48 protein-coding genes and 11 pseudogenes (1 of these 59 running past the window's edge) are annotated in these 57,113 nt (G+C 68.3%); 24 read left to right on the forward strand and 35 right to left on the reverse strand.

All coding sequences use genetic code 11. The annotated features are described in order from the left end of the window. Positions 1–125 precede the first annotated feature (125 nt). The 4 genes and pseudogenes from MTDSW087_RS03375 to MTDSW087_RS03390 form a co-directional block, all read right to left on the reverse strand. A pseudogene (locus MTDSW087_RS03375) lies at positions 126–659 on the reverse strand (IS6 family transposase); the annotation flags it as partial. Positions 660–683: 24 nt separating this feature from the next. After that, positions 684–1,831 (reverse strand): IS3-like element ISMch5 family transposase gene (locus tag MTDSW087_RS03380; protein ID WP_144760258.1). Its coding sequence is split into 2 segments (ribosomal slippage): positions 684–1,582 and positions 1,582–1,831, totalling 1,149 coding nucleotides; the frame shifts between segments, so codons are not numbered across the junction. Positions 1,832–1,892: 61 nt separating this feature from the next. Then, positions 1,893–2,027 (reverse strand): annotated as a pseudogene (locus MTDSW087_RS03385) (IS6 family transposase); the annotation flags it as partial. 386 nt (positions 2,028–2,413) lie between these two features. Continuing rightward, positions 2,414–3,619, reverse strand: coding sequence for an L-dopachrome tautomerase-related protein (locus tag MTDSW087_RS03390; RefSeq protein ID WP_003607500.1), 1,206 nt, complete (start codon positions 3,617–3,619; stop codon positions 2,414–2,416). Positions 3,620–3,756: 137 nt separating this feature from the next. On the opposite strand from MTDSW087_RS03390, the pseudogene MTDSW087_RS03395 reads away from it, so the two are divergent. After that, a pseudogene (locus MTDSW087_RS03395) lies at positions 3,757–4,181 on the forward strand (transposase); the annotation flags it as partial. Continuing rightward, positions 4,162–4,500, forward strand: a pseudogene (locus MTDSW087_RS03400) (transposase); the annotation flags it as partial. The pseudogenes MTDSW087_RS03395 and MTDSW087_RS03400, both read left to right, overlap by 20 nt. A 33-nt stretch (positions 4,501–4,533) precedes the next feature. Here the strand turns inward: MTDSW087_RS03400 and MTDSW087_RS03405 are convergent. The 4 genes and pseudogenes from MTDSW087_RS03405 to MTDSW087_RS03420 all read right to left on the reverse strand — a co-directional run. After that, a pseudogene (locus MTDSW087_RS03405) lies at positions 4,534–4,898 on the reverse strand (response regulator). 107 nt (positions 4,899–5,005) lie between these two features. After that, complete coding sequence (locus tag MTDSW087_RS03410; RefSeq protein WP_144760261.1) at positions 5,006–8,977, reverse strand: PAS domain S-box protein; 3,972 nt, start codon at positions 8,975–8,977, stop codon at positions 5,006–5,008. Between the two features lie 157 nt (positions 8,978–9,134). Next, positions 9,135–10,307, reverse strand: a complete 1,173-nt coding sequence (locus MTDSW087_RS03415; RefSeq protein ID WP_003604606.1) for a YihY/virulence factor BrkB family protein — start codon at positions 10,305–10,307, stop codon at positions 9,135–9,137. A gap of 205 nt (positions 10,308–10,512) precedes the next feature. Continuing rightward, a pseudogene (locus MTDSW087_RS03420) lies at positions 10,513–10,939 on the reverse strand (IS630 family transposase); the annotation flags it as partial. A 64-nt stretch (positions 10,940–11,003) separates the two neighbouring features. Between MTDSW087_RS03420 and MTDSW087_RS03425 the strand changes: the two are divergent. Next, positions 11,004–12,029, forward strand: coding sequence for an IS110 family RNA-guided transposase (locus MTDSW087_RS03425; RefSeq protein ID WP_144760264.1), 1,026 nt, complete (start codon positions 11,004–11,006; stop codon positions 12,027–12,029). Between the two features lie 251 nt (positions 12,030–12,280). Here the strand turns inward: MTDSW087_RS03425 and MTDSW087_RS03435 are convergent. Further along, positions 12,281–12,828: pseudogene (locus tag MTDSW087_RS03435) on the reverse strand (IS630 family transposase); the annotation flags it as partial. 133 nt (positions 12,829–12,961) lie between these two features. Between MTDSW087_RS03435 and MTDSW087_RS03440 the strand changes: the two are divergent. Then, a pseudogene (locus tag MTDSW087_RS03440) lies at positions 12,962–13,411 on the forward strand (transposase); the annotation flags it as partial. A 422-nt stretch (positions 13,412–13,833) separates the two neighbouring features. On the opposite strand, the gene MTDSW087_RS03445 reads toward MTDSW087_RS03440, so the two are convergent. Next, complete coding sequence (locus MTDSW087_RS03445; protein ID WP_003599672.1) at positions 13,834–14,586, reverse strand: GntR family transcriptional regulator; 753 nt, start codon at positions 14,584–14,586, stop codon at positions 13,834–13,836. A gap of 162 nt (positions 14,587–14,748) precedes the next feature. Between MTDSW087_RS03445 and MTDSW087_RS03450 the strand changes: the two genes are divergently transcribed. From MTDSW087_RS03450 to panB, 6 genes are all read left to right on the forward strand, one after another. Then, complete coding sequence (locus tag MTDSW087_RS03450) at positions 14,749–16,173, forward strand: MFS transporter (protein WP_003599673.1); 1,425 nt, start codon at positions 14,749–14,751, stop codon at positions 16,171–16,173. 365 nt (positions 16,174–16,538) lie between these two features. Then, positions 16,539–17,330: a sterol desaturase family protein gene (locus tag MTDSW087_RS03455; RefSeq protein WP_003599674.1), complete on the forward strand. Its 792-nt coding sequence runs from the start codon at positions 16,539–16,541 to the stop codon at positions 17,328–17,330. Between the two features lie 63 nt (positions 17,331–17,393). Further along, entirely contained in the window at positions 17,394–17,783 is a 390-nt protein-coding gene (locus tag MTDSW087_RS03460; RefSeq protein ID WP_003599675.1) for a hypothetical protein, read from the forward strand. A 28-nt stretch (positions 17,784–17,811) separates the two neighbouring features. Beyond that, positions 17,812–18,030 (forward strand): hypothetical protein, encoded by a 219-nt coding sequence (locus MTDSW087_RS03465; RefSeq protein ID WP_003599677.1) that lies wholly within the window; start codon positions 17,812–17,814, stop codon positions 18,028–18,030. Beyond that, complete coding sequence (locus MTDSW087_RS03470; RefSeq protein WP_003599678.1) at positions 18,027–18,323, forward strand: DUF6166 domain-containing protein; 297 nt, start codon at positions 18,027–18,029, stop codon at positions 18,321–18,323. Before MTDSW087_RS03465 ends, MTDSW087_RS03470 begins: the two co-directional genes overlap by 4 nt. 78 nt (positions 18,324–18,401) lie before the next feature. Then, positions 18,402–19,301, forward strand: coding sequence for a 3-methyl-2-oxobutanoate hydroxymethyltransferase (gene panB / locus MTDSW087_RS03475; protein ID WP_003599680.1), 900 nt, complete (start codon positions 18,402–18,404; stop codon positions 19,299–19,301). Positions 19,302–19,399: 98 nt separating this feature from the next. On the opposite strand, the pseudogene MTDSW087_RS03480 reads toward panB, so the two are convergent. The 7 genes and pseudogenes from MTDSW087_RS03480 to MTDSW087_RS03515 form a co-directional block, all read right to left on the reverse strand. Continuing rightward, positions 19,400–20,269: pseudogene (locus MTDSW087_RS03480) on the reverse strand (helix-turn-helix domain-containing protein); the annotation flags it as partial. A gap of 280 nt (positions 20,270–20,549) precedes the next feature. After that, positions 20,550–21,599 (reverse strand): IS110 family RNA-guided transposase, encoded by a 1,050-nt coding sequence (locus MTDSW087_RS03485; protein ID WP_144760270.1) that lies wholly within the window; start codon positions 21,597–21,599, stop codon positions 20,550–20,552. A gap of 78 nt (positions 21,600–21,677) precedes the next feature. Further along, a pseudogene (locus MTDSW087_RS03490) lies at positions 21,678–22,346 on the reverse strand (ISL3 family transposase); the annotation flags it as partial. Positions 22,347–22,623: 277 nt separating this feature from the next. Next, on the reverse strand, positions 22,624–24,066 hold the full coding sequence (locus MTDSW087_RS03495) for a methyl-accepting chemotaxis protein (protein ID WP_238178845.1): 1,443 nt from the start codon (positions 24,064–24,066) through the stop codon (positions 22,624–22,626). Between the two features lie 1,141 nt (positions 24,067–25,207). Continuing rightward, positions 25,208–25,954, reverse strand: coding sequence for a glutaredoxin family protein (locus tag MTDSW087_RS03505; protein WP_003599691.1), 747 nt, complete (start codon positions 25,952–25,954; stop codon positions 25,208–25,210). A gap of 121 nt (positions 25,955–26,075) precedes the next feature. After that, complete coding sequence (locus MTDSW087_RS29925; protein WP_003599696.1) at positions 26,076–26,243, reverse strand: hypothetical protein; 168 nt, start codon at positions 26,241–26,243, stop codon at positions 26,076–26,078. Between the two features lie 265 nt (positions 26,244–26,508). Next, entirely contained in the window at positions 26,509–26,691 is a 183-nt protein-coding gene (locus MTDSW087_RS03515; RefSeq protein ID WP_238178846.1) for a hypothetical protein, read from the reverse strand. Between the two features lie 424 nt (positions 26,692–27,115). On the opposite strand from MTDSW087_RS03515, the gene MTDSW087_RS31380 reads away from it, so the two are divergent. The 6 genes from MTDSW087_RS31380 (at position 27,116) to MTDSW087_RS03545 (ending at position 31,767) form a co-directional block, all read left to right on the forward strand. Continuing rightward, positions 27,116–27,322, forward strand: coding sequence for a hypothetical protein (locus MTDSW087_RS31380; protein WP_373321930.1), 207 nt, complete (start codon positions 27,116–27,118; stop codon positions 27,320–27,322). A 335-nt stretch (positions 27,323–27,657) separates the two neighbouring features. Then, the gene (locus tag MTDSW087_RS03525) at positions 27,658–28,155 is read left to right on the forward strand and encodes a PRC-barrel domain-containing protein (RefSeq protein ID WP_003599700.1); all 498 of its coding nucleotides are present in this window, start codon (positions 27,658–27,660) and stop codon (positions 28,153–28,155) included. A gap of 204 nt (positions 28,156–28,359) precedes the next feature. Then, positions 28,360–28,557: a ribosome modulation factor gene (locus tag MTDSW087_RS31300; protein ID WP_306421681.1), complete on the forward strand. Its 198-nt coding sequence runs from the start codon at positions 28,360–28,362 to the stop codon at positions 28,555–28,557. A gap of 83 nt (positions 28,558–28,640) precedes the next feature. Then, positions 28,641–29,033 carry a hypothetical protein gene (locus MTDSW087_RS03535; protein ID WP_003599704.1) on the forward strand — a complete coding sequence of 131 codons (393 nt, stop codon included), beginning with the start codon at positions 28,641–28,643 and terminating at the stop codon, positions 29,031–29,033. Next, entirely contained in the window at positions 29,017–31,083 is a 2,067-nt protein-coding gene (locus MTDSW087_RS03540) for a sensor histidine kinase (protein WP_003599705.1), read from the forward strand. The genes MTDSW087_RS03535 and MTDSW087_RS03540 overlap by 17 nt, the downstream gene beginning before the upstream one ends. Positions 31,084–31,101: 18 nt before the next feature. Continuing rightward, positions 31,102–31,767, forward strand: a complete 666-nt coding sequence (locus MTDSW087_RS03545) for a response regulator (RefSeq protein WP_003599706.1) — start codon at positions 31,102–31,104, stop codon at positions 31,765–31,767. A 447-nt stretch (positions 31,768–32,214) separates the two neighbouring features. On the opposite strand, the gene MTDSW087_RS03550 is transcribed toward MTDSW087_RS03545, so the two are convergent. The 3 genes from MTDSW087_RS03550 to nhaA form a co-directional block, all read right to left on the reverse strand. After that, the gene (locus MTDSW087_RS03550; protein ID WP_144760274.1) at positions 32,215–33,519 is read right to left on the reverse strand and encodes a DUF2254 domain-containing protein; all 1,305 of its coding nucleotides are present in this window, start codon (positions 33,517–33,519) and stop codon (positions 32,215–32,217) included. A 66-nt stretch (positions 33,520–33,585) separates the two neighbouring features. After that, positions 33,586–34,065 carry an MgtC/SapB family protein gene (locus MTDSW087_RS03555; protein WP_003599709.1) on the reverse strand — a complete coding sequence of 160 codons (480 nt, stop codon included), beginning with the start codon at positions 34,063–34,065 and terminating at the stop codon, positions 33,586–33,588. A gap of 89 nt (positions 34,066–34,154) precedes the next feature. Then, positions 34,155–35,372 carry a Na+/H+ antiporter NhaA gene (gene nhaA, locus MTDSW087_RS03560; RefSeq protein WP_003599711.1) on the reverse strand — a complete coding sequence of 406 codons (1,218 nt, stop codon included), beginning with the start codon at positions 35,370–35,372 and terminating at the stop codon, positions 34,155–34,157. Between the two features lie 229 nt (positions 35,373–35,601). On the opposite strand from nhaA, the gene MTDSW087_RS03565 reads away from it, so the two are divergent. Continuing rightward, the gene (locus MTDSW087_RS03565; protein WP_003599719.1) at positions 35,602–36,372 is read left to right on the forward strand and encodes a potassium channel family protein; all 771 of its coding nucleotides are present in this window, start codon (positions 35,602–35,604) and stop codon (positions 36,370–36,372) included. A 347-nt stretch (positions 36,373–36,719) separates the two neighbouring features. Here the strand turns inward: MTDSW087_RS03565 and MTDSW087_RS29930 are convergent, their stop codons facing one another. Then, positions 36,720–36,959: a mechanosensitive ion channel domain-containing protein gene (locus MTDSW087_RS29930; protein WP_003599720.1), complete on the reverse strand. Its 240-nt coding sequence runs from the start codon at positions 36,957–36,959 to the stop codon at positions 36,720–36,722. Between the two features lie 92 nt (positions 36,960–37,051). On the opposite strand from MTDSW087_RS29930, the gene MTDSW087_RS03575 reads away from it, so the two are divergent. The 5 genes from MTDSW087_RS03575 (at position 37,052) to MTDSW087_RS03595 (ending at position 40,525) form a co-directional block, all read left to right on the forward strand. After that, positions 37,052–37,378, forward strand: coding sequence for a hypothetical protein (locus MTDSW087_RS03575; protein WP_238178653.1), 327 nt, complete (start codon positions 37,052–37,054; stop codon positions 37,376–37,378). A gap of 91 nt (positions 37,379–37,469) precedes the next feature. Next, a complete protein-coding gene (locus tag MTDSW087_RS03580) occupies positions 37,470–37,997 on the forward strand; it encodes a DUF421 domain-containing protein (protein ID WP_003599722.1) in 528 nt (175 codons plus the stop codon). Positions 37,998–38,322: 325 nt separating this feature from the next. Next, positions 38,323–39,603: a cation:proton antiporter gene (locus MTDSW087_RS03585; RefSeq protein WP_003599724.1), complete on the forward strand. Its 1,281-nt coding sequence runs from the start codon at positions 38,323–38,325 to the stop codon at positions 39,601–39,603. Positions 39,604–40,063: 460 nt separating this feature from the next. Beyond that, positions 40,064–40,303, forward strand: a complete 240-nt coding sequence (locus tag MTDSW087_RS03590; RefSeq protein WP_003599726.1) for a hypothetical protein — start codon at positions 40,064–40,066, stop codon at positions 40,301–40,303. 18 nt (positions 40,304–40,321) lie between these two features. Further along, positions 40,322–40,525, forward strand: a complete 204-nt coding sequence (locus MTDSW087_RS03595; RefSeq protein ID WP_003599734.1) for a heavy-metal-associated domain-containing protein — start codon at positions 40,322–40,324, stop codon at positions 40,523–40,525. 296 nt (positions 40,526–40,821) lie between these two features. On the opposite strand, the gene MTDSW087_RS03600 is transcribed toward MTDSW087_RS03595, so the two are convergent. The 12 genes and pseudogenes from MTDSW087_RS03600 to MTDSW087_RS03655 all read right to left on the reverse strand — a co-directional run bounded on the left by MTDSW087_RS03600 (position 40,822) and on the right by MTDSW087_RS03655 (position 52,703). Further along, positions 40,822–41,556 (reverse strand): DUF4396 domain-containing protein, encoded by a 735-nt coding sequence (locus MTDSW087_RS03600; protein ID WP_003599736.1) that lies wholly within the window; start codon positions 41,554–41,556, stop codon positions 40,822–40,824. Between the two features lie 93 nt (positions 41,557–41,649). Continuing rightward, a complete protein-coding gene (locus MTDSW087_RS03605; protein WP_144760277.1) occupies positions 41,650–42,483 on the reverse strand; it encodes a hypothetical protein in 834 nt (277 codons plus the stop codon). An 11-nt stretch (positions 42,484–42,494) separates the two neighbouring features. Beyond that, the gene (locus tag MTDSW087_RS03610) at positions 42,495–43,850 is read right to left on the reverse strand and encodes a hypothetical protein (protein ID WP_003602725.1); all 1,356 of its coding nucleotides are present in this window, start codon (positions 43,848–43,850) and stop codon (positions 42,495–42,497) included. A gap of 464 nt (positions 43,851–44,314) precedes the next feature. Then, the gene (locus tag MTDSW087_RS03615; protein ID WP_003602727.1) at positions 44,315–44,617 is read right to left on the reverse strand and encodes a metal-sensitive transcriptional regulator; all 303 of its coding nucleotides are present in this window, start codon (positions 44,615–44,617) and stop codon (positions 44,315–44,317) included. A gap of 66 nt (positions 44,618–44,683) precedes the next feature. Further along, positions 44,684–45,457 carry an aminoglycoside adenylyltransferase domain-containing protein gene (locus MTDSW087_RS03620; protein ID WP_003602728.1) on the reverse strand — a complete coding sequence of 258 codons (774 nt, stop codon included), beginning with the start codon at positions 45,455–45,457 and terminating at the stop codon, positions 44,684–44,686. Positions 45,458–45,466: 9 nt separating this feature from the next. Then, positions 45,467–46,212: pseudogene (locus MTDSW087_RS03625) on the reverse strand (MauE/DoxX family redox-associated membrane protein). A gap of 50 nt (positions 46,213–46,262) precedes the next feature. After that, positions 46,263–46,595: a four-helix bundle copper-binding protein gene (locus tag MTDSW087_RS03630; protein WP_003602731.1), complete on the reverse strand. Its 333-nt coding sequence runs from the start codon at positions 46,593–46,595 to the stop codon at positions 46,263–46,265. A 154-nt stretch (positions 46,596–46,749) separates the two neighbouring features. After that, positions 46,750–49,926, reverse strand: coding sequence for an efflux RND transporter permease subunit (locus MTDSW087_RS03635; protein ID WP_144760280.1), 3,177 nt, complete (start codon positions 49,924–49,926; stop codon positions 46,750–46,752). Further along, positions 49,923–51,485, reverse strand: a complete 1,563-nt coding sequence (locus MTDSW087_RS03640) for an efflux RND transporter periplasmic adaptor subunit (RefSeq protein WP_144760283.1) — start codon at positions 51,483–51,485, stop codon at positions 49,923–49,925. The genes MTDSW087_RS03635 and MTDSW087_RS03640 overlap by 4 nt, the downstream gene beginning before the upstream one ends. Next, complete coding sequence (locus MTDSW087_RS03645; protein ID WP_003602734.1) at positions 51,482–51,892, reverse strand: FixH family protein; 411 nt, start codon at positions 51,890–51,892, stop codon at positions 51,482–51,484. Before MTDSW087_RS03645 ends, MTDSW087_RS03640 begins: the two co-directional genes overlap by 4 nt. A gap of 81 nt (positions 51,893–51,973) precedes the next feature. Then, on the reverse strand, positions 51,974–52,414 hold the full coding sequence (locus MTDSW087_RS03650; RefSeq protein ID WP_144760286.1) for a hypothetical protein: 441 nt from the start codon (positions 52,412–52,414) through the stop codon (positions 51,974–51,976). Between the two features lie 88 nt (positions 52,415–52,502). Further along, complete coding sequence (locus MTDSW087_RS03655; RefSeq protein WP_003602736.1) at positions 52,503–52,703, reverse strand: heavy-metal-associated domain-containing protein; 201 nt, start codon at positions 52,701–52,703, stop codon at positions 52,503–52,505. Between the two features lie 565 nt (positions 52,704–53,268). Here MTDSW087_RS03655 and MTDSW087_RS03660 point away from each other — a divergent pair. After that, positions 53,269–54,351, forward strand: coding sequence for a YeiH family protein (locus MTDSW087_RS03660; RefSeq protein ID WP_003602737.1), 1,083 nt, complete (start codon positions 53,269–53,271; stop codon positions 54,349–54,351). A 65-nt stretch (positions 54,352–54,416) separates the two neighbouring features. Further along, positions 54,417–55,508: a molybdopterin-dependent oxidoreductase gene (locus tag MTDSW087_RS03665; RefSeq protein WP_003602739.1), complete on the forward strand. Its 1,092-nt coding sequence runs from the start codon at positions 54,417–54,419 to the stop codon at positions 55,506–55,508. 13 nt (positions 55,509–55,521) lie between these two features. Here MTDSW087_RS03665 and MTDSW087_RS03670 read toward each other — a convergent pair whose 3' ends face one another. Beyond that, positions 55,522–56,406: a LysR substrate-binding domain-containing protein gene (locus tag MTDSW087_RS03670; protein WP_003602742.1), complete on the reverse strand. Its 885-nt coding sequence runs from the start codon at positions 56,404–56,406 to the stop codon at positions 55,522–55,524. Positions 56,407–56,467: 61 nt separating this feature from the next. Continuing rightward, on the reverse strand, positions 56,468–57,113 hold the 3' portion of the coding sequence (locus tag MTDSW087_RS03675) for an anti-sigma factor family protein (RefSeq protein ID WP_144760289.1). It continues 152 nt past the right edge of the window; only the last 646 of its 798 coding nucleotides appear in the window; its start codon lies beyond the right edge, outside the window — the gene reads right to left on this strand; its stop codon occupies positions 56,468–56,470.

A 57,113-nucleotide genomic window follows, 5' to 3' on the forward strand; every position in this document is an offset into this window, starting at 1 on the left:
CCACGTCTTCCGGCTTGTGCCGCTTCGTTCCCATCTGTCCGTCCTCATCTGGCTCAAAAGCCATACCTCAGGGCGGACCACTTCAGTGGGGGCGGATCAACAGGAGGGCGTCTTCCACCCCGCTTTCACGCTTTGTTCGCGGCGGGAAGTCCGAAGCAGTAAGCCAGCAGCTGGTTCTGCTCCCGGACGGTCCACGTACCAGCGAACCCGAAGCCTTTCCGCAGCCACAGCATCGCCTCGAAGCCGGAGATCGTGCGCCGGGCCGTGTTGAAGGAGCGGAAGCCGCCGACTCGCGGCATCGCTCGTTTGACCCGGAAGTGGTCGCTCTCGATGCCTTGCTGCAGGTGCTTGGTGATGTAGTGGACCGGCGCTCGTGGCAGCAGACCCGCCATGCAGCTGTCGGCGATGGCGGATGGGTAGGGACCAGCGCCATCGGTGCCGATGCGATCCGGGGCGAGCAGCGGCTGATCCTGGAGCATCTTGCGGAAGAAGCGCTTGGCGGCGTCGAGATCGCGATGGGCGGTGAGCAAGAAGTCGACCGCCTCGCCATGCTTGTCGATGGCGCGGTAGAGGTAGCGCCACTGGCCGCGAACCTTGATGTAGGTCTCATCGATCCGCACCGAGCCGCAGTGTGGCCGACGGAACTGCCGCATTGGCCTGCTGCCGGTTTGTTGGACACCGTCCTAAGCTAATTGGGTTCGGTTTTCGAACTCGACGGGGCTGAGGTAGCCCAAGGTCGAGTGCCGCCGCGCCAGGTTGTAGAAGCGCTCGATGTAATCGAACACGTCTGCACGGGCTTCATCCCGCGTCCGGTAGGTCCGTCGGGCGGTGCGCTCGGTCTTCAGCGAGGAGAAGAAGCTCTCCATTGCCGCGTTGTCCCAGACGTTGCCCGAACGGCTCATCGAGCAGGTCACGCCGTGCTCGGTCATTTGACGCTGGAAGGCTTCGCTCGTGTATTGCGAGCCCTGGTCCGAGTGATGCAGCAAGGCATCCGGCTTGCCTCTGCGCCAGATCGCCATGACGAGCGCATCTGTCACGAGTTGAGCCGTCATACTGGCCTGCATCGACCAGCCCACGACACGGCGCGAGAACAGATCGATGACGGCGGCGACGTAGAGCCAGCCCTCGGCGGTCCAGATATACGTGAAGTCGGCGATCCACTTCCGGTTCGGAGCGTCGGCCGCGAACCGCCGCTCCAGGAGATTGGGCGAGGCAGCGGCCCGCTCACCTTCATCCTTTGGCAGGCCCCGTCGGCGCGGTCGCGCTCGCAAGGCATTCTCGCGCATGATCCGCTCGATGCGGTGCAGCCCGCATGACACGCCCTGGGCGAGCACATCGCGCCAGACGCGCCTCGCGCCGTAGGTGCGGTCGCTGGCCACGAAGCTCGCGTGGGCCTTGCTCAGGATGGCTTCGTCGTCCCGTGTGCGTCGGCTAGGCTGCCGGGTGAGCCAAGCGTGGAAGCCGGAGCGCGAGACACCCAGCGCCGCGCACATCCAGGCAACTGGCCAGACAGCACGATGCTTTGCGATGAACGCGAACTTCATATCGCGTCCCTCGCAAAGTATGCGGCGGCCTTTTTTAGGATATCACGCTCCGCTTTTAGACGAGCGACCTCCTTGCCCAGCCGGTCGATCTCGATCTGCTCGGGCTTCATCTGCCCCTGACCGGGAAAAGCGTGTTGGGGATCGGCCGCCGCCTGCCTCACCCACCGGTGCAGCATCGTCTCGTGAACATCGAGATCGCGCGCGGCCTGCGCCACACTGACACCACGTTCCCGAATCAGTCGAACCGCCTCGATCTTGAACTCACGTCCGAACTTGCGACGCTGCATGGAGCACCTCCGGCTTCACCTTCACACCTAAACAGGGTGTCCGTGAAACCGGCAGCAGGCCAATGTCGCGATAGCTGAGCGGGTAGCGCAGGTACCAAGAGACCGCCTGGACGATCAGGGCCGCCTCGTAGTGCCGGCCTCGGAAGTCAGCCTTAGCCCGCTGCTTGAGCTTGGCGGCGATAGCGGACAGGATCATGGGCCGGCTCCGAAAGCGGAGCGGCACGCTGGGTGGGTGTGGCTAACGAGCCGTAAACGAAGGGCCGTCCGGGTTTGCGACAGGCCCCTCCACCCGACCCAGACGTTCGGACCGCCTTGTGCGCATCTCCGAAGCGGCCGTTCGTCAGCCGTGCGCCACCTTTGGCCCGGTGTGGAAAGCGACTTGGCCGATTTAACAGGCAGCCAGAAAGAAGCAGCCGGCAGTTGGTCGCGGCATCGACTGGAAGGGTGCACATGCTCCGAAGCCGAGTTGGAACTCCGCTCTCCCGAACCTGCCGCATCAGATAAGTCGATCACTGCTGAGAAAGCCCGCCGCGGCAGCTGCAGGGCGGGCTCTCGTGGTGCGATACGGGATCCCGCCTGTCTTCAGCGGGTGGTTCCCGAACCCGTCGACCCTGGGACAGCGGCTTGGTTAGCCTTGATGGCCCACAACTCGGTCGGCAAGCTGATAGGGGCGCCGGGCTTGTAATCCGCCGAGTCCTGAATGTGGGACGTCGTCACGTAGATCGTGCCATCGGGCCCTTCGCTGAACGTATCCGGCCACCGGAGCCTGTCGTCCTGAACCAGCGTGGTCAGGCCACCGTCCGGCTTGGTCAGGTCGCGGACCTTCACTGCGTTGTCCTGCGGTGAGGTGACATACATCCGCCCGTCCTTGCGAGAGATCAGTAGCCCGTCAGCCGGCCCGTTCTCGCCGACCGTGGCGATCTTCCCGCTCAGGGTTCTGTCGCTCAGCGACTCGGGCACGAATGATGCCGTGGCCCAACCTGTCAGTGCGTCAGTCGGGAGGCTGTAGAGGGTCTTACCCTTTATGGCCTGCCAGTAGAGTGTCTTGCCATCAGGGGAGAGTGCAATGCCGTCGGCGGAGAACTCGACGCCGCGCCCATCGGGGCGACGGAGTGGCTTTCCGTCGTACTGTATGGTCACGCTCTTATCCGGCATCGTCGAGGGGTGGCCGGACAACACGCGCTTGGCTGAACCGCTGTCGAGATCGACCACGATCAGCGCCCCCTCAGCCCCGGAGTCCGTCAGGTAGGCGGTCTTGCCATCGGGCGAGATGCGTACGTCGTTGATGTAGGAGGCCTGCATCACCGTGCTGGTATCGAACGGGATTGTCTTCACGACCTGATTGGTCTTCAGGTCGATACCCACGAGCTTGGCTCCGTCCTTGATCACATGCGCCATCGCCGGTGCGGCGGCGTCGACCACCCAAAGGCGATCCTGCCCATCGGCGACGACGCTCTGAACGCAGACGAAGTGTGTTTTAGGATCGACCTCGTCCTTCCTGGCATTGCGCCAGCTGTTCCAGTCATCGTTCGGGTAAGCGACCGGCTTGCCATCCTTCAACTCGGCAACCGAGACCGGAGCGTCCTCACTCCAACGCGGGAAGTTAACGAACATACGCCCGTCTCGGCTTACAGTGATCCCTGTGACCTGATGCGCGAAGCTCGCGATCTGGGTGAGATTGCCATCGGCTGGAGCGCGGCTCTGGGATAGGGCGGGACCCACTAGCGCTGCGGTGCTGGCCATCAGGGCTAGGGCCAGACCGAAATGGGCGCTCGCTGAAAGTTTCATACTGGGCACTCTCTGAGAGGTATGCCAGCCAACTCCTCAGCACGATCTTGGCTCCCCGTGACCTTGCCCCCTGTTTGACCTTGCCCCCTGGCCTGCCCTCATTCTGAAGCTAGGGTCCGTCGAGCAGGAGACGGACGATGAAGAAGAGCCGGTTTAGCGAAGAGCAGATCATCGGCATCCTGAAGGAGCAGCAGGCTGGGCTGCCGGTGGCTGAGATCTGTCGCCGCCACGGCATCAGCGACGCGACGTTCTACACGTGGCGCTCGCGCTTCGGCGGCATGGAGGTCTCGGACGCGCGGCGTCTGAAGGCGCTCGATGAGGAGAACCGCAAGCTCAAGAAGCTCCTGGCCGAGGCGATGCTCGACGTGGCCACGCTGCGTGAGGCGCTGGGAAAAAACTTCTGACGCCCGGCGCACGGAGAACGGCCGTGAGCTGGGCCATCGAGGAGAAAGGTTATTCGCAGCGTCGTGCCTGCGGGCTGATCGGCCTTGAGCCGAAGACGTACCGCTACGCCTCGACCCGTGGTGACGACGCGGCTGACCGGCGCTCGCTTCCGCAGTTATGTCGAGGAGACCCTAATCCCGACCTTGAAGCACGGTGACACGGTGGTGCTCGACAACCTGCCGGCTCACAAGGTCAGCGGCATCCGCGAGCGCATCGAGGCGGCTGGCGCCCGGCTGCTCTACCTGCCGGCGTATTCGCCAGACTTGAACCCGATCGAACTCGCCTTTGCCAAGCTCAAAGCTGGCTTGCGTGCCCAGGCCGCTCGCACGGTCGCGGACCTTTGCGACACCATCAAACAGGCCTTCACGCGCTTCACACCGGACGAATGCCGTAACTACCTCGTGGCCGCAGGCTACGATGCTTTCGACCCAACCTGATCGGATGCGGCTCTAGGTTCGGGATCGGTCCGCTCAGGCGGCGCGCGCGATGACGTCGACGAGATCGGACCGGTGGTAGGGTTTGGACAGGAACCGCCCATGGTCAGGCAGGTCGCCGTCCTGCATGCAAGCCCGGCCCGAGGTCACCACGAGACGGATGTGCGGCCAGCGCTCCGCGACGCGGGCGGCCAGGGCGATGCCGTCCATCGAGCCGGGCATGTCGATGTCCGTGAAAAGGGTGCCGATGCCGGGGTCGCCCTCTAATAGCACGAGGGCCGCGTCGGCCGTATGACGTCGAAGCCGGACTCTTCCAGCATGTCCCGTGCGACGAGCCGTACGAAGGCATCGTCCTCAACGAGCAATACGACCCGGATGGCTGTCAGCGGCTTCTTCGACATGACACGTAAGGTTGGTGCAACGGGTGAGTCTCAAGCCGCTAACATGGGATAAAGTTGCAGTTTTGCGACGCCTCCCTGGACTGCCGCAACCCTGGTGCGTCGATGCCTCATGGGGCCGCGATAAGATCCTTGATGCGGGAGGCGAGCGCCTCCATCACGAAGGGCTTGGTGAGGACGGCCATCCCGGGTTCGAGGTGCCCGTTGCCGACCGCCGCGTTCTCGGCGTAGCCGGTGATGAACAGGACCTTGAGGTCGGGTCGGCCCACCCGCGCTGCGTCCGCCATCTGCCGCCCGTTCATGCCACCCGGCAGGCCGACGTCGGTGACGAGCAGGTCGATGCGCACGTCCGACTGCAGCACCTTGAGCCCGGCCGCCGCGTCGGCCGCCTCGATGGCGGTGTAGCCCAGGTCCTCCAACACTTCGGTGACCAGCATGCGGATGCTCGGCTCGTCGTCCACGATGAGCACCGTCTCCCCTTGCTCGGCGCGCGGAGCTGCGGCGAGATCCGGCAGGCTGTCGAAGCCTTCGGCGTCGCCGTAGTAGCGAGGCAGGTAGATGCACATGGTCGTGCCCTGGCCCACCTCCGAATAGATGCGCACCTGCCCGCCGGACTGGCGGGCGAAGCCGGAGATCATGCTCAAGCCGAGGCCAGTGCCCTGGCCCATCGGCTTGGTGGTGAAGAACGGGTCGAAGGCGCGCGCGATCACGTCCGGCGTCATGCCGGTGCCGGTGTCGGTCACGCAGAGCGAGAGGTACTGGCCCGGCGGCAGGTCACGCTCCCTGGCCGCATGCTCGTCGAGCCACTTGTTGGCCGTCTCGATGGTGATCCGCCCCGCGCACGGCATCGCGTCGCGAGCGTTGATGCAGAGGTTGAGGAGCGCGTTCTCAAGCTGTGGCGGGTCGACAAGCGCCGGCCACAGCCCGGCCGCCCCGACCACCTCGATCTGGATGGCCGGACCCACGGTGCGGCGGATCAATTCCTCCATGCCGTGGATGAGGGCGTTCACGTTCGTTGGCTTCGGATCAAGCGTCTGACGGCGCGAGAAGGCGAGCAGGCGGTGCGTGAGCGCAGCAGCCCTCTTCGAGGCGCCCTGCGCCGCGGTCATGTAGCGGTCGAGATCGGTGAGGCGGCCCTGGCTCACACGGGTTTGCATCAGCTCCAGCGAGCCTGAGATGCCGGTGAGCAGGTTGTTGAAGTCGTGGGCGAGCCCTCCGGTCAGCTGCCCGACGGCCTCCATCTTCTGCGACTGCCGCAGCGCCTCCTCAGTCCTGGCAAGCGCCTCGGCTGCCTCCTTCTCGACTTGGATGTCGCGCCCGACCGCGTGGATGAACGCCTCGTCGGGCACCGCCGTCCACGACAACCAGCGATAGCTGCCGTCCTTCTGCCGGTAGCGGTTCGCGAAGCGTGGGATGACCGAGCCGGCCGAGAGGTCACCGGCGGCCGCGGCGGTGGACGCAGCGTCGTCCGGGTGCACCAGATCCTTGAAGGAGCGCCCGATCAACTCAGCTTCCGACCAACCGAGAAGGGTGGACCAGGCCGGGTTCACCGCCACGATGGTCGCGTCGAAGCGGGCCACCAGCATCACGTCGGTCGAGAGCCGCCACATCCGGTCGCGGTCGCGAGTGCGCTCCTCGACCTGCTGCTCCAGGTTCTCGTTGAGGCTCTCCAGCTGCGCCGCGACGCGCTTCTGTTCCTCGATGTCCGTGTTCGTGCCGATCCAACGCGTGACGGCGCCATCCAGACCGCGGATCGACTCGGCGCGCACGAGGAACCAGCGGTAGGACCCGTCCGCGCGGCGGATGCGGAACTCGGTCTCGTAGTGGGCCCCATCCGCCAGTGCGTCCGCCCAGGCACCCCCCGCTCTCTCGGCGTCGTCGGGGTGCACGATGGCGGCCCACGCCGTACCGTCGAGCTCGCCCGGTCGAGCGCCGCTGTAGGCATAGACCTGCTCGTTGAACCAGTAGAGTTCGCCGGCCGCGCTCGCCGCCCAGACATGGTTCGGCATGGCCTCCGCAAAAACCCGGAACTGCTCCTCGCTCTCGCGCCGGCGCGCCTCGGCGCGGAACCGCTCGATGGCGGCCCGGGTGCGCTCGGCGATGTCGCGGATGAAGGCGAGCTTGTCGGTGCGCCAGTCGCGGACCTGCCGGTCGTGCAGGAAGAACACCGCCACGATCCGCCCCTGCTCCATCACAGGCACGTTGATCAGGGCGCGGACGCCGATGCTCAGGAGCGGGCCCGTATTGCCTGCGGTCCGCGGGTCGGTCATCACGTCCGGGATGACGATCTCGCGGCCTTCCGACAAACCTGCCCGGACCGCGCCGAAATCGTCGAAGCGGTGCCGCCCCGCGACGCTCGCCACGCCGGCCGCTGTCCAGTCCCGCTCAATCTCGATGTGCTTCAGCGTGTCGTCGACCGTGCCGTACCCGGCGCGGTCGAGGCCGAGCGTGCGCGCCATGATCTCGGCCCCTACGGCCGCCATCTCGGCCGTGCCCTGACAGGCCTGCAGCCGGTCGCCAAAGGCTATTAGGGCATCCCGGAAGGATTCCTGTCTGCGACGTTCCGTGAGGTCGCGGGTGACGGTGCCGTAGCCGGTGACGGCCCCGTGCGCGTCGCGGACCGGGAAGATCGTGTAGTGGACCGGGACGGCGGCGCCCGTCGAGAAGTTTCGGAACGCGAGGTCGCCCTCCCAGAAGCCACTCTCGCGCACGGCCGGGAGCACCTGATCCAGCACTGTCGGCCTGTCGCCGGGCTCGAAGTAGTCCACCAGGTTGTAGCTGCGGGCTTCTGCCAGGCTCGCGAGACCGACGAGTCTGCGCCCCGCCTCGTTCAGGAACTCGGCGCTCCCGTCGAGATCCGCGATGCCGATGAAGTCCGTCGATTGCTCGACCAAGGCTGCCAGCCGGCGCGCCTGCGCCTCGGCGGTCCGGGCCTGCGTGACGTCGTGCACCGTCCCAACGAAGCGAACCGGCTCACCGTCCCGAAAGACGGTGTTGCCCTTGGCGGCGAGGACGCGTTCCACGCCGTCGTGCCGGCCGACGACGCGGTACTCGATGTCGAAACCTTCGGGCGAGCCGATGGCGGCTTGGATGGCGCGGTCGGCCCGGTCGCGGTCGCCTGGGTGGACGCCGGGCAGGAAGGCGTCCTCGTAGGAGACCGGGTCGTCTACCGACAGCCCGAAGAGGGCGCGAGTGCGCGCGTCCCAGGTGAGGGCGCTCGTGACGAGGTCGTAGTCGTAAATGCCGGTGCCGGCCCCTTTCAGAGCCAGCCGGAGGCGGTCCTCGGCCTCCTGCAGATTAGCCTGCGCGGCTTGTCGCTCGGCGATGTCGGTGACCATGACGAAGATGCCGTCGACGGCCCCGTCTGCGGTCCGGCGCGGGATGTAGCGGATCTCGGACTGGCGCGATGCGCCGCCCCGGTATGGCATCAGCGCGTCGAAGGTAATGTCCTCGCCCGCGAGCGCCCGTGCCATGAAGGGCAGCCTGGCGGCATAGACGTCCTCGCCGACGACCTCGCGCACCGGCCGGTTGAGGATCTCGCTCGCCGGGCGCCCGAACCAGATCTCGTAGTGCCGGTTCACGAACCGGTAGACGCAGTCCTGGTCGATGAAGCTGATGAGGATCGGCAGCGCGTCGGTGACGACCTGGAGCTCGTCCCGGCTCCGGCGGGTCGCCCCTTCCGTCGCGGTGGCCTCAGTGCGGTCGCGCAGGATTTTGAGGAAGCCGATGTCGGCGCCCTCCATCGAACGCAGGGGCATCAGCTCACCGCTGGCCCACAAGCGGGAGCCGTCCTTCCGCAGGTGCCAGCGCTCGTCGGCCGCGTGCCCGGTCTCGGCGGCGCACCGCATCTCCGTTGCCGGCCGATCTGCCGCCCGGTCCTCGGGGGTGAAGAAGGTCGCGGCCGACTGCCCCACCATCTCACCGGCCGACCAGCCCAGGATGCGCTCGGCGCCCGGGTTCCAGGCGGTGACACGTCCCTCATGGTCGGTGGTGATGATGGCGAAGTCGACGGCGCTGTCGAAGATCGCCCGGTAGTGGAGCTGCTCCGGTTCGTCGGGGGTGCGTCGGGAGAAGGTGCTCAAGGCGAGGTTACGCGACGTGTTCGAGGAAAAGGTGGGCGCCGACGGAGTGTGGGAGCCTCTTGCCTGTCATTTGAGGCGACGCGTAGGCCGACCCGAGCGGCTACGCATTCGCCGCACGCCGGCCCGCGTCCCGGGCAGGCGTTTACGCCGCCCGCGGTCAGGCGGATGGCGCGACGGTGTCGGCCATGCGAGCCTGCCGCGCGCCGAGCGGCTTCTGGCTGCCGACGGTTGTGTCATGCGCGGTCTGGTGCTCCATTTCGGCATTGAGCTCGGCCCCGAGCAGCACGACAGTGGTCGAGAGCCAGATCCAGGTCATGAAGCCGATGGCGGCGCCGAGCGAGCCGTAGGTCTCGTTGTAGCTGCCGAAATTGGCGACGTACCAGGAGAACAGGCCCGACACGATCAGCCACAGCGTGCCGGCCACTGCGCTGCCCCAGGTCACCCAGCGCCACTTCGGCTTCCTGCGGCTCGGACCGTAACGGTAGAGCACAGCCAGCGTCCCGATGACGAGGAGCAGCAGAGCGGGGAAGCGCAGAAGCGCGATGTACCAGGCCTTCTGATCGAGCCCGAGCACTTGCAGGGCGGCCGGCACCACCACGATGCCGGTCAACGCCAGCACCACGAACAGGAGCGCGCCGGCCGTGAAGGCGAGCGACTGCAGGTTGAGCATCACGAACGAACGCTTCTCCTCCTCCTCGTAGGCGATGTTGAGCGCGTCGAAGATCGCCTTCATCCCGCCGTTCGCGCTCCAGAGCGAGATCAGAACGCTGACCACGGCGGTGAGCCCGAGCGCGGTGTCGCCTTGGTCGGTCAACCGCTTCACCTGGCCGCCGACGATGTCGATAGCCCCGTCCGGCAGGATGCCGCGCAACTCGTTCAGGTGCGTGTTGATCGTGCTCGGGTCCGCGACTGCGCCGTAGATGGAGACGAGTGCAGCGATGGCCGGGAACAGCGCCAGGATGGCGTAGAAGGTGACGCCGGCCGCGACCAGCAGGATGCGGTCGTTGCTGAACTCCTGGTAGAGGCGCAGCCCGATGTCCTTCCAGCCCTTGGCGGGGATCTCGGAGGGCGTGTTCGCCTGTCGCCCGCGCTCCGGCTCGGCCTCGGCTACGCGAGTGGCCGCGGCCCCCTCCTGGGAGGCGGGGCCATCCTCGGTTCCGAGCTTCCGCTCGCCCGCCGAGAAGTGGCCCGCGCCGGGCGACGAACCACTGCGCCGCCTTGGCAGGGCGACTAGGCCGACGAGCGCCACGCCCAGGAATGCGGTCCACAGGGTCGAGGAGGTCTGCGGGGAGGCGGTGGCAGGAAGCGGTGGGGTAGTCTGGTCCGTCATGGCTCACCGGTGCTGCAGGGCTCACGGTCGGCCCTTGGGCATCGTCACAACGGCAATGGACACGCTTTGGTGCCCTAGGCTCGCGAACATCCCACATGCCCCTACTGCATCGACAAAGGCCTCGGCGTCGGAGCGGTCGCCCGTCCGCTCACGCCCTATCTAGAACCCGACCCGATCAAGCGTGGCAGGCTAGAGCTGTTGCCGATCAGGTTGGATCGTATGCGTCGTATCCTGCCGCTGTCAGGCAGTTGCGGCAGGCCTTTGGTGTAAGGCTGTCGAGGGCGGATCGGATTGCCGCTTTCAGATCTGGAAGCGTCCGCGCGGCGGCTTTGCGCAGGTCGGCTTTGAGCTTGGCGAAGATCTGTTATCGGGTTGAGGTCCGGCGAGTAGGGCGGAAGATAGAGCAACTTGGCGCCCGCCGCCTGGATGGCTTCGCGCACGCCGGCCACCTTGTGAGCGGCGAGGTTGTCCATGATCACCGTGTCACCCCGCTTCAGCACGGGCACCAGGGTGTCGGTGACGTAGGCCCGGAAGCGCTGGCCGTTGGTGGCTCCGTCGAACAGGACCGTGGCCGCCACCCCGCTGGTGCGCAGGGCCGCGGTGACGGTGGTGGTCTTCCAATGATGGGGTGGACGCCCCCCGACGGCATCGACGTGCCAGGATGGTGGTGTTGAGAGCCATCAGAGGGAGGCGTCCGTGACAGAGGCTACCACCATCGGCCTGGATCTGGCCAAAAATGTCTTCCAGGCCCACGGCGCGGATGCCGCCGGCGCGCCGGTGTTCCGCAAGAAGTTGCGACGCGATCAGGTGCTGGCCTTCTTCGCCGCCCAGCCGCCTTGCGTCGTGGCGATGGAGGCTTGCCCTGGCGCCCACCATTGGGGCCGAGAGATCGGCAGGCTCGGCCACGCGGTCAAGCTGATCGCGCCGGCCTACGTGAAGCCCTTCGTCAAGCGGCAGAAGAACGATGCGGCCGATGCCGAAGCGATCTGCGAGGCCGCGCAGCGCCCGACCATGCGGTTCGTCGCCGTGAAGAGCGAGGCCAAGCAGGCCGCTGCGGCGATCTTCCGAGCCCGCGATGTACTGGTCGGCCAGCGCACCCAGCTCATCAACGCGTTGCGCGGCCATCTCGCCGAATACGGCCTGATCGCGCCACAGGGCCCCGCCCACATTGAGCGGCTGATCGCCCAGATCGAGGATCCCGACTCGGGCATCCCGCCGGCCGCCCGAGCCTGCCTCGCCGTGCTTGTTGGCACGCTGCGCCATCTGCAGGAGCAAACCGCGGCGCTCGACGCCGAGATCGCGGCACGCGCCAAGGCCGACGAGACGGCCAGGCGGCTGATGAGCGTGCCCGGCATCGGTCCGCTGATCGCCACCGCCATCGAGGCGCTGGCCCCGCCGACCGGGACATTCCGCTCAGGCCGGGACTTCGCCGCCTGGGTCGGGCTGACGCCGGTGCAGCGCTCGACCGGCGGCAAGGAGCGCCTTGGCCGCACCTCGCGCATGGGCGAGCGCACGTTGCGCCGCCTGCTGATCATCGCTGCCAGCGCGGTGGTGCGCTGGGCCAAACGCAAGGGCGTGCCGTCCGACTCGTGGCTGGGCCGGATGCTGGCGCGCAAGCCGCCGATGCTGGTTATCGTGGCCGTGGCGAACAAGAACGCGCGCATCGCGTGGGCCCTTCTGACGAAGGGCGGGGTCTACCGAGCTCCGGCCGTCACCGCGTAGGCGGGGCGGACGCGAGGCTGTCGGAGGGCGTGAGGAGGTCGACGGACAGGTATGGCGCAACGTCGGTGAGGCGGGGTCGGGAGAACCAGGCGCACGGGTAGCGCTTCGAGCGCGCTGTAGTGATGTGGTCCCGATCCTCGCACTCCCATACGGGCCCGCGGCACATGATCCGCCGCATCAGAGGCCGGACACATGGCAGCACCTGATCACGCGCAGCGCCTGTACAGAGATTTTGCTTGCACCCCAGGGGGCGTCCACACATGGCCGTGCGGGACAGCGACACGGCAACGCTCACCGCGCACGGCCCAGCCGTAGCGGCGGACCATGTTGGTGGTGGTCGCCGTCTCATCGAGGAAGACGAGCCTGTCCGGGTCGAGTTCGTCCTGAGCCTCGAACCAGTCCTCGCGCTCGGCTTTCACGTCCGGTCGCTGCTGCTCGGCGGCGTGAAGCGTGTTTTTTTGTGCGTGACGGCGTGGCGCTGGAAGAAGCGCGACAGGCCGCTCTCGCTGGTGGCGATCCCGCGTTCGGCCAGCAGGGCGCGCACCTCCGATAGGGTGAGCATCGGTCGATCCAAGCGCAGTTTGAGGATCAGTTCGGCTTGCGCTTCGAGGTGCTGCGAGCGTCGGTCGCCACCCTGCGGCTTGGCCGCCACCCGGCCTTCCCGCTCGAAGCTCTCCTGCCAGCGGATAGCGCTGGCGGGACTGACCCCGAACCGCTCGGCGGCCTGACGGCGCGAGGCGCCCTCGGACACGGCCTTCACGACGCGCTCGCGCAGATCCGATGACAACGGTGACCCCATCGATCCTCCTATCGAGAGGACCAAAGGGAATTAGATCTCGCCTCGTCAGGGAACCCCAACCGACTCACAGAGGTCCAGGCTGTGTGAAAACGCCCTGATCTGGTAGAGTAAATCCCGATCTGGGGAGTTCGGGATGAAGCGCTTCATCGCAGGCGAGGATCGTCAGCAGATCACGCTCCTTCCCGACTGTCTGGACGACTACATCACCGCCGACAATCCGGTTCGCCTCGTCGAAGTGTTCGTCGATGAGCTCGATCTGGGCGCGCTCGGCTTCGCGGGCGCGGTACCGGAGGCCACGGGCCGTCCGGCCTACCATCCAGCGACTCTGCTGAAGATCTACGTGTACGGCTACCTCAACCGCGTTCCGTCGAGCCGGCGCCTCGAACGCGAGAGCCAGCGCAACATCGAACTGATCTGGCTGACCGGCCGGCTGATGCCCGACTTCAAGACGCTGGCCGACTTCCGCAAGGATAATGGCCCAGCCATCCAGGCCGCCTGCGCGCAGTTCGTGATGCTGTGCCGCCGGCTGAACCTGTTCAGCAAGGCCGTCGTCGCGGTTGACGGCAGCAAGTTCAAGGCGGTCAAACGAGCACTCGCGCGCCAGGACATGGAGCCGATTGGCTGAGGGAGGGCCTATCAGTCGGACGTCATGTTCCGAGGTGACCTGAAGGCCGGCCGCCTGGGGGCGTGCTGCGAAGTTGCTCGCCGCCACCGGCCCCCACAGACCGTCGAGCCAGCCCGAGGACGCGTGCGCGCTACGTCTGACCGCCCGCGGCAACAATGTCGGCTTCCAAGCGCCAAGGCAGAGACAGCTCACCACCCCATCCGGAACTTCGACGTTGTCAACTCGAAGGTCTGCTTGGGGTCAGGAGCTCCGGCACAGCCGGGAGGCACTGAAAGTCCGAGTGGGTTCGTCAGCGGCCCCACGGCGAGACGCCAAGCGAGCCGGGCATGTGCATAGGCGGGAATGCCAGCCTGCTCGGTCCTGCTCGGGCGCGGCACGAGCTAGACGTCGAGGGTCTTGCGAGCGAAGCTCTCGATGTAATCCACGAGCTTGTCCGACGCGGCGCCGGCGGCGTCGACGTCGCGTCGGGCGACCGCTTCGCAGACGTCGGCGTGGAGATTGGCGGTCAGCGGCAGGTCGGCCGCCTGCTTGTAGTGCTGGTACCAGAAACGCCGTGACAGGCCCGCCATGCTCTCCAGGGAGCGCACCGCGAACTCGTTGCGCGAGGCCGTCGCGATGAGATCGTTGAACTGACGATCCAGGCGCATGAACGCCAAGTCATCCGACGCCGAGGCCGCCTCCCGCATGTCCTGGGCGATTCCGGCAAAGACGTCCCGCTCCTCCTTCGTGGACCGCTCCGCAGCGAGGCGGGCGATCAATCGTTCCAAGACACGTCTGGTCTCCAGCAGGCGCAGCTGCGTGCGCACGTTGATGTCGGAGACGAGGATGCCGCGACGCGGCATGACCACAACGAGGCCGTCACGGGCGAGACGCTGCAGGGCTTCCCGGATCGGGGTGCGCCCGATCCCGAGGCGCTGGACCAGGTTCTGCTCGCCGAGCACCATGCCGGGCGGGAGCGCGAGCGTCGTGATCATCTCCTCCAACTGCTGGTAGGCCCTGTCGGTCAGTGTCAGGTCAGGTAGGTCTTCGCCGCCGGCCGCCCCATCGGGCGCATCCTTCACGGCCTTCCTGGCCCTTTTCTCGCCGTTCTTCGCGGCACGGACCGACGCCGTCTTCCCGGTCACGTAGTTCATGGACTCCCCCTGCCTAGCCCGGTCCGCTCACCACGCCCCCTGATGGCTGCATGGTGCCGCGCGCTTCTCTGCGCAAGAGTCATACCGCTGATATATCTTGCGTAGATTAGAAGTATCCTGCAAAAATGCCGGGCGCATACTAAGAACGTAGGGAGGCATGAGATGGTAGGGCAAATTGCGATACCCACCGGCGACGCACTACCGGAACGGGCTACGACTGAGATCCCCGCTCTTGTCGCGGCAGGATCAAGCGCGGTGATCGCGGCACGGCTGGAGCGCCTGCCGATGACGCAGTTCCAGCGCAACATCTTCCTCATCATCGCGACCGCATGGTTCTTCGACTCAATCGACCTCGGCTCGCTCACCTTCCTGCTCGGCTCGATCAAGACGGAGTTCGGCCTCTCGACCGCTCAGGCGGGCCTGCTCTCCAGTATGAGCTTCATCGGCATGTTTCTGGGGGCGGGCATCTCAGGGATGCTCGCCGACCGCTTTGGCCGGAAGGTCGTCTTCCAGGTCAGCATGATCTTCTGGGGTCTGGGCAGCGTCTGGTGCGCCTACGCGCCCGATGCGACCGCGCTCGGCTACGCGCGCCTGCTCCTCGGCTTCGGCATGGGCATGGAGTTCCCGGTGGCTCTCGCCATCGTCTCGGAGTTCCTACCGACGGCCAACCGCGGCCGCTATCTCGCAATCATGGAGGGCTTCTGGCCGCTCGGCTTCATCGCCGCGGGCTGCCTCAGCTACGTGCTGCTGAGCTACTTCGATTGGCGGGCCGTGTTCCTCGCGCAGGCAGTGCCGGCGTTGTTCCTGTTCGCGATACGGTTCTTCGTTCCCGAATCACCCCGCTGGCTTGCTGATCGCGGTCGCTACGAGGAGGCGGACCGCGTTATGCGTGAGATCGAGGCGAAGGTGGCAGCGCGCCTCGACGGGCGGTCGCTGTCCGAGCCGAAGGTCCTCCCCGCACAGGCCCAGGGGGAACGTCGCTTCTCGTTCCTCGAACTTTGGAGCCCGGGCTACGCCAGCCGCACGGTCATGATCTGGCTGACTTGGTTCTTCGCGCTGCTGGGCTTCTACGGGCTGACCACCTGGCTCGGCGCACTCCTCCAGGAGGCCGGGCACAGCGTTACCAAGTCCGTGGTCTACACCATCCTCATCTCGCTGGCGGGCGTCCCAGGTTTCATCACCTCGGCGATCCTGGTCGAGCGCTGGGGCCGCAAGCCCACCGCCGTCCTGATGCTCCTCGGCAGCGCGGTCGCGGCCTATCTCTACGGCCACTCGCCCTCGTTCGGTTGGCTGATCGCTTTCGGGCTGGTGATGCAGTTCTTCCTGTTCGGCATGTGGTCGGTGCTCTACGCGTACACCCCCGAGCTCTATCCGACACGGGCGCGGGCCACCGGCGCCGGGTGCGCCTCGGCGGTCGGCCGGGTCGGCTCGCTCATCGGGCCCTACGCCATCGGCATCATCCTACCGACGCTCGGCCATGGCGGGGTGTTCGCGCTGGGTGCCGGCTCCTTCGTGATCGCGGCCGCGAGCGTCGGCATTCTCGGTATCGAGACCAAGGGCAAGTCGCTCGAAGCGATCTCGCACTGACCGGCCAGACGGGAACGCCGTGCGCATGCGTTCCCGCTGATCCGCCGATCCGGCATGATACTGTTGACAACTGATATATCAGTGGTGTTTTCTGCGAAACAAACCTGGGAGGGCGTCATGTGCCAGACGGATCGCAACGCGGAAGACGGCCAGCGTCGCCCCGTATGTCGGGGATGCGGCGGATGTCCTGCCGACAAGCTCGTGTCTCCCGGGCGTCCCACGGCCAGGGAGCGGATCCGATCCCTGGCCGTGGCCGGACCTACCCTTCAAACGAACCCCGTCGTGGCGATGGCGCCCTGCTGAACATCGTCACGGAAGCGGTCGTTGCGGCCGCCCCAAGAGCCAGCGAACAAAGGAGAGGCGAAATGGAACTCGCAGTCACCAAGATGAGCGAGCGGCAGAGAAACTACCGGGCCAACTATCGGCAGCGCGTTGCGGGCTGGTACAACGGCTTCCTGCACATCGCCATCATCTACACAATCGGTCTGACGGCGCTGTACATCTACATCTCGAACATCAAGTCGCCGACCTGGGCGGAGCTCGCTACGGTGCCGGTCGTGTTCCTGTTCTGCAACTTCTTCGAGTGGTGGCTGCACCGCTACGTGATGCATCGCCCGCAGAGCAACCCGATCGGTCGCGCCGTCTACAACCGGCACACCCTCCAGCACCATCAGTTCTTCACCGACCACGAGATGCGCTTCGCCGACCATCGCGATTACCGGGTGACGTTCTTCCCGCCCTACGCGCTGGCGACCTTCACGCTCATGTCGATTCCGGGCGCCATCGTGCTCGGCAACGTGTTCACGCCGAACGTCGGCTGGCTGTTCATCACCACGACGACCAGCATCTACATGATCTACGAGTTCATGCACTTCTGCTGCCACGTCGAGGACAACTGGTTCGTTCGCAACATGCCGTTCATCAACACGAACCGGCGCCACCACACCGCGCACCACGACCAATCGATCATGATGGAGCGGAACATGAACCTGACGTTCCCGATCATGGACTGGCTGTTCGGCACCTCGGACCTCAATCGCGGCCTGCTCGGGACGCTCTTCAACGGGTACGACACGCGCCACGTGAAGACCGACATGCGTAAGACTTCGCGTACCCCGGGCGCCGCCGAGCCCGGCGCGATGCAGCCGGCCGAGTAAGCCCCCGCCACATGCGACGTGCGGCGCCAACGGGGCTCCGCCCCGACATCTGAGAGATCCTCCATGAGCATGATCGAACCGAACGTCGCCGCCCTCGCGTGGTTCGCCCTCTTCGCCGGCGTCGCCAGCGTCGGCTTCTACGTCCTCACGGGTATGTTCCCGCTCGAAACCCGCCCCGACCTGAAGGGCCGACCGCTCGGCCTGCTGCTGCTGGCGGCCAACGTCGTGCTTCTGCTGGCGCTGGTCGGGGGCGGCCTCGCCTACGGTGCCGCCAACCTGCGCTGGACGAGCCTCGTCATCGTGGGCGGCCTGGCCGTCCTGTTCGCCCCGGGGCTGTTCAACGTCTGGCCCCAGCCCTGGCGTGACGGAATGGCCGGGCTTGCCATCATGCTGGCCGGGCTCGGCGGCGCGCTCGGCCTGCTACAGCAGGTCGGCTCCGTCTTCACGCTGTAAGCAAGACCACCGATCTGGGAGGAATCCGATGCCGTTTCCCATCAAGTTAGGCTTGTCCGTCGCTGTCGCCTTGGCCGCGCTCGCGGGGTGGTTCTACATGGGCTACCTCGGCCAAGTCGGCCCGCGCTGGGCCGTGGCCTTCCTCGGCCCCTTCATGGTCGTCAGCCTCTGGATCTTCCCCGAGGTGATGCGCTCCCGCTCCGACGGCCGTACCCCGCGTCACCAGATGAGGGAGGCCCGGTCGTGAACAAGGTCTACGTGGGGGACCGGACCATCGACGGGATCGTCGTCACGGTCGACGGCAGGCCGCTTCCGGACAGGACGGACGCCAAGCGCTACTCGCGCAACGGCTTCGAGTGGAGCTACGAGGGACCCGAGCCCTCGCAGCTCGCCTACGCGATGCTGGTCGAACACCTCGGGGACACGGCCCAGGCGGAACGCCTCCAGCCGCAGTTCATGCGCAGCGTTGTGGCCAACTTCCAGAACGAGTGGGAGATGACGACGGCCGACATCGACCGCGTCCTGCAGCGCCTGCGCTAGGCGCGCGCCGAGCTCGGATCGACCCCGGCGGCCGGGGTCGGTCGTCTCGACCAACGCACGTTTTCCAGAGGGGCGGACATGGGTGCCACCGCGGCGACTTCCTCGAACGAGCCGGCCAGGAAGGCAGGCAAGCGGACGATCCTCGACATCCGCGCCGCCAAGCAGACCGGCGAGAAGTTCGTCTACATGTCCGTGCCGGATTACACCTCCGCCCGCTGGGCCGAGATGGCAGGCATCGACGTCGCCGTCGTCGGTGATAGCCTCGCCATGGTCGCGCACGGCCACGCCAGCACCATACCCGCGACGATGGACATGATGATCCTACATGCGGGGGCGGTACGGCGCGGCGCGCCGGATACCTTCGTGCTCGGCTGCATGCCCTACCAGAGCTATAACACCGTCGACCGAGCCCTCACGAACGCCACGCGCTTCATGCAGGAGGCGCTCTGCGACGCGGTGAAGCCGCAGGGTGGCAGGAGCCAAGCGCACATCCTGAAGGCCCTCGTTGACGCGGGTATCCCAACCGCCTCGCATATCGGGCTGACGCCGCACACCATCGCGAACTTCGGCGGCTTCAAGATCCAGGGACGCACCGCCGAGGCCGCGATGAAGATCCTGGAGGACGCGCTGGCCATCGAGGATGCTGGCTGCTTCATGTTGGAATTCGAGGCCGTTCCGGCGCCGATTGCCAAACTGATTTCCGAGCAGCTCACGATCCCGACCATCGGCATCGGTGCCGGCGCCGGGTGCGACGGCCAGATCCTGCTCGCCTACGACCTGCTGGGGGTCTTCACGGACTTCAAGCCGAAGTTCACGAAGCGCTACGCCAACCTGACCGAGGTCGCGGTGACCGGCATCCGCAAGTACGTTGAGGAGGTGAAGGCGGTAATCTTTCCCGACGACGACCACTCGTATCGCGTCGATCCAGCTGAGTACGAGAAGTTCCAGACGCTCGTCGCCCGGCGCAAGCACGTCTGAGAAGCACGGGGGCGGGTGTGTTTCGGCGTGCAACTTTGGTTCATCCGCACTTTCGGTGCTGCGGGTCTGTTGTCCGATCAAGCTTTGCCGGTCTCAGTTCACGCGGCATGGAGGACGCGCTGGCGTAGGAGATCGAATCCGGCTCTGCCGTACATGCTGCGCTTGATCAGTTTCAGGCGGTTGACCTGCCCCTCGACAGGACCGTTGCTCCAGGGTTCGACGATGGCGGCGCGCACGGCTGGCTCGTCCCGCCGGAGCCCTGTGACGAAGCCGCCGAGATCGGTCGCGGCTGCAGCGTCCAGCCAGGGCGTCAGTCCGGTGGGATCGTTTTGGCGCAAAAGATCGGCGAAGGCGCGGATAACCTCGGCTGCTTGGCTCAGCTTCGGCGCGGCGCTGCAGAGCGCTTCGGTGAAGGCGCGATCCTCCGGCGACAGCGCAGCCAGGTCGCCAGTGAGCCATCGGGTGATGCGGCGCGTCGAGGGGATCCGAGTGGACGGTGGTCGAGCCGGTGCCCCGCGCTTCCGACGCGCAGCCCAGCGCCGGACGATATCGTAGCCACCCGTGAAGCCGTGTGCGTGCAACTCCCGGTAAAGCGCGGTGGCGCTGTGCTGGCCTTCCTGCCAGCGGGCCTCAACGAAGGGGAGATGGCGGTCGAGCCGGCTCGAACCCGGTGCGCGACGGTAGGGCACGAACCGGCCTGCCCGCACCCAGCGGCGCACGGCGTTGCGGGACGCGCCGAGACGGCGAGCGATCTCCTTGGTCGGCAGACCTTCGCCGTGGAGGCACAGGGCCGCCTCACAGCGATCACGTCGTCGGCTCGTCACCTCCGGCTTGGCTGCGGTCTCCCTCAGGCCAGGGGAGGCCGAGGGATCCTTCTCGGCGCGGTGGGCCACGCTCCGGATCTGGGGCTGGTGTCGTTCGACCACGCCGCGCAGCGCCTCGGATGCGTTGACGAGCAGGTGCCATATGTGGACGGCCCCCGTCTCGCAAGGTTGACGAAGTCGGTTCGCGTCATTCGATTGCTTGCATTCATATGTCCGGCCTTCTGCTGCGCTCGCACATGAACGCTGGCCAAGATGGGTTCCGCGGCGTGAGGCCCAAACAACGATGCGACCATGGCTGGCCACTGGCACCTGCGGGTTGGTTCACGTCTCGGATCAATCGATCACGCCACCTCTTCGTCCTCTTGCAAGCTCGGCATCAGTCCTGAGCAGACGCGCTCTTCGCGGTCTGCGCCCGGACCGATCTCTACACGGCCCCTGCCGCCGCGGGTGCAGGCCGGCCGGCGAAGCTCTCGCCGGTGATCATCAACTTCCAGGCTATGCGCGCGAGCTTGTTGGCCAGCGCCACCGCTACCAGTTTCGGCGGCTTGCGGCGCAGAAGGTCCTGGACCCAAGCCGCGAACCGGTGTCCGTCGCGCGATCGGCCCTCGCGCACGCGCCGGATCAGGGCCGTGGCTCCGACGACCAGCACGCTGCGCAACGCCTCGTCGCCCGCCCGCGTGATCACGCCGGGTCGCGCCTTGCCCGCCGTCGAGTGATCCTTCGGCGTCAGCCCGATCCAGGCCGCGAACTGCCGGCCCGACCGGAAGGCCTCGGGTGCCGGCGTCTTCATGGTCAGCAGCGTCGCTCCGATCGGTCCGATGCCGGGGATCCCAGCCAAGCGTCGGCTGCGCTCGTCGGCACGGTGCCAGGCCAGGAGCTTGGCCTCGACGACCGCGAGCTTCGCCTGGACCTGTGCATACTCGGCCGCCTGCATCGCGAACAGTTCGCGGGCAAGCGAGGGCAGCGCCACGTCGGCCTCAATACGCGCAAGCAATGCGGGCACGTGCGTGATGCCGCTGGCACCCGCGAGGCCGAACTCGGCCGCGTAACCGCGGATCGCATTGGCGAGTTGAGTTCGGTTGCGGACCAGCCGGTCGCGAAGTCCCACCAGCATGAGCGCCGCCTGCTGCTCGGCCGTCTTGACCGGCACGAAGCGCATGGTCGGCCGGCTCATCGCCTCGCACAGCGCTTCGGCGTCGGCCGCGTCGTTCTTGCCACGCTTGACGTAGGGCTTCACGAGTTGCGGGGCGATGAGTTGCACCTCGTGGCCGAACCCACTCAGCAGCCGCGCCCAGTGGTGTGAGGCGCCGCAGGCTTCGATGGCGACGCGCGTCGGCGCGAGCTTCTCGAAGAATGCGATCATCTCCCGACGCCGGAGCTTCCGGCGCAGGACCGGCTGCTCGTCCCCATCAACGCCATGGAGCTGGAAGATGTGCTTGGACGTGTCCATCCCGATGCGGGTAATCTCGTTCACGGACGGCCTCCTCACCTGAGATCTGCAACGACCTCAGCTTGGCACAGCGATGCCGTTCGGGGGCCGTCCACCCCAACAGCGATCCGCGACCTGCGTCGCCGTCGGCGCTCCCGTACGCGCAGCCTCGGCATAGGGCCCCGAGCGGTCACGGCTGACGACAGTCACGCTCGGATGGGCAGCGAGCCAATCCCGCACCGGTGCCGCAGAGCGGCCGGGCAACAGGTCGATGACGCGCCGCCGCTCCAAGTCGCACACGATGGTGCCGTAGGACCGGCCGCGTCGCCACGCCCAATCGTCGATGCCCACCACCCGCGGCGGCGGAGACGGTACGGTCCCGCGACGACGGATCAAGCGCAGGACGGTGTCGCCGCTGATAGGCATGGCCAGCCGCCGCGACAACCTTGCGCCGGCCTCACCACCCAGCACCATGCCGATGTCGGTCTGCGCCTCAGCCAACCGGTCGCTGCGGCGCGCCTTGCGCGTGCCCAGCCCCGGCACGCGTTCGGCGAAGATCCGCCCCGGGCAATGGCCGCAGCGGAAGCGGCGGACCTGCACCCGCCATGTCACCGACCGGTCCTGCCAGGGCAGATCCTTGAACGTCCGCCAATACCTGCTGTGCACCCGCGTCGAAGCACGCCCGCAGACCCGACAGGACGCCTGGGCCGCCGTGGTCCGGGCAGTGATCAGCAACCCCGTTTTATCCAGCGTCAGGTCATCGACGTGCAGGCCGTCCGGGACCGACGGCATCGACGGGTTCGAGATCGGCATCGCGCTGCCCTCGGGCCACCATGCGAATCAACGCCCAAACCACCGCTCCGCACCGAAAGTGCGGATGAACCAAAGTTGCACGCCGAAACACAACGAGGATCGCGTCGAGCCCTGACGGCGGTAGGGCCGTGCCCGTACCGCGCACCTGCAACGCGGCGCGGATGTCGCCGAGGCTCAGGCCGTCGCGGGACCGATTGCGCGGAGCCGGCGGCGGGAGGATCGTCAAGTCTATGTCCCCGCCTTTCCCGGCCCGAGATCAGGCGACCGCGCGGGCGGCTTCTCGCACCTGGCGGGTCGCCACGTCCACGCGCCCGCTGGCCTGCGCGATCGCCTCGACGCTGCCGGCGATGCCGGCCGCACCCTGCGAGGCGGTCTGCATGCTGCCGGACATCTCGCGCGTGACGGCGGACTGCTCCTCGACGGCGGCCGCGATGGCAGCCGAGGCTTGGTCGAGGGAGCGGATGGTTGTACCGATCGTGCCGATCGCCTCGACAGCTTGCTGGGTCGCCCCTTGCGTCGCGGCGATCTGGGCGCGGATCTGGTCCGTGGCCTTCGCCGTTTGCGCGGCGAGCGCCTTCACCTCCGAGGCCACCACCGCGAAGCCGCGCCCGGACTCCCCCGCGCGCGCCGCCTCGATCGTGGCGTTGAGCGCGAGCAGGTTGGTCTGCCCGGCGATGCCCTGGATGAGGCCGACCACGTCGCCGATCTGCGCAGCCTGCCCGCTCAGGCCGGCCACGATGTCGCCGGTGCTGCGAACCTGCTCGACGGCCGTGCCGGCGAGGCGGGCCGTATGGCTCACCTGCTGGCTGATCTCCGAGACGGAGGCCGACAGCTCCTCGGCCCCGGCTGCCACGGCTTGGATGTCGGCTGCGACGCTCGCGACCGATGCGTTCGCCTCGGCGGTCTGGCGCGTTACGTCCGCGACGGCACTACCGATGGCGTCGAGGTCGGTGCTGATCGCCTGCTGGGCCTGCGCTCGACGCCGGCGCTCCAACACCTGCGCCGTGACCTCGGTGGCGAACTTGACCACCTTCACCACCCGGCCCTCGCGGTCGGTGATCGGGTTGTAGGTGGCCTGAATGAAAATTTCGCGTCCGCCCTTCGCGATGCGGCGGAACTCGGCCGACTGGAACTCGCCGCGGGCCAGCGCGGCCCAGAACTCCCGGTAGGCCGGGCTTTCGCGTTCGTCCCCGTCCACGAACATGCCGTGGTGCCGACCCCGGATCTCGTCGATGGCGTAGCCGACCGCCGCAAGGAAATTCGTGTTGGCGTCGAGGATGACGCCGTCGGGCGTGAAGGCGATGACGGCCTGCGAGCGGTTGAGCGCCGCAATTTGCCCGTCGAGCTCGATCGCGCGCTGCGTCTGAGCGGTCACGTCGGTGGCGAACTTGACGACTTTGACCACCTGCCCGGCGCGGTCGCGGATCGGGTTGTAGCTGGCCTCGATCCAGACCTCGCGCCCGCCTTTGGCGAGACGTTTGAACGAACGCACCTGCGCCTCGCCGCGACCAAGCGCCTCCCAGAAACCGCGGTAGGCGACGCCGTCGCGCTCGGCCGGCTCGACGAACATGCCGTGGTGCCGTCCCTGGATCTCATCGAGCCGGTAGCCCATTGCCTTGAGGAAGTTGGCGTTGGCATCAAGGACGGTGCCGTCGGGCCTGAATTCGATGACGGCCTGAACGCTGTCGAGGGCGGCCAATGGGCACGCAGGTCACGATCGTAGATCTTGGAGAGCATGGACGATCCCCCGGCGGCACTTCGGCCGCTATTCTGGCGCCGGGCCGGCCCCTAACGAAGCCGCACCTTCATTTGGAAATTTCGATTCGAGATTTGTAAAATTAGTGCATGTATATAGTTAATACAACATTGACTCATTAAATTCGGCCACCGCTAATGCTGACTAGAGCCGCCGGGCATTGTGTCGCAGCATCTTCTGGATCGAGGTCGGGCTCGACGAGGTCCGCCACGGGACCTCATTTCCCTGTCCTGGAAGTGGCTGGATCGGTCGCCGCCAGGACTGGACAGCATCGATAAAGATTTGGTTTGACGAATTGGGTCGCTCGACGAAGTCAAGCTTGCTCGTACTGGTCGGGATGCGTCGCCCGCATGGCGATCCGACGTGAGACGTCGATACTTGGAAGGCCTAACCAACCGCCATCGACCAGGCACCGTAGTGAGGTCGCCACCCCGATCCCGACGCTCGGCATTGAGCCTAATCGCGCTTCGACGCCGCGGCGCTGTGACTGGCCGATGCAGCAGTACCCATGGTCATGCCCGGGTGCGATGTCCCGGTCTCGGTGCCTCTGCTCTTGTTTCGGTAGAGCGACCGGCTCTCAGAGCGCAACGTACTGTTCCTGACCTGGGCAGCCATGCGCGGCGGCATCTCGGTCGCGCTCGCACTCTCCGTGCCTAAGAGAGACCACAAGCCGGCGCCGTCAGCGGTGACCTACGCTGTCGTCCTGTTCTCTATCATCGTCCCGGGCTCAACGGGGTCGGTGGCAGTTGCAGTTCACCAGCGCCATCATGACCGACATACCGGTTTCCATCACTTCAATGTCCGCTCCTGCGCGAGGAGCGGACCTGCCATCGCGCGAAGCCGAAGGTCTGCAAGTGGCGCACAGCCGAACAAGCCGGGGCGAACTCCTGACCCCTTGCGGACATTCAAGCGTGCCGGCCCAGAGGTCTGCTCAGTAGGAGGAAGCGGATCTAGCAGCGGCGGCCACGACATCAGCATGTCGTGGCCCATTGTCATGGGCGACAACGATGGAGCATGCCGCGCCGAGCAGCAGGCATGACGCGGCGAGGATGTGCAGCCAGGACGGGGCTATCGCGGCCTCCGCTCAGTGGTGGGCAACCAGCATCCAGACGGCCATCGCAACCATCATCAGGTTCTCGGTCAACGAGACGAAGCCGAGCGGCACGCTTCCCGAGCCGCCGACGCAGGCGCATTTGATTTCGCGCTTGTCGACGTAGACCGCCTTGACCACCGAGACGGCGCCGACCGTGCCGATGAACAGGGCCACCGGGATCGAAAGCCAGTCCAGGGCGCCCGCCACCATCAGCACGCCGGCCAGCGCCTCGCAGAAGGGGTAGGCGTAGGCGTAGCGGACCCAGCGCCGGGCGAGTAAATCGTAGCCCAGGAACATGGACGAGAAGGTTTCGACGTCCTGCAGCTTGAGGATGGCCAGCACACACATGCTGAAGGCGATGAACCACTCGCCCGCGCCCATCGTCAGCAGCGTCCCGTAGGCCGCGTAGCTCGCCGCCATCGCCATCAGGGCGGTCATGGCGAAGACGGCGACGACGGGCGTGTAGCTCGTCGCGTTCGGGTCCTTGACTTCCTTGCCGAGATGACGCCGCAGGTCGTCGTAGCCACCGATGCGCTGCCCGCCGATGAAGGTCTGCGGCGTGGTCTTCACGTCGTGCTCGGCCTTAAAGGCGTCGGTCTCCTCGCGCGTGGTCAGCCAGTGGTCGTCGACGGTGAACCCTTCGCGTTCGAGCAGATCCTTGGTCTTCAGGCCGAACGGGCAGACGTGCTTCTCCATCACCATGCGGTAGACGATAGCCCTGCGGGTGGTGTCGAGCATGGATCAGCTCCTCGTTGCCGGTGGTCCCGTTCGAGGGACAACCCGCGAACCGTCGGATCGGGCACGGGCGGCGGTGACGCCTCCGCCGGCTCCGCCCGGGTCCCACCGAATCCGGTGACGGTCAGCTTGCCAAGTCGCCAGCGATGTTGGCCGCCGCCAGCAGGCAGAGGCTTGCGAGCAACGACGTCGCGACAACGGCCAGGACCAGATCGGACACACGCGGCGCCGCAGGGCGTGGCCCGAAGGCGAGTTGCCGCCAGCTGCCTTTGGGAAGCATGGAACGGGTCATGATCGGCCTCCATTGCCCGGTCCGCTCCGGGCGTGCGAATCCGGGTGGACCGCCGGTGCTCGCGAACGACCGGCATCAGGACGCGAGGATACCGGACAGGCCGACGAGCAGGAGCAGACCCACCGCGATCCCGCACGCGGCCCACAGCGGCCACGGGGTGACGCCGTCGCCGTTGTCGTTGGCCGGACGCGGCAGCTCGCTCGGCCAGCGCCGCCACCGTCGGCAGGTCGACGGGGCCTGCAGGACCGACGGACCCGATCCGGCGTCATGGCGATGGCGACACGACATGACCGGGATATTGGGTGCCGTGGGCGCCCGTGACAGTACCGCCAAGGCCGCACCGGAGATCGGCGTCGGCCGATGCCAGGCCGCCGCCGAGGCGTGCCCAGTCCTCGATGGACCCGTCCGCCGGGATCGTCGGCACCTGGGCGTCGCCCGTGCTGACCACGCTTCCAGTCTCCGCCCGTCTTCCCCAAGCGAGCCGAGCCTTCCGAACGAAGGCTGTCCTCATGTCTCTCCCTCGTCCCTGCGACCGGGTCGGACGGGCACCGCCGCCCACACGATGGCGGCAGGGTCGTCGGCTCCAGTTTGAGCTTTCGTGAACCAAACCGGCCGCGCAAGCCGACCCCGAGGAGGCACCCAGGGGTGTGTCAGGGTTGTCCTGACAGGAATGCGGTCTTCTCCGACTGCGCACCCATCCCCGGCGCCACAGATCACCCGATGAGCTGGGAGAGAGGGGCGCCGAGCCCGAGCGTCCCCGGCGGTCCGATACAGGAACGTCCGGCACGCGGCCAGGCAATCGGTCCCCCGTCGAACCCGTCACGGTCGTGGCCCGCAAGGGTCAGCCACCACCATCACGGAGCTGAAATCCGATGAAACGTCTCGCACTGGCCCTCGCGGCCGTATCGAGCCTGATGCTGTTCTCGCCATCGAGCGAGGCACGGCCCTTCGGCAGGGGCCATGGCTTCCACCATGGCGGCTTCGCCGGCTACCACGGCGGCTTCCGAGGCGTCCGCCACGGCTTCCGTGGGCACCGTTCGGTCGGCTTCCGTGGCTATCGCCGCGGCTTCGGCGGGTAGCGTCGCGTCGGCTTCGGAGGTCCGCGCTACGGCTACGGGCGACGCTACGGCTACCGCCGCGGCTATCCCGGTCTCGGCCTGGCTGCCGGCCTCGGGCTCGGCCTCGCCGCAACGGCGGTCCGGCCGGCCTACTACGGGGGATATGGCGGCTACGGTTATGCCCCGGTCGGATACGGGTACGGCGCCCGCGGCTCCTACTGCACCTGCGGCTACTGACCTTCGTCGAGGAGACCCGGCATTCCCGCCGGGTCGCCACCCGTTCCCGACTCCCTCGGCGTGCGCCGACCCGACCTCGGGACGGGTCGAGCCCACGCCAGCATAGACAGGTGAAACCGATGAAGAACCTCGCACTTTGCGTCTTCCTCGCGGGCTCCGTGCTCGCCGGCCCCGCGCTTGCCCAGGACAAGGCGGCCCAGCCGCCAGCCGACGCCCAGACCAACCAGATGAAAACGCCGCCGGCCGGCACCGCGATGCCGACCTCGGCAGGCGGCGTGGGCGGAATGACCATGGCCGACACCGCGACCGCCAAGATCAAGTTCGTCACCGCCAAGCCGGCCGAGGTGACCTCGTCGAAGCTCGTCGGCAAGAACCTCTACAACAACAAGAACGAGACTATCGGCCAGGTCGAGGATCTCGTCATCGACAACGGCAAGACGGTGACCGGCGTCGTCGTCAGCGTTGGCGGCTTCCTCGGCATGGGCGAGCGCTACGTGCTGGTCGACCCCTCGTCGATCTTCCTGCACAAGGCGGACGGCAAGCTCAAGGCGATGGTCGACACCGACAAGGACGCACTGAAGAACGCGCCCGAGTTCAAGTACAACAAGAACTCCTGACCCCCGATGCATGGTCCCGTGTCCGCGGGGCCACGCCCAAGCATTCCAGCGCCCGGGCGGTGTCGGGATGAACCTGACAGGCGTCGGTGAGAACGGCGGCGCCCAGCGAAACCGCTTGTCGCCAGCTAGGATACGGGCGCTACTCGAAGCCACTTCGTAAACGTCGAGGCGGTGGAGGGAGTGGCGATGCTCATGGACGTCATCATGCAGGGATCCCGCGCCCGGGCTCTCGGGCGACCGCGGGATGCCTGCCCCCATCCGGCCGACTCCCGCGAGCGCCGGGCCTGGTACGAGGGTTACGATGGATCGACCTGGGACTTCGCCGAGCGAGTTCCCCATCCGGCCGTGACGGCTCGCGGCCCCGCGACCCGGAACGGGGCGGTTGACCCGAACTTGGTCTAGGTCGCGGACCTTTCTCTCGACCCCTGGTTTCCCTGGCCCTAAGGCAGAAATTTGAGGACCGTCGGGAAGGCGGCGGAGAGGCGATGGGACGGAAGCGACCCCGCTCGTTCGAGGGCCGGACCTTCGGGAGCCTCGAACGGGTGGTCACCGCCCTGGTCGAGGCGGGCTTGCAGAACTGCGCGGCCGCGCCGCCGAACCTCGTCGAACGGCTGCGGGACCTGGAACGGAACGCCGCCACCGGGGGCGACCGCCAAGTCCTGCAGGTGATCGCGTCGGGACGTCGCCTCCTCGGCGACGAGCAGACGGTGACCGACCCGCGCGTGCTGAGGGATGACGGCATGGCCGGCATGCCTGTCGAGGGCAGCGCGGTCGCGGCCGACCCTGTGGTGGAGAGCATGGCTCGACCGGTCTCACCGGCGGGAACGTCCGCCACGGCCCCGCCTGATCGGTTGCCCCCGCATGTCCGCCGGACGTGAGAACGGCGATGCCGGCCGCCCCGAGATCCATCGCGGCAACGGCAGGACCTTCGTCGCGCTCGCGGTGGCGGCCGCCATTCCCGTGCTGCTGCTTAGCGGCTGGGTGGCGACGCTCATGGCGCAGCAGCAACGTGGACTGACCCGCAGCGCCGCCGTGGCGAGCGCGGCCCGGGTGGCCGAGCGCGTCGCCTCCGACATCGCCACGCAGATCGCGGTCCTCCGAGCCGAGGCCGCCTCGGCGAGCCTCGACCGGCCGGACCTCGCCGCCTTCTATGCCGAGGCCGAGCGGCTGAGGCGGGAGCACCCGCTCTGGGAGACCGTCGAGCTCGCCGGTCCCGACGGCGTCCAAGTCGTCAACCTGCTCCGCTCCCTCGACGACGAGCTCGGACCCACCGCCGACCGCGCCAGCTTCGATGCGGTGGTACGGACGGGGCGGCCGGTGGTCGGCGGGATCGGGCCGCTCGGGCCGATCTCGGGCAAGCGCCTCGTCGCGCTGCGGGTGCCGGTCGTCCGGGACGGAACGCTCCGCCACGTCCTCTCGGTCGGTCTCGCCACGAGCGCGGTCAGCGCGATCCTTCGCGACGCGGGCGCGCCGGAGGGCTGGGTCGGGACCATCGTCGATGCGGCGGGCAACACCATCGCCCGCACCCGGGCCGAGGCGGAGGAACTCGGCCACCCGGCCGGCGCCGCCCTGCTGGCGGCGATCCGGCGGGAGCCGCAGGGCTTCTACACCGGATCGACGCTGGAAGGGCCGGACGTCGAGGTCGTCTACCGCACCCTGAAGGACACCGGCGGCTGGTCGGTGCATTTCGGTATGCCGGTCGCCACGCTGAACGCGCCGGTTTCGCGTTCCTACCTCCTGCTGGCCGGCGGCAGCGTGCTGAGCATCGGCCTCGGCCTCGCATTGGTCGGGCTGGTCGGGCGCGACATGGCCCAGCGGAGGGCGGGCGAGCAGGCGCGCTTCGCCCTCGCCCTGCGGTCGAGCGAGGAACAGGGCGCCGTCGCCGCCGAGGCCGCGGAGCTCGGCACCCTGCGATGGGATACGGCCGAGGAGACCGTGACGGCCTCCCGACGCGCCGCCGAGCTCCTGGGTTGGGAAGCGGAGGTGCCGGAGGGGCGCGAAATGACCGCGGATGCCGACATCGCCTTCCGGGCGGTCGACGCCGGCGACCGGGAGCGGATGGCGGCGGAGGTGCGGCGAAGCCTCGCCGAGGGCAAGACCCTCGACGTGGAGTTCCGGGTCTTCCAGGCTGGTTCGGCGTCGCGCTGGGTGCGCCTGACCGGGCGAGCGCCCCGGCTTCGGCAGGGGGACCCTGCGGGCCTCGTCTACGGCGTGGTCTCGGACATCGAGCCGCGCAAGCGGGCCGAGGCGGAGCGGCTCGACCTGCTGCGCCGCCTCGGCGAGGCACAAGAGAATGAACAGCGCCGGATCGCCCGCGAGCTGCACGACCAGGTCGGCCAGACGGTGACCGGCCTGTCGCTCGGCCTCAAGGGGTTGGAACGTCTGCTCGACGCGCATGAAACCTCGACCGAAGCCGGACGGCAGATCCAGTGGCTGCAGCGCCTCGCCGGCGAGATCGGGCGCGACATCCATCGTGCCGCCATCGACCTGCGCCCGACCGCCCTGGACGACCTTGGGCTGCGCGAGGCGCTGGCGACGCTGCTGCGCGAGTGGGGACAGCGCCACGGCGTCCGATCCGATCTGGAGTTCGTCGGGGATGCGTCGCGCCTCCCGGCGGCCGTCGAGAGCGCGGTCTACCGGATCGTGCAGGAGGCGCTCACCAACGTCCTCAAGCACGCCCGCGCGGCCACCGTCAGCGTCTGCGTCGACCGTCGCCCGAACGAGGTCCAGGTCATTATCGAGGACGATGGCGTCGGCTTCGAACCGGGCCCTGCCGTTTCTGTGGGGCGCACGCCGACGGAGCCGCGGCTGGGTCTCTCGGGCATCCGCGAGCGTTTGACCCTCCTGAACGGCACGCTCGCGCTGGAGGCATCCCCGGGCATCGGCACCACGCTGTTCGTCCGCATCCCGGTGACGCCAGCCGCCTGACCGACGAGAGGGAACAGCATGGACCGTATTCGCGTCATCCTGGCCGACGACCATCCGGTCGTCCTCGCGGGCATCCGGGCGCTGCTGAACGCCGACCCGGAGGTCGAGCTCGTCGGCGAGGCCACGGACGGCGGAGAGGCGCTGCCGATGATCCGCGCCGTCGCGCCCGACGTCGCCGTGGTCGACGTCTCGATGCCCGGACTGAACGGCCTCGAATTGACGGAGCGGGTGAAGGGTGAATGCCCCGGCACCCGGGTGCTGGTGCTGACCGTCCACGAGGACGCCGCCTACGTCCAGCCGCTGATGAGGGCCGGCGCGCGCGGCTACCTCCTCAAGCGCTCGGCTGCGGACGACCTGCTCCGGGCGGTCCGGGCCGTGGCCTCCGGCGGCGTCTATCTCGACCCCTCCATTGCCGGCCACGCCCTGGCGGAAACTTCCGGCTCGGACGGGCGCCCGGGCACGGCGGAAGGCCGCGAGCCGCTGAGCCCGCGCGAGGCCGAGACCTTGCGGTTGATCGCGCAAGGCTTCAGCAACAAGGAGATCGCCCGGCGCATCGATGTCAGCGTGAAGTCGGTCGAGACCTACAAGGCGCGGGCCGCCGAGAAGCTCGGGTTGCGGACCCGCGCCGAGATCATCCGCTACGGCGCCGCGCACGGCTGGTTCGACGCCTTAGCCTTGCGGTAGCGCCATACCTTTCACTCCGCCGCGCACGCCACAGCCCGAAAGGGCCTGCCGCAGCGAGTTCCCCGACGATCATCGGCTCCTTGCGTCGCGCGCCTTCGATGGGGCGGGCGTACCCCGGACCGACGACCCCCTCTTCGTGATGATCGGAGGCGTCCCGACCGCGCCGGGCTTTGCCTTGGGTAAGGTGCGGTCCTTCGTGAGTGCCCGCGCGCGATCACCGGCCCCCCGTCTTGCGCGGCGGCCGGTTGCGGCACCAAGCCTCCTGCGAAGCCCAGCAACGGGATGATCACGAGCGAGCGTGCCAGGGTCGAACCATATCTCGGCTTGTCGATCATCGGATCCTCGTCAGGCGCGGTCCTTCGCTCAACTTGTACAGCCGCCGCTTGATCCCGATGGGTCGACCCCGCAGGCGCCACGCTCTTCATCGACCGAGCATGCATTGTTCATTCACCCGACGGATTGACCCGCTCCGGTCCTCACTCGGACGAAGCGAGCGTGCCGCTCCTCAAGGTCGGCGAGGTCGCTCGGGTCGGCGACGTCGCGCCGCGCGGCGGCCAGGACGAGGTCGGCATGGCGCCCGAGCTCGGTCAGGCGCGAGGTCAGCCGCTCGACCTCTGCGGCGCGTGTCAGGACGTCCAGCATCCGCGCGAGCACGTGGACCGAGCCGGCGGCGTTCTGGCGGATCATGTGGAACATCGCGTCGCACAGGCCGTCGTAGTCCGTCACCGGATGGACGAGCACGATGCGACCCTCGCGCGCGACGGCCCCAGTCGGCAGGTGGCGCGGCGCGATCCGGCACAGGGCGTCGCCCAGGTGGTCCAGCACGCTGCCCGCCGTCATCGGGTCGTTGATGCCAGGCGAGAGCGCCCGTACCGCGATCTCGACGAGCTGCCGCACCGAGTATTCGAGATCCTGCAACGCCGCGGGGCGGCGTCCGAAAGTGAGCGCGCGGCCGACGGCCTCGGCGGCGTCCTCGACGCCCGCGGAAAGGAAGGCGACCGGGAATCCCCGTGGCACGAAATCGCCCGGACGAACCCTCAGGGCAAGGACGACGCGCCGCTCGTGCGCCCAGTCGGCGAGGCCATCCGTGTCGACCGCCTGCAGGTAGCCGCCGTCCGCCGGCGCGACCGGGCCGCCGCGCGGGGCTTCCGTCGGTGGCTGGACATCGGCCTCGTCGCGGGTCCGCGCCTCGACGGCCGCGCAGAGGTCGCGGTGGACGGCGTCGACCACGGTCTCGACGTTGATGCTGGTGGCGACGTGGTGGACGAACCACACCAGCGTCCCGAGAGAGACCAGCGCCAGCAGCACGGCACCCGAGACGGCGAGGTGCGGAACGAAGGTCTCCTCCTCGACGGTGCGCACCGTGCGCAGCACCATCAGCGCGTAGGCGAATGTGCCGAGGAAGATGCCGAGCACCAGTTGGTTGCGGGCGTCGCGCACGAAGTTGCGCAGGAGCCGCGGCCCCATCTGGTTCGAGGCCAGCGTCAGCGCCGCGATGGTGATCGAGAAGGTGGTGCCCGCCACCCCGATGGTGGAGGAAGCGACGGCGCTGAGCAGCGCCCTTGCCCCCTCGGCGCCCCCGGCCCAGCCCCAGTTCGCGTCCGGGGAGGACGGGTCGTAGCCGGCGATGTGCGCGGTCTCCAGCCACACGGCCGCCTGCGCCAAGCCGATGCAGGCCAGCACGACGAGCGCCGGACGCAGCCAGAACTGGTCGCCCAGGAACTCGATCCAGGCCCGTACCCTCGCCCTCACCGGCGCCCCTCCCATTCTGCCGCCCGAGCCCGGGCGGGTGGCACTTTCCCGTTCATCGACATCGGCTCAATCCTCCGTTTCCTCCCGGGCGAGCCCAAACCGCTTGAGCGCGGTGATCAGCACCAGGATGGCCAGCCCGAAGCCCATCGCCACCGCGAGCAACGTGAACTGCGCCGCGCCGGCCACGATGCCGGCCGAGGCCGCGAGCCAGACGCTGGCGGCCGTCGTGAGGTTGCGGACGGTTCGCTCCGCGTCGCCCCGGGCGACGAAGATCATACCGGCCGCGATGAAGCCGATGGCCTGCGCAAGCCCTTGAATGACGCGCAGGGGATCGGCGTCGCCGCCGCGGGCCTGCACCTCGGCGTAGAGGCTCAGGGCCGAGGTGGTGATGACCGCGGAACTCAAGGCGACAAGGGCGTGCGTACGGATGCCGGCGTCCTTGCCCTTGCGCTCCCGCTCGAAGCCGAGCGCCAGCCCGCAGACCGTGGCCGAGCCGAGTCGGAGGAGGATGTCCGTCAACGAGATGGCGGTGGCGTCGAGAAGCATGAACGGGTCCGGCCCCCCCCGGGAGGTTTGGCGAGTGTCGAGGGTTCAACACGCGCCGGCCGCCCCCTTTCCCGGATTGGCCCGCTCGGTCAGGCCGGGCTTGGCCGCGCGCGTTGCTCCCTCGGGGTGGCGACCAAGAGGACGAGCGCCCCGGAGATCATGCAGGCGACCGAGCCGGCGAGCACGCCGATCTTGACCTCCGCCTCCAGGGCCGGCGCGTCCGCGAAGGCGAGCAGGCCGATGAACAGGCTCATGGTGAAGCCGACGCCGCAGAGAAGCGAGACGCCGTAGACCTGCGCCCAGGTCGCGTGGGCCGGACGCTGCGCCACCCCGAGGCGCACCGCGGCGAGAACGAGGCCGAACACGCCGAGCTGCTTGCCGACGAACAGGCCGAGCGCCACGCCGAGCGTGACCGGGTCGAGCAGCATGTGCGGGGCGAACCCGGCCAGCGACACGCCCGCGTTGGCGAAGCCGAAGACCGGCAGGATCAGGTAGGCCGACCACGGCTGCACCGCGTGTTCGAGGCGGTGCAGCGGCGAGGTCGGGTCGTCCGGCTTGCCCACGCTCAGCCGCAACGGCACCGTCATCGCCAGGAGCACCCCGGCAACGGTGGCGTGCACCCCGGACCTGAGCACGAGGACCCACAGGACCACGCCGAGCAGGAGGTAGGGCCAGAGGCGGGCCACGCCGGCCTTGTTCATCCCGTACAGCACGGCGAGGACCAGAGCGGCCCCGCCCAGCATCGGCAGCGACAGGTCGGCGGTGTAGAACACCGCGATGATGAGCACCGCGCCGAGGTCGTCGATGATGGCGAGCGCCGTCAGGAACACCTTCAGCGATACCGGCACCCGCGATCCCAGCAGCGCCAGGACGCCGAGGGCGAAGGCGATGTCTGTGGCGGCCGGGATCGCCCAGCCCCGCAGCGTCTCGGGCGAAGACCAGTTCACGGCGGCGTAGACGAGGGCCGGGGCGGCCATTCCCCCCGCCGCGGCCAGCCCCGGCAGCACACGGTCGGGCCAGGTCCGCAGGCGCCCGTCCAGCATCTCGCGCTTGATCTCCAGCCCGACCAGCAGGAAGAACACGGCCATCAGGGCGTCGTTGATCCAATGAAGGACCGAGAGCGGGCCGAGATAAGCCTTGAGCGCGGCGAAGTAGGTGTCCGCCAGGGCGGAGTTCGCCACCACGAGCGCGAGCGCCGCGCTGGCCATCAGGACGAGGCCGCCGCCGGCCTCGCTGACGAGCGTGTCGCGCAGGGCCGACAGGGGACGGCGGCGAGGCCGCGCAACGGCATGGGGGGAGGACGACACGGGCACAGGTCTCCGGCGCTGGCGGCCCGACCAGCGCTCGTCCTGCCGGTCCGACCGACGGACCGCGCACCCTCGTGCGGGCTATCGCATCGGCGTGCGGCAGGCACAACCCGGCCCCGGTGACGACACAAGGCGGGTGCGACGGGCGGCACCCCGTTCAGGTGGCCGGAACCGTGTCCCGTGTACGGGTTTCGGCCTCCGAGCCCCGCGAGCGAGCATTTCCAGGCGCATGCCACACCTGACAGAGAGGCTTCGAGCCCTGTACGAAGGCGACACCGACCGCGCCCACCGCTTCCGCTACGGCCTGCTCGCCTTCGACCTCGCCACGCTGCTGTTCATCATCGTCTCCTCTTTCATGCCGCGCGAACCGCTCGTCGAGGGCGTCGACGTGCTGATCGGGGCGGCGGTGACCGCGGACTTCCTGTCGCGGCTGGCCATCTGCCCGCGGCCGGGCCGCGAGTTCCTGCGTCCGACCACCTGGGCCGACCTCGCGGCCATCGCCTCGTTCCTCGCGCCCATCGTCGGCGAGGGGGCGGGCTTCCTGCGCATCCTGCGCACCCTGCGGCTGCTGCGCACCTACCAGCTGCTCGACCGCCTGCGCGCCGACTTCCCGTTCTTCCGGCGCAACGAGGAGGTGATCATCGCGGCGGTGAACCTCGCGGTGTTCGTGTTCGTGATGACCGGCATCGTCTTCGCCACGCAGCACGGGCGCAATCCGGCCATCGGCAACTACGTCGACGCGCTCTACTTCACGGTCACCTCGCTGACGACGACGGGCTACGGCGACGTCACCCTGCACGGGACCGGCGGTCGCCTCGTCTCGGTGGTGGTGATGAACTGCGGGGTGACGCTGTTCCTGCGCCTCGCCCAGGTGCTGTTCCGGCCCTACAAGGTACGCTTCCCCTGCCCGACCTGCGGCCTGCAGCGGCACGAAACGGACGCCGTGCACTGCAAGGCCTGCGGCACCGGCCTGAACATCCCTGACGAGGGCGCCTACTGAGGAGGGCGCTCAAGCGCGTTCATCCCTGTCGACCCCTCTCCGCTGCCATGTGACCTGCCAGCGGCCGAGCGGGGGATTCCGGCCGGCGGGCCAGCCCTCGCACAGACGAGAGCGGTTTCCGTAGGTCTCCTCGGCCTGGTCGTGGAACAGCTCCTGGCTGGTCGGGTACGGCAGGTCGATGCCGGCGGCGTTAGGCGCTTCCTTGGCGATGGCGGGTCGAGGGCATCGACCGCGTCGCGCCGCCGGGGCGGATCGATTTACAGCCGGGCGGTCATGTCGACGCCGGCCGCTCCCAGCCCCGTGACCTGGGCCTCGGGCGGCGGGTCGGCCAGCACGCCCTCGGTTAGTCACCGGGAAGGCGAGGCGTCGCCTCTCGTGCGCGGTGATGACCGTGATCTTGTCCACGAACAGCGTCGCATTCGGGGCAGCACACGCTGGTTGTCGTAGGTGCAAAGTACTGTGGCCCGCACCCAGGCGTCCTCGACCATGTACTCGTGGCTGCCCGCCTGGATCTGGTCGCCGATGACGAAGGGCTGCGTCGGCAGGATCAGGATGCCGGCGAGCAGTTTATGCAGCGCGCCGTTCACTTCCCATCCCGTCAGGAACCAAGCCGTTCGGGGAATACTTGCAACTCGGCATACCCGTCGCACGGGCGCATCGAACAAAGCGAGATATCTTGGTGACCGCCGGTCGTCCTCTCCCTTATGGTTGTATCGCGGCCATCCTATTTGCCGGTGTCGTCGCTATGCTCTCGGGGGTCGTGGCGCTGCCGGCCGCCGCGCAGTCAGCCGGCAGCGCCATCGACCAGCCGACGGCCGGAACGCTCCCGCCCGGGACGTCGACGATGAAGGACGATGGCGCCGCACCGCGCGAACAGCCCTCCGGCCAAGTCGCGCCGCCGAACGTCATCCAGTCCTCGACGGAGGTGATGCAGTCGGAGGGGACGGTCCAGGGCAAGGGAGGCGGGACGCACCCGGTCAAGCACCTGCCCAATGACATGCGCTGACGGCCGGTTCCCGCACCCGTGCGGGCCGGCCTCCCGAATTGCCCGACGCGGTGGCGCAGCCCGCGGTCGACAATCCAAGAGGTCACCGTCGATGTTCTTCGACACTTGGCACGGCCTGCTCCGGGTCCTGGTCGTCGGGCCGCTGGCCTATCTGGCCCTCATCCTGTTCCTCAGGATCTCCGGCAAGCGCACCCTGACCAAGCTCAACGCCTTCGACCTCGTCGTGACCGTGGCGCTCGGCTCGACGTTGTCCTCCATCGTGCTGACCAAGTCGGTGGCGCTCCTGGAAGGCGTGCTCGCCCTGGCGACGTTGATCGGGCTTCAGTTCCTGATCACGTGGTCAAGCGTGCGCTCGCCCAGGGTCAAGGCGCTGATCAAGTCGGAGCCGACCTTGCTCGCCCATGACGGACGTTTGGTCGAGAGCGCGATGCGCCGCCAGCGGATGACCCGGGACGACGTCCTTGCGGCGTTGCGCTCCGAGGGTCTCGACGACTTTTCGCAGGCCGCCGCGGTGGTGCTTGAGACCGACGGGTCGATCAGCGTGCTGAAGGCCCTGTCCGGGCGCGGGGACGGGCTGAACGGCGTCGCGCGGCCGGGGACGGACCGGTCCCGCTCGTGACGGCGCTCGCGCACGTCACGGTGACCGTGCTGGCCGCGCCCCTCGTGACCGCGAGCCGCGTCTCGCTTGTCCCGGCCGAGAGGCAGGTGGTGCGGCTGCTTCCACGGAGGCGGTTTCGCGGTGGTCTCGGTAGAATGTCTCGGCGCCTTTGGCTCGGACCACTTCCCTTATCTCCTGCGTCTCCGCGGCCGGTCCGGCACAGGCCCGGCGGCGGAGGCGCCGCGGGAGGCCAGGAACGTCGGCGCGACCGAACGACTACAGGCACATCGAGCCTGCTTTCTGCGAAGCCCCAAGCACCCGCCTGCGGCCTAAGGGGGGAACGCTCGTGATCTCCATCTTCGACCTCGCCGCTCTGCTGCTGACCCTGTCGGCCCTGTTCGGCTGGCTGAATCACCGCTTCCTGCGGCTGCCGCACACCATCGGCCTTTTGGTGATGGGGCTGCTCGCCTCGCTCGCCCTCGTCGGCCTCGACTTGGCCTTCCCATCTCAGCACCTCTACGAGGATCTGACGCAGGTCCTTCGCCAAGTCGACTTCACCGACGTGGTGATGAACGGCATGCTGGCCTTCCTACTGTTCGCCGGCGCCATGAGCCTGGACCTGCGCGCCCTGCGCAACCGGGCCTGGGCGGTGGCGACGCTCGCCCTCGTCGGCACGCTGATCTCCACCGCCATCGTCGGAGGCGCCTTCTGGTTCGCGGCCGACGCCCTCGGCCAGCCCGTCCCCCTCGCTTGGGCCCTCGTGTTCGGCGCGCTGATCAGCCCGACCGACCCGGTCGCGGTACTGGCCACCCTCAAGAACGTGAGGGTGCCGGAGGCGCTTGAGGTCGAGATGCAGGGCGAGGCCCTGTTCAACGACGGCATCGGCATCGTGCTGTTCACGGTCCTCGTCGCGTTCGCCGCCGGCTCGGCCGAGGAGGCGACCAGCGCCGACGGCGTCGCCCGCCTGCTCCTGCAAGAGGCCGGCGGCGGGCTCGTCCTCGGCGTGGTCACTGGCTACGTCGCCTACCGGGCCATGCGGGCCATCGACGACTTCCCCGTGGAGGTGCTGATCACCCTTGCGCTCGTCGCCGGCACCTACGCGCTCGCGCAGAAGCTCCACTTCAGCGGCCCGCTCGCGGTGGTCGCGGCGGGGCTGCTCGTCGGCGACCGGGCGCCGCGCGACGCGATGAGTGACGAGACGCAAGGGTACGTGTCCTCGCTCTGGACCCTGATCGACGAGGTGCTGAACTCGGTGCTGTTCCTGCTTATCGGCTTGGAGGTCTTGGTCCTGCGCTTCCAGGCCGGCGGGCTCGTCCTCGCCGCGTGCGCCGTCCCCATCGTGCTGGCCGCGCGGCTCGCGGCAGTCTCGGCGCCGCTCCTCGCCTTCCGGTGGGGCGGCAACCTCTCGGCGCGCAACGTGCCGTTCCTGACCTGGGCCGGCGTGCGCGGAGGCATCTCCGTTGCGCTGGCCCTTTCCGTGCCGGAGGGCGAGCACAAGCCAGCGCTGCTCGCCGCGACCTATGCCGTCGTGCTGTTCTCCATCATCGTCCAGGGCTCGACCCTCGGCCTCGTCGCCCGCCGCATGGTCGATGGGGCCGGTGGCAGCCGCAGTTCACCGGCGCCGTGATGACCGTCATGCGTATTGCCCTCGCATCAGCATCCGCTCTGGCGTCAGAAGCGGACCTTTGATCGTTTAAGGCTTAAGGTCTCCTATTGGCGCACAGCCGAACAACCGGCACGCGAACTACTGACCCCTTGCGGACCTTCAAGGCACGAGCCCGCAATGCCCGGTTTGGACCGATTTCCAGACGTTTGAGCTCCTGGCAGCGTACTTGGCTACGCACAGCAGCTTTCCTCAGCCCCGTTCACGGCTTGGCCCGCCCATACTGAAGAAAGTCGGTTTCTTCAGTTAGGGGCAGTGACTGACGTGGAATTGTGCAAGCTCCGCGCTTACGCGCCACACCGATCGATGTTCCCTCACATCGTGAGCCATTATGCGGGCACCCGATCGCGGCTCACGGGTTAAAGGAATATCGGTCAGGCTCCCGGACCTCTAGAGCCAACCCGATTGTCTGGAGGAGCATGCGTTGGCCGATCCCAAAACCGACGATTTCCGCCTGGAACGGAACGGCTCGGAACTTACGGTTGTGTTTACGCCAACTGGAGCGATCTACACGTTCCCTGCGAACCAGGCTGAGCCTAACGAGCCGACGGCCGAACAGGAGCAGCGCGCAGATACGGGCGGCTACGCCGAAGCCGACGTGCGCAAGATGGCGGTCAGTCTGGCTGCGCTTGCGCATCAGCGCCCGGCAGAGAGAGGTGCTTAGTGCTAAGGAGGGCTGCGCATGACCGTTTACAAGGTCAAGGGCATGACGTGCGCCGGCTGTGCCCGTGCGATCGAGCGGGCGATCCGGAAGCAGGTCACCGGCAATCCCGCCGTAGAGGTTGATCTGGAGAAGGGTGAGGTGCAGGTCGGCAACGATGGCGATCCGCAGATCGTCAACTTTGCCATCGAGGGTCTAGGCTACCAGGTTGAAGCGGTCCGCTAGCACCGCCCTCGCTGGTGCAACAGCGGTTCGGGCACAGGGCTGACTCACCTCTGCCAGGCTTTTGGGAGGTCGTCATGGTCCGGCTGAAGCCTCTTTTTCCCCTTGGCGCACTCCTGCTCAGCACGCTGGCCGGCGCGTCAATCCGGGGAGGTCGCACAGCAGAGTGAGCAGTAGGTCTATTAGGCTGAAGCCGATGCGCTGAACATAGCCGCCGAGCTTCGCGACACCTACATGCGCGAGTGCCATCTGGCGAACAGCTCATCCGTGGCACCAAGTCGGCCAAGTAGTCGCTTCGCCTACATCTTTTCCTTGATCCCGGAGCTCACCAGCCACCAGTTCACCGGGTAGCTGGTCAGGAACCCAGCGACCATCGCGAGCTGCATAGCGAACCAGAACTCGACCGTGTTCACCTCGGCTCGATGCCCGAGAAGATGCTGGTAGAGATACAACTGGACGAAGGCCATGAAGCCGTACATGCCGACCTGCCAAGCGATGAGCGACAGGGTATCGGCCTTGAGGGCGGCGACAAGGCCCTTGCCCGGCGACAGCCCGCGCATCGGCACGATGGCGTAATACTGGAACACGATACCCAGGCCGAACGCGAAAAGGAAGTCGAGCACCCAGACCGCGTACATCTTCTCCGAGAACAAGCTCTGCCAGCCGAACCAGATCGCCACCGCCGGCACCAAGAAGGCGAGCCACTCGGCGGCGACGTCGCCCAGCATGCAGCCGCTGCCGCAGTGGAGCGCACCCTTGCCCACCATCACGGGGAAGGGCGTTTTCGTCATGTTCGGCGGCTTCTCGCCCCGCTCCTCGGCGTGGTGGTGCGCCTCCATCGTGGCGAGGCGGCCGTAGCGGTAGTAGGCCCAGACCACGGCGAGCGTACCGAACAGGGCGCTCACCGGCCAAACCACGTTCATCACGGTCATGTGCTGCGGGTGCCGGATGACCTGCATCGACAGCAGCAGCGAGCAGGCGGCACCGAGCAGCAGCGCGGCGATCGAGAGGACGTGGAGCCAAGTGGGGAACATGCGGCATCCTTCAGGGAACGCCAGTGCAACATACCCCCTATGGGTAGGGTTCCCGGACAGGTCACATCCCTTCGATGCCGGCCGCGGCCCGGCTCATCGCGGCGGATCCCAGGAATAGGGGAAGCTCAGCGAGTGCTGCAGGCCGGCCGTGACCCGGAAGTCCTGCCGTCGGTCGCCACCGAATCCAACGCCGACACCCCCGGTCAGGACCGTCTGCGGCGTGACGATGTAGCGGGCGCCGATCTCGGCGAGGTTCACCGCGCGGCCCCGTTCCCGGTCCGTCTCGCGGAAGACGTCGGCGACCAGGACCACGTTGTTCGATACGGGCTGGCTATATCCCAGGCCAACCCGGTAGCGGTCGCGCCGCTCGGCGTCGCGGCCGGTGGTCGGGTCGTAGTTGTGGAACCACGACGCGTTGAAGTGTATCCGGCGCGGCACGTAGCTGTAGGGCGACAGGCCTTCCGGGTCCGGCGTGCCGATGGACTTGGTTGCCAGAAACTTCAGCTCGGTCTCCGTGCCGCCGGCCATGCGGCCGTAGGGCGTGTTGACCCCGAGGGCCACCGCCATCGCAGGCAGCACTAGCCCTTCCTGGTTGAAGTTGTAGAAGCCCTGCGCCCGGAACGCGCCCTGGTCCGTGTCGCTCGCCGTGCCGACCCGATAGGGTGCCTCGACCGAGAGCTGGAAGTTCTTGAACGCGCCCCATTCCAGGCGTGGCACGGCCATCAGGCTGCTGGCGCCCCGCGGGTCGTTCCGGATGCGGTTGTATTGGAAGTAAGACTGCGCTTCGAGGCCGTTCTCCTTGATCGGATAGGCATCCTCGATGGTGATGGGCAGGCCCTCCTCCAGGTTGGAGTGGTCGGCGGCGAGCGACGGTCCGGCGGCGAGGGCGAGATAGGCCGCGACGACGGTGCGGGCAAACTTCGGCATGGCGCAGCTCCTCAGCGGACGGCGACGCGGGCCGGGCCTAGGCTCGGCTCGACGGTCATGTCGATGGGAGCCACGTCCGGGATGCGGGCGGCCTTGGCCTTCCAGGCATGGAGCATGTGCTCGACCATCATGGTCGGGGTCTCGCCCGGCTCCGTCGCGCCCGGCATCATCCGCATGCCGGGCGCGACCCGCATCATGGCGTCGTGGAGCGAGCCGGGCACCTCGCCGGGCTCGATCGCGAGCCGGCCGTTCATCATCATCTGGCGCATCAAGGCAGCCTTCTGCATCTTGGGGAGGCCGCCCGGGTACATCATCGGCAGCATCTCCATGAGCATGTCCATCATGATCATGCCCATGGCGCCCTGGGGCGAGCGCACCCAGGCCGGGTAGGTGCGCGGATCGAAGCTGGGATGAGGCTCGCGGAACCTGCGGGCGTAGGCGTCGTCGCCGGGCTGGTAGCCCATGGCCTCGATGACCCGGTACATCTCGGCCCGCTTCTCCTCGACCGTCCAGCCCTTGTAGGCCAGGATCGAGTAGGCGATGCCGTGGAGCATGTGCAGGTTGTCGAAGATGTTCGCGCTCTCGGGGCTCATCCGTGCGTAGCGCGGCATGATCTCGCGCGAGAGCAGCATCCGGCCGGGCCGGTCCGGCATGACCTCGCGGTACATGAGGTCGATGGTCTGGGCCATCCCGACCTCCTGGTCGCGGTTGCCCGAGATCATCTGCGTCTCGTAGGCGGCCGGATGCCACCAGTGGGCGACGTAGAACAGGCTCTGGTCGAGGGGGTAGAATTTCCGGAAGTAGTTGAAGTAGGGCTTCATCATGATGCCCGCCCGCCGCATGGTCACCTCTAGCGGCGCGACGCTGCGGGGCACGCCCGGCGTCTGCATGGTGAGGTAGTATTTGACCGCGCGGTCGGTCCAGGCCTTCTTCTCGGCCCACGGGATCTCGCGGAACGCCATCACGTCGTAGGTTTGCTCGTGATGCATGTGCGTCCAGTCGATGGTCCGGAACAGCGTGTGCATCGCCCGGTCGACATAGCTGGAGTAGTAAGGCATCTCCGGCTCGATGGCCGGCGGGTCGCGCAGCCATTCCTGGGCTTCCTTGTCGAAGCGGGCATCGACCGCGGCGTGGTCCTCGAACCGGGTTAGCTGCAGCAGGTCGTGCTGCTTCGAGTGGAAGAAGTGCATCCCGGCGCCGATCCGGTACGCCTTGTTGAGCCGGTAGTAGAAGGCGAGGTTGTAGGGCCCCCTAAGGAAGCTGACCTCGTTGCGCTGCTCGACGCCTGCCAGCGCGGCGGTGGCGCCATTGGGCGCTGCCGCCAGGGACGCGAGCGCGCCGGCGAGGAACGAGCGTCGTTCGAGCATGGCAACCTCCTGCGCTGATACCCTGGCAGGGTATTCCGGCCCGAATGCCTAGTGATGGGGGGACACGGCCTTCACTCGCCGGCTCCCGCGACGTTTTCCGTCATCGTTGCGAAACTGCCACGGACCGGCGGGCTGGACGGGCGCCGGCGGACGAACAATCTGGGCCGCTTGCGAGGCGGTGCGCCGATCGAGGGCCGCAGCCGCTTGCGCAGCGGAGGCATGCCCTTGAACCCGATCCATCACACCGTGCTGTTGACCGACGGCTCCACTCGGCTCATCGACCTACGGCAGGTGGCGAAGGTGGATGGTTGTACCTTGGTTCAGGGCAGTCCGCTGCTCGCCAAGATGATCACCATGGCCGACGGCACCATTCACCCGCGTACCTTCCTGATGCTGGGCCCGGTCCTCACCGGCTGCAGGCCCACGGCCTTGCCTGAGCGCCCGGAGAAGTCCGCCGGTACTCGTCAGACGACCTTGGCGACGAGGCGGCTCATCTCATCGGCGAGGCGGCGGCGCTCCGCTTCGGGCAGGTCTCCCGCGATCACCGCCTGCACCAGGGCCTGCATGTGGTCGCGCAGCATGTCGGACTGTACGCGTCGGAGCGCCGCGATGACCGCGTCGGTCTGGTGGGAGACATCGACGCAGTAGCGACCGTTCTCGATCATCTGCTGCAGGCCGCGCACCTGTCCCTCGATGCGGCGCAGGCGGGCGATCTGGCGGGTGTGGTCCACGGCCACGCCGCCGTGACTATCGTCTGCTTCGCTCATCTCGGGTCCGTACCACGACCGCCAAGATAGGCATCCGCCCGCGCCGCAGGAACCCCGGAGGCGTATTCAGGCCAGGGACAGCGCGTCGGCCGCGGCCATCTCGACGAAGGCGCGCGCGTCGCGGCGGCATGCGTCGGCTTCCTGATAGAGGGACGGCGAGCCCGGCGCGCGGCGTAGGCGTAACGCCTCGTCGAGGATGCGGCGCCAGCGCCCCTCAAAGGTGATCAGCCCGTAGAGGCCGGCTGCCGATTTCGACGGGATGCGCCACGTCGCCAAAAGGTAGTGCAGCCGGCACACGGCCAGCACGGCCTCATCCGATTCGCCGGCGGCATGGCGCTCCCGCAGGTCGTTCAAGGCATCCACCGCCCAGCCCGTCAGCGCGGCGGCGTCGAGCCAGGCCAAAGGTGGCGTCCCGCGCAAGGTGAGCGCATGGTCGGCGAGCGCGAGGCGGTCGACGGGTCGCCGCCGATGCCCGGAGAGCCGCTCGAAGCGTCCCGCACGGACCGCCGGGCCCGGCCCCCAGACGGCCGGTCCGTCCCAGTCCTCGCGCGCGACGTAGATCCCGTCGAGCGAGGGCTCCGTGTCAAGCGCCTCGTGCACCTGCGCGAGCGCGAGCGCACCTGCCCTGCCCGGGAGGCCGTCCGTCACCGCCACGAAGTCGAGGTCGCACCGACCCGGGACGAAATCGTCGAGCGCTGCCGAGCCGACCAGATGCAGGCCGACGACATAGCCCGGCAGCGCGGCGTCGAGCGCGGACAGGAAGCGCGCGGCCGCCTCCGCCACTAGCGGGTGCGGGTGCGGGTCGCGGTCGAGGGGCGGGAAGGGCGAAGGGGCGGGCACGGCTGCGTCTCAGTGGTGAGCGGCGAGCATCCAGACGGCCATGGCGACCATCATCAGGTTCTCGGTGAGCGAGACGAAGCCGAGCGGCACCTTACTGGACCCGCCGACGCAGGCGCACTTGATCTCACGCTTGTCGACGTAGACTGCCTTGAACACCGAGGCTGCCCCGACCGTGCCGATGAACAGGGCGACCGGGATCGACAGCCAGTTCAGGGCTCCCGCCACCATCAGGACGCCGGCGATGCCCTCCAGGAACGGGTAGGCGTAGGCGTAGCGCACCCAGCGCTGCCCGAGCAGGTCATAGCCCAGGAACATCGACGAGAAGCTCTCGACGTCCTGGAGCTTCAGCAGCGCCAGGACGCACATGCTGAAGGCGATGAACCACTCCGCTGCGCGCAGGGTCAGGGGCGTGCCGTAGGCGGCGTAGCTGGCCGCCAGCGCCATCAGCGCGGTCATGGCAAAGACCGCCACGACGGGCGTGTAGGTCGTCGCGTTCGGGTCGTTGGCTGCCTTGCCGAAGCGCTGGCGCAGGTCGTCGTAACCGCCGACGCGCTCGCCGTTGATGAAGGTCTGCGGCGTCGACTTGACCTGATGCTCGGCCTTGAAGCGGTCGGTCTCTGCCCGGTCGGTCAGGAGGTGGTCCTCGACCTCGAAGCCCTGCGTTCGAGGAGGTCCTTGGCCTTCAGGCCGTAGGGGCAGGTGTGCTCGGGGGTGACCATCCGATAGAGGGTGGCCTTGCGGGCGGCGGTCGCCATCGTTCGTCCTCGTCGTTCGGAGGGAGGGGAGGTCCCCTCCCGGTCTGGGTTCAGGCGGCCATTTTCCGGCAGCTCTCGGCGCAAGCCCGGCATTGCCGGACGCAGTCGTCCATGTCGCCGACCTGCTCGCAACTCCTGGCGCAGGCCTCGCAGACCTCCGCGCAGGCCCGGCAGGTGTGCTTGTGCTCGGGGGTGCCGATCAGCATGAGGTGCGCCGATGTCCGGCACATCTCCGCGCAGGCCATCATCAGCCGGAAGTGCCCCGGCTCGACGTGCTTTCCGCCGGCCGGGAGGCAGTGGGTCGAAGCCATGCCCAGGCAAGTCTGGTAGCAGCGCAGGCATTCGTCGATGCAGGACTGCATCTCTGGGCTCATGTGCGACATGTCGTACTCCGTCAATCTATATTTTAGGCGCGAGCATAGAAAGCACATATACGATAGTATATACGCTCTCCATCTCTTTATACAAACCAACGATGACCAACCAAGTTCAACCTTATCCGGAGACTCAAGCTCCATCTCTGGTCGGACTCTTCGCCTACTCCGCCGCCTGACCGTAACCGGCCTCAAGCCCTCGCACGTCCGCCTCCACCGTTCCGGGGTCCCCCGGCAGCCCCCAGCCCTTCACGAGCGCGTAGACGGCGGGGATCACGACGAGGGTCAGCACGGTCGAGGAGACCATCCCGCCGATCATCAGGACGGCGATGCGCTGCATCACCTCCGAGCCCGAGCCGGTACTCCAAAGGATCGGGACGAGGCCGGCCATAATGGCGACGACGGTCATCACCTTCGGGCGCACCCGCTCGACCGCGCCGACCATGATCGCGCGGCGCAGGTCCTCCCGCGTCGGGGGCCGGCCCTCCCGCCCACACGCGGCCCGCACCTCGTCCCAGGCGTGGTCGAGGTAGACCAACATGATCACGCCGGTCTCGGCCGCGACGCCTGCAAGCGCGATGAAGCCCACCGCCACGGCGACGGACATGTTGAAGCCCATCCACCAGAGCAGCCACACCCCGCCGACAAGGGCGAAGGGCAGCGACAGCATCACGATGAGCGTCTCGGTCAGCCGCCGGAAGTTCAGGTAGAGGAGCAGGAAGACGACGAGCAGCGTCAGCGGCACCACGATCCGAAGCCGCGCCTCGGCCCGCTCCAGGTACTCGTACTGCCCGCTCCACTGGAGCGTCGTACCTTGGGGCAGCCTGACCTCGTCGACCACGGCCTGGCGCGCCTCCGCCACGTAGCCGCCAAGGTCCCGGCCCGCGATGTCGACGAAGATGTAGACCGCGAGTTGCCCGTTCTCGGTGCGGATCGAGGTCGGCCCCCGGGTCAGCTCGACCTTGGCGACCTCGCGCAGCGGCACCGTGCCGCCCGCCGGCAACGGCACCTGCACTTCGTCGGCAATGGCCCGCGGGTCCGAGCGGAAGGTGCGGGGATAGCGCACGTTGACGGTGTAGCGCTCACGGCCCTCGACGGTGTTCGTCACGGCCTGGCCGCCGAGCGCCGTGGCGATGACGTCCTGCACATCGCCGACCATCAGCCCATAGCGGCCCAGCGCCTCCCGGTCGGGGGTGATGTCGAGGAAGTATCCGCCGATGACTCGCTCGGCGTAGGCGCTCGACGTGCCCGGCACCGCCCGGACGACGGCCTCAACCTGCCGGGCGACGCCCTCCATCTCCTTCAGGTCGGTGCCCAGCACCTTGATTCCGACCGGCGTGCGGATGCCGGTCGAGAGCATGTCGATGCGGGCGCGGATCGGCTGCGTCCAGGCGTTCGAGACGCCGGGGAACTGCAGCGCGGCGTCCATCTCGGCCTTGAGGCTCGCCAGCGTCACGCCCGGCCGCCATTCGGCCTTCGGCTTCAGCGTGATGACCGTCTCGAACATCTCCATCGGCGCCGGGTCGGTCGCCGTGTTGGCGCGGCCGGCTTTGCCGTAGACCGAGGCGACCTCGGGGAAGCTCTTGATGATGCGGTCCTGGGTGGCGAGCAGCTCGCCCGCTTTGGTCACCGAGATCCCCGGCAGGGTGGTCGGCATGTAGAGCAGGCTGCCCTCGTCGAGGTCCGGCATGAACTCGGAACCGAGTTGCCGCGCGGGCCAAACGGTCGCCGCCAGCACGCCGACGGCGAGCAGGATGGTCGGCACCCGTGCCCGCAGCACGCCGGCGATGAGCGGCCGGTAGAGCCAGATGAGCAGGCGGTTGAGCGGGTTGCGGTGCTCGGGGACGATGCGTCCGCGCACGAACAGCACCATGAGCGCCGGCACCAGCGTCACCGACAGGAGCGCGGCGGCCGCCATGGCGAAGGTCTTGGTGTAGGCCAGCGGCCCGAACAGCCGCCCCTCCTGGCTCTCCAGGGTGAAGATCGGCAGGAAGCTCACCGTGATGACGAGGAGCGAGAAGAACAGCGAGGGCCCGACCTCGCTCGCGGCCTCGACCAGGATCTCGACCCGCGGCTTGCCCAGTGGCGCCCGCTCCAGGTGCTTGTGGGCATTCTCGATCATCACGATGGCGGCGTCGATCATGGCGCCGACCGCGATGGCGATGCCGCCCAGGCTCATGATGTTGGCGCCAATTCCGAGCGCCTTTATCCCGGCGAGCGCCATCAGGATGCCGACTGGCAGCATCAGGATGGCTACCAGCGCGCTGCGCACGTGCAGGAGGAACACGACGCAGACGAGGGAGACGACGATGCTCTCCTCGACCAGCGTGTGCCGCAGGGTGTCGATGGCCGCGTCGATGAGTTGGGAGCGGTCGTAGACCGGCAGGATCTCCGTGCCGGCTGGCAGGCTCCTGGCGACCTCGGCGAGCTTCGCCTTGACCCCCTCGATGACGCTGAGGGCGTTGGCGCCGAAGCGCTGCAGGACGATGCCGCCGGCGACCTCGCCCTCGCCGTTCATCTCGGTGATGCCGCGCCGCTCGTCCGGCCCGAGCTCGACCCGGGCGACGTCCCGGACCCGCAGCGGCGTGCCGCCGGAGGTCTTGAGGACGATGTTTTCGATGTCGGCGACCCCCTTCACATAGCCCCGCCCGCGCACCATGAACTCGAACTCGGAGAGCTCGACCGTGCGGCCGCCGACGTCGGCGTTGCTCGACCGGATGGCGTCCCGGAGCTTGTTGAGGCTGATGCCTTGGGCGCGCAGGCGGATCGGGTCGACGACGACGTTGTACTGCTTCACGAAGCCGCCGACGCCCGCGACTTCGGCCACGCCCTCGGCGCGGGAGGCGCCGAAGCGGATCACCCAGTCCTGCAGGGACCGGAGTTCGGCAAGCGTCCGCTCCTTCGCCACGAGGACGTATTGGTAGACCCAGCCAACGCCAGTCGCGTCGGGGCCCAGCGTCGGCGTCACGCCGGCAGGCAGGCGGCTCGCCGCCGCGTTGAGGTACTCCAGCACCCGCGAGCGGCCCCAGTACGGGTCGGTGCCGTCCTCGAAGATCACGTAGACGAAGGACACGCCGAAGAACGAGAAGCCGCGGACCACCTTGGCCTTCGGCACCGTCAGCATGGCGGTGGTCAGCGGGTAGGTGACCTGGTCCTCGACGACCTGGGGCGCCTGTCCCAGATACTCGGTGTAGACGATGGCCTGCACGTCCGAGAGGTCAGGGATGGCGTCGAGCGGCAGGGTCCGGAGCGCCAGCACGCCGGCCGCGACGGCGAACACCGTCCCGACCAGCACCAGGACGAGGTTGCGGGCCGACCAGCCGATGAGGCGCGCGATCACGGCTTGCCCCCAGCGTTCGACGCCTGCCGGTCGTCCTTGGCATCTTTCGGGGCGGCCAGGGACTGGAGCGCGGCCTTCAGGTTGCTCTCGGCGTCGATCAAGAAATTCGCCGCCGTGACGACGCGGTCGCCGGCCGCGACGCCCTCCCGGACCTCGATGTAGCCCTCGCCGCGGACGCCTACCTTCACCTCCTTGGGCTCGAAGCGGCCCTCGCCGCGGTCGAGGAGCACGACCTGGCGCTCGCCGGTATCGATGACCGCGTCGTCCGGGACCGCCATGACCGGCTTGGCGTCGCCGGTGGCGATCTCGACGTCGGCGTACATGTCGGGCAGGAGCGTCCCGTCCGGGTTCGGCAGCTCGATCCGTACCCGCGTGGCCCGGGTGTCGGGGTTCACCTGCGGGTAGATCACCGCCACCTTGCCCGAGAAGGTCCGGCCCGGGGACGAGCGCAGCCGCACGGTGGCGGCCTGGCCCACGCGTACCGAGGCGAGGTCGCGCTCGGGCACGTCGGCCAGGACCCACATCGTCGAGACGTCGCCGATGCGGAACAGGGTGTCGCCGGCAGCCGCCTTCATGCCCTCGATGGCGGTCCGCTGCAGCACCAAGCCATCGCGCGGCGAGGACCACGTGACCGCCATCGGCACCTTCCGGGTGCGCTCCATCTCGTCGATGACGGTCTCGGAGACGTTCAGGTTCTGGAGCCTGCGGCGCGCCCCGTCGAAGCCGGGGTTGGCGATCAACTGGGCCGCGGCCGCGTTGATCTCGGGCGAGTAGACGTGGACCAGGGCCTGGCCCTTCCGGACACGGTCGCCGGTGGTGACGTTCTCGACGTGGTCGACGTAGGCGTCGGACCGGGTCGCGATGACGGTCACCCGCCGCTCGTCGAGGGCGACCGTGCCGGGCACGCGCACCGGTTGCGCCACGACCCGCCGCTCGGCGACCTCGGTGCGCACGCCGGTGCGCTGGACCTTGCCGGGCGAGACGGTCACGACGTTCCCGCCCTCGTCCTCGCCCGCGTAGACGGGGATGTAGTCCATCCCCATCGAATCCTTCTTCGGCACCGGCGATGTGTCCGGCAGTCCCATCGGATTGCGGTAGTAGAGGATCATGCGGGCGCCCCCGGCGGGCTTGGCGGCCTCGCCCTGGGCCATGCCGTGCCCGGACATGACGTGCCCGGACATGGCGGACGGCATGGCGTCGCCCTCGTCGGGGACGTCGAAGCCGACGTCCTCGCCGGCGCGCACCGCACGGAACTCGCGCCCGTCCCCGGTGGCCATCAAGGACGCCGAGTAGACCGGTTTCCCGTCCGGGTCCCGGTAGTAGAGCACGGGACCGGCCGCCTTCTTCGGCGCCGGGACTGACGTGGCGGCATGGCCCGAGACGGCCGGAAGCCAGCCGGCCACGCGCTCCCGCACGTCGTCGACGAGGCCGGGGACCAACTCGGATCGGACCCGTTCCACGAATGCCGGCACGGTGGGTGTCCCTTGCCCGGCGACGTAGCCGACGCCCCCCGCCGCGAGCGCGGCGAGGGTTCCGGCGAGCCATGCCGACCGGATCACTTGACGGCCTGGAAGACGAGCCGGTCCTCGACCGTGCCGTTCTCGCCCTGGACCTTGGCGCCGAGCGACAGCCGCCAGTTGCCGGCCATCGTCAGCTTGGTCTTGAAGCGGTAGACGCCGGGTTCCGTCGAGGGGAGCTGCTCGATCTTGGTCGTCATGGTCTCCATGTCGTCGGGGGCCATGTCGAGGCGCTTGGCGAAGATCACGGCGTCGGGCACCGGCTTCCCACTGCGCTTGTCCACGAGGCGGACGGCGACCACTGCCTCGCCCTGCTTCATCTCCTTCTGGGTGAGCTCGAAGGCGTAGTCCTTGATGTCCGCCAGCGCGGGCACGGTCAGGGCCGACGCCGACAGCACGGCGCCGAGCAGCGCGGCCGGCACGGCGCGCGCGAAGGGGTTCTTGGTCACGGGTGATGTCTCCTGAACGCGATGGATGGCGGCGCGCGGGCGCGCGTCACCGTGCCGGCACAAGCGCCGGCGGCATCGATTTCAGGCTCGGGGTGGCTCGGGGTACGGCGTCCCGTGCACGCTGGCGAAGGTCGCGGGAGTCGGCCAGGACGCGCTCGCACGGATGGCGACGGGCACCGGGACCGGCACCGCGGCGGGCAGCAGCGAGGCCACGCTCGCCAGGCACAGGGCCATCAGCGGGCAGCCCTTGGCGCAGTCCGGCTTCGCGGCGGCGGGTTTGGGGCAGCACGGCATGTCGTCCATGTCCATGCCGGACATGTCGGCCGCCATGGCCGCGTAGTGACCCATGGCGGCGTGGTCCATCCCGGCCATGCCGGAGTCGGCAGGGTTCGGCGTGTGATGGCCCTGCCCCATCGACGCGAGCATGCCCGCAGTGGCCGCGTGGGCGGTCACCGGCGTCAAGGCGAGGCTGAGGACCGCCAGGAGCGGCAACAGTCGCCGAAGGGCGAGCCAGAACGTCACGTATCCAGGATGCCAAATTCCGGGCCGGCGCGAAAGTCCGGCCTGATGTCTCAGGAACGGCGGACAGGCCGGTTGGTTGCGCCCGCGCTCAGGCGGGCTCGGCCGGATAGCCGGCCTCGGTGATGGCCCGGGCGATCCGGTCGGCCGGCACCACGACACCCGACACTGTGACCAGCTTCGCCCCGAGGTCGACCTCGACGCCGGCATCCGGCTCGATGGCTTGCACGGCGCGGGTCACCGACCTGGCGCAGCCGCCGCACCCTATCTTCTCGACCTTCAATCGGACCATGACGCTCTCCTTCGAACAACGTCTTCACCAGATGGGGCTTCCTACCGTTGGAAGGTCAAGGTCCGGAATGATGTCCTAAAGCCGGGGTCTGCACAACCCGGACAGGCTGTGCGGTCCTGGAAGCGACGGAGCAAACGTCCGGTTTCGGAAAATTACTCGGCCGCGCATAAATGGCTGCGTTGGGTCGGTCGCGGAATGTCCGCTTCCGGTTGGAAGGCCGAAAGCCCGTTCGCATCGGCCAAGGACTGGGCGGAGCGGGTGAACATCGATCATGCCGTCATCCAGGCATCCGCCCGTACACCGACCTGACGCCCAGCCTCCGACCTCAACGGCTTCTGTCTTCGGAGACCCAGTCAGCGCGAATCTATAACATTCCCTGATATCAGCGAGGCTGCACACTCGGGCTGCCCATTTGACGAGGCCGGCTTCGAGCCAAGGGACGACGTTCGTCGTCGCCAACCAAATCATCGTATCGCGTGATCAAAACTATCGATACGTTCCGTTGGAGCGAACGAATGAACGCGGTCATGGTCGTGGCAGATCCAGTCCACGAGGTGCACGCACCATGCCCGTAGCAGCCTTTCTCCGATCACGCGCGCTTGCCCTGTCTTCCATCCTGCCCGGCCTGACCCTTTGCCTCGCGGTGACAGGCGTCGCCCTCGGGCTGGAGAGGATCGAGGAGCATATCTCCGGCCGTGTGTGGCTGGAGGCGCTGGTCCTCGCCATCGTGCTGGGTACGGCCGTCCGCACGGCCTGGAACCCGGGTCGGCGCTTCGCTCGCGGGATCGCGTTCGGCGCCAAGACCGTCTTGGAAATCGCCGTCGTCCTGCTCGGCGCCTCGCTCAGCCTCGGGACGCTGCTTGCGGCCGGGCCGGGGCTTCTCGTCGGCATCGCGGTGGTGGTGGCCCTCGCCATCGCGGCGAGCTACGGCATCGGCCGGGCTCTCGGGCTGGCCCCGCGTCTCGCCATCCTCGTGGCCTGCGGCAACTCGATCTGCGGAAACTCGGCGATCGCGGCGACGGCCCCGGTGATCGGCGCGGACGGCGAGGACGTCGCCTCGTCCATCGCCTTCACCGCCGTGCTCGGCGTTCTCGTCGCTCTCGGCCTGCCCCTGCTCGTGCCGCTGCTTGGACTCTCGCCGATGCAGTACGGTGTGCTCGCGGGGCTCACGGTCTACGCCGTGCCGCAGGTGCTCGCCGCAACCGCCCCGGTGGCCGCCCTCAGCGTCCAGGTCGGCACCTTGGTCAAGCTGGTCCGCGTGCTGATGCTCGGGCCGGTGGTGCTGGCTCTCTCGCTCGGGACCAGCAGGCTGCGCGCGGGGACGGGCGTGACCGTGCCGCACCCCACGGCCGGCGAGCGTCCCGCCTCGAGCCGGATGCCGCTGCACCGGCTGGTGCCGTGGTTCATCCTCGCCTTCCTGGCCCTGGCGGGTCTTCGCTCGGCGGGGCTCGTTCCCGAGGCGGCCCTGCACCCCATGGCCACGACGGCGAACGCGCTGACCATCGTGTCGATGGCGGCCCTGGGCCTCGGCGTCGACGTGCGCAGCGTCGCCAAGGCGGGACCGCGCGTCACCCTGGCGGTGGTCGCTTCGCTCGCCGCCCTCACGGCGGTGAGCCTCGGGCTGATCCGCCTGCTCGGCATCGCCTGACAGAGGCCTGCCACCCGGCGCGTCCGCGCGCGTTGAGCTCCGACCTTCTGCGATAGAGACACCCGATGTCGAGCTTGACAGAGCGTATGGCGCGCCTGATCGTTCATGGGAAGCGCCCCTACAACGCCGAGCCGCCGCTGCCCCGCCTGCGGGCCCGTTACCGGACCCCTGCGGAAGACTTCTACGTCCGCTCCCACGGCGACCTGCCGGAGATCGACCCCGCCGCATGGCGTCTGTCCATCGACGGCGCGGATGTCGGTCCCCTCGATCTGCCGCTGGCGGATCTGCGCACGCAGTTTCCCGAGGCGACCGTCACGGCCACGATGCAGTGCGCCGGCAACCGCCGCGCCGACATGCGGGCGGTGGCCCCGGTCTCGGGCGATCCCTGGGACGGTGGCGCTATCGGTACGGCTGACTGGACCGGCGTCCGCCTCGGCGACGTCCTGCGTGCGGCGGGCGTGGCGCCAGGAGCGAACCTCCACTCGGACCTCCACGTCGCGTTCGAGAGCCACGATGTGGTGGAGGGCCAGCCCTACGGCGTCTCGATCCCGCTCGCCAAGGCGGTCGCCGACGAGACACTGCTGGCCTTCGCGATGAACGGGGCACCGCTGTTGCCCGAGCACGGCTTCCCCGTGCGGGCCGTCGTGCCGGGCTTCGCGGGCGTGCGCAGCTCGAAATGGCTGCGGCGCATCACGGTGCAGGACCACCCCTCGACCAACCCGATGCAAGCCGACGACTACAAGCTGTTCCCGCCGGACGTGACGGCCGAGACCGCCGATCCTGCCAAAGGCCACACCATCGAGACGATGCCGCTCAACGCCGCGATCTGCGAGCCCGCGCGCGGAGCCCGGCTCGAGGCGGGCGAGACCACCGTCCGCGGGTACGCCATCGCGGGAGACCGGGCGGTCGTGCGCGTCGATGTCTCGGGCGATGGCGGTCGGTCCTGGCATCAAGCCAGGCTGGAACACGAGGCTGGCGCTCCCTTCGCCTGGACGTTCTGGGAGATCGTGCTGGACCTACCGTCCGGCGAGCGCGACCTCGTGGTGCGCGCCTGGGACGCCGCCGGGCAGACCCAGCCGGCGCGGCCGGACGAGACGTGGAACTTCAAGGGCTATCTCAGCGCCTCCTGGCACCGTGTGCGGGTCGAGGTCGCCTGAGTGACCGCCCCCATCAGGGTGCGGCACGGATCAGGTCGAGCAGCGCGTCGGCGGCGCGACTGCGGTAGCGCTCCTTGTGGCGCAGGACCTGGAAGGTCCGCGTCGGCAGGGCGAAGGGCACGGCGACGAGCGCTTCGGTTCGCAGCGAGGGTCCGACCACCGCTTCGGACAGAACGCTCGCCCCGGCCCCTGCCACGACGGCAGCGAGGACCGCCTCGTTCGACGGCAGTTCGAGGGCAACGGTGAGTACGTCCGGTGCGATGCCCAGCGCAACGATCGCCGCCTCGAAGGCGGAGCGCGTGCCCGATCCGGGTTCGCGCAGCACCCAGGAGACTGAAGCGAGATCGGATCGTCCCGGCCGCGCGCATCCGGCCAATGGGTGGCCGGGCGAGACTACGAGGACCAGCCGATCCTCGGCGATCGGGGTGCTCGCGAGGCTGCCGTCGTCGATCGCGCCTTCCACGAAAGCGAGTTCCGCCGTCCCCGCCCGCACCGATTCGGCGGCCTCCGCGGTATTGCCGATACTGAGCCGCAGGATGATGTCCGGATAGGCCGCCCGGAAGGCGACGAGGTGCCGGGGGAGCCAGTGGCTGGCGATGGTCTGGCTCGCCTGGATGGACAGCGTACCGCGCCGCAAGCCGCTGAGGTCCGCGAGTACGAGTTCGGCCGCCTGGGCGCGGGCGAGCACCGCGCGAGCCTCGCTGAGGAAGACGCCGCCCGCCTCGGTCAGTTCGATGCCCCGGCCGACCCGGTGGAACAGCTTGACGGCGTGCCGGGTCTCCAGGGCGTTGATCGCGGCGCTGACCGCTGACTGGACGAGGTTCAGCGCCTCGGCCGCCCGCGTGACGTGCTGGCGCTCGGCGACCGCCACGAAGATGCGCAACTGGTCGAGGGTCATGGCGTCTTGGGCTCGGCGGAGGCCTTGGCCGGCGTGGTCCGGCAGGGTTCGAACGCACGCGTCACCGCGCGCCCTCGCTCTTGCCCGAGACCTGCGCATCGACCGCCTCGGCGACCCGGAGCAGCCGCGCCTCGTCCGTGCGGGCCGTCACCACGTAGGACATCCCGGCATCGATCCACGAGAAGGCGGCCACGTCGTCGGCGCGGGCGTAGCGGAACACGCCGCGCCCGCCGGTCGGCCCGGCCCGGCTGTAGAGCGTCAGGCGGGTGCCCTGGTCGTCGTCGTACATCAGCATCGCCGCCGGCTCGTCTCCGGCGGGAAGCAGGCGCCCACCCATCAGCCGGAAGCCCTGCGCCCGCAGGTCCGGCACGGTGACGGAACGGCCCAGGCGCGCGCTGAGCCATCGTACGAGGTCGGTCGAGCCGTCGGCGCGGACCTCGACCGGATGGGCGGCCTCGACCACGTAGGTGCGGAAGGCGGAGACGGCCGCCTGCGTCATCGGTTCGGCGGGTGCGCCCGGGCCCGGCACGGCGCCGCGCCCGACCCATCCGGCCGCGCCGCCGAGGGCGAGCAGGAGCGCCGCCGCCGCGGCGTTCGGCCACCAACGCGGGATGGGCCTCCTGCGCGGACCCGCGAGGTTCGCGATGCGCAGGCGGGCGGGGATCGGCTCGTCCGCTACGGGCGCGAGGCGCGCGCGCAGGCGGTCC

This window comes from Methylobacterium dankookense (assembly GCF_902141855.1).
Lineage (GTDB): Bacteria > Pseudomonadota > Alphaproteobacteria > Rhizobiales > Beijerinckiaceae > Methylobacterium > Methylobacterium dankookense.

Coding starts and splice junctions, on each gene's coding strand:
- MTDSW087_RS03580 (WP_003599722.1), top strand. CDS start 37,470: ATGTTCTTCGACACTTGGCACGGCCTGCTCCGGGTCCTGGTCGTCGGG.
- MTDSW087_RS03630 (WP_003602731.1), bottom strand. CDS start 46,595: ATGTCGCACATGAGCCCAGAGATGCAGTCCTGCATCGACGAATGCCTG.
- MTDSW087_RS03595 (WP_003599734.1), top strand. CDS start 40,322: ATGACCGTTTACAAGGTCAAGGGCATGACGTGCGCCGGCTGTGCCCGT.
- MTDSW087_RS03455 (WP_003599674.1), top strand. CDS start 16,539: ATGGAACTCGCAGTCACCAAGATGAGCGAGCGGCAGAGAAACTACCGG.
- MTDSW087_RS03665 (WP_003602739.1), top strand. CDS start 54,417: ATGTCGAGCTTGACAGAGCGTATGGCGCGCCTGATCGTTCATGGGAAG.
- MTDSW087_RS31380 (WP_373321930.1), top strand. CDS start 27,116: ATGAAACGTCTCGCACTGGCCCTCGCGGCCGTATCGAGCCTGATGCTG.
- MTDSW087_RS03415 (WP_003604606.1), bottom strand. CDS start 10,307: ATGACGGACCAGACTACCCCACCGCTTCCTGCCACCGCCTCCCCGCAG.
- MTDSW087_RS03460 (WP_003599675.1), top strand. CDS start 17,394: ATGAGCATGATCGAACCGAACGTCGCCGCCCTCGCGTGGTTCGCCCTC.
- MTDSW087_RS03615 (WP_003602727.1), bottom strand. CDS start 44,617: ATGAGCGAAGCAGACGATAGTCACGGCGGCGTGGCCGTGGACCACACC.
- MTDSW087_RS29925 (WP_003599696.1), bottom strand. CDS start 26,243: ATGACCCGTTCCATGCTTCCCAAAGGCAGCTGGCGGCAACTCGCCTTC.
- MTDSW087_RS03505 (WP_003599691.1), bottom strand. CDS start 25,954: ATGCTCGACACCACCCGCAGGGCTATCGTCTACCGCATGGTGATGGAG.
- MTDSW087_RS03605 (WP_144760277.1), bottom strand. CDS start 42,483: ATGCCGAAGTTTGCCCGCACCGTCGTCGCGGCCTATCTCGCCCTCGCC.
- MTDSW087_RS03610 (WP_003602725.1), bottom strand. CDS start 43,850: ATGCTCGAACGACGCTCGTTCCTCGCCGGCGCGCTCGCGTCCCTGGCG.
- MTDSW087_RS03670 (WP_003602742.1), bottom strand. CDS start 56,406: ATGACCCTCGACCAGTTGCGCATCTTCGTGGCGGTCGCCGAGCGCCAG.
- MTDSW087_RS03525 (WP_003599700.1), top strand. CDS start 27,658: ATGAAGAACCTCGCACTTTGCGTCTTCCTCGCGGGCTCCGTGCTCGCC.
- MTDSW087_RS03445 (WP_003599672.1), bottom strand. CDS start 14,586: ATGAACTACGTGACCGGGAAGACGGCGTCGGTCCGTGCCGCGAAGAAC.
- MTDSW087_RS03565 (WP_003599719.1), top strand. CDS start 35,602: ATGCCACACCTGACAGAGAGGCTTCGAGCCCTGTACGAAGGCGACACC.
- MTDSW087_RS03600 (WP_003599736.1), bottom strand. CDS start 41,556: ATGTTCCCCACTTGGCTCCACGTCCTCTCGATCGCCGCGCTGCTGCTC.
- MTDSW087_RS03540 (WP_003599705.1), top strand. CDS start 29,017: ATGTCCGCCGGACGTGAGAACGGCGATGCCGGCCGCCCCGAGATCCAT.
- MTDSW087_RS03655 (WP_003602736.1), bottom strand. CDS start 52,703: ATGGTCCGATTGAAGGTCGAGAAGATAGGGTGCGGCGGCTGCGCCAGG.
- MTDSW087_RS03555 (WP_003599709.1), bottom strand. CDS start 34,065: ATGCTTCTCGACGCCACCGCCATCTCGTTGACGGACATCCTCCTCCGA.
- MTDSW087_RS03450 (WP_003599673.1), top strand. CDS start 14,749: ATGGTAGGGCAAATTGCGATACCCACCGGCGACGCACTACCGGAACGG.
- MTDSW087_RS03390 (WP_003607500.1), bottom strand. CDS start 3,619: ATGAAACTTTCAGCGAGCGCCCATTTCGGTCTGGCCCTAGCCCTGATG.
- MTDSW087_RS03465 (WP_003599677.1), top strand. CDS start 17,812: ATGCCGTTTCCCATCAAGTTAGGCTTGTCCGTCGCTGTCGCCTTGGCC.
- MTDSW087_RS31300 (WP_306421681.1), top strand. CDS start 28,360: ATGCAGGGATCCCGCGCCCGGGCTCTCGGGCGACCGCGGGATGCCTGC.
- panB (WP_003599680.1), top strand. CDS start 18,402: ATGGGTGCCACCGCGGCGACTTCCTCGAACGAGCCGGCCAGGAAGGCA.
- MTDSW087_RS03535 (WP_003599704.1), top strand. CDS start 28,641: ATGGGACGGAAGCGACCCCGCTCGTTCGAGGGCCGGACCTTCGGGAGC.
- MTDSW087_RS03545 (WP_003599706.1), top strand. CDS start 31,102: ATGGACCGTATTCGCGTCATCCTGGCCGACGACCATCCGGTCGTCCTC.
- MTDSW087_RS03660 (WP_003602737.1), top strand. CDS start 53,269: ATGCCCGTAGCAGCCTTTCTCCGATCACGCGCGCTTGCCCTGTCTTCC.